We start from the raw sequence: 56066 nt of genomic DNA on the forward strand, positions 1-56066 counted from the left end.
GTGTTCCTGCAGGGCTGCCCGCTGCGCTGCGGCTATTGCCACAACCCCGGGATGCTCGAGCCGCGCGGCGCCGAGACCGGCGAGTGGGCCGAGGTGGAGGCCTTCCTGGCCAGGCGCCGGGGGCTGCTCGACGGCATCGTCTTCAGCGGCGGCGAGCCGACCCTGCATGCCGACTTGCCCGTTGCCGCCGCCCGGGCTCGTGCGCTCGGCTTCAAGGCGGGGCTGCATACCGCCGGGGTCTACCCGCGGCGCCTGGCCCAGACGCTGCCGCACCTGGAGTGGGTGGGGTTGGACGTGAAGGGCCCGGCGGCGCGCTTCGATGCCATCGTTGGCCGCCCCGGCCTGGCCGCCGCCCATGCCGAGAGCCTCGAGCTGTTGCTGAGAAGCGGTATCGACTTCGAGTGCCGTACCACCGTTCACTGGCGCGATCTCGACCTGGAGAGCCTGCGCCGTCTGGCCCGCGACCTCGCCGAGCGAGGTGTGCAGCGCTACGCCCTTCAGGTGGCCCGAGCCGGCCGCTGCCTCGACCCCGCCTACGCCCGCCCGGTGCCTGGCGCCCCGCCCCTCGGCGAACTGGAAGCGCTGATCGAGGCCCTGGCACCGGCCTTTGCGCGTCTGGAGCTCAGGGTGTGAGCTCCACCACCCGTCGCACGAGGCGAGCGCCTGGCCACGGCGGCGTGCGCGTGATGGCAAGAGCGGGGGTGGGCATGATCACCGGCCTGGGCGTCGATCTCTCGGGGGTGGCCGCGCCTCAGAAGCGATCCCAGTAGGGCGGGTCGCCGAAGTACCCCTCCAGGAACTCCACGAAGTGGCGCACCTTGCTGGCCAGCAGCTGGCGGTGGGCGTACACCGCATAGAGCCCGAGCGGTTCGGGCTCATGCTCGGGCAGGACGATGGCGAGCCGTCCCTGGCGGATGGCGTCGCCGGTCAGGAAGGTCGGCTGCAGGGCGATGCCGGCCCCGCCCATGGCGGCCTCCACCAGCACATCGCCGTTGTTGCTGGTCAGCCCGCTTCCCTCTCTCCCGCCTTCGCCGCTGCGCGGCAGCCACTTCAGCAGTGGTTCCTGATTCTCCTCCATGTAACGGTAGCGCAGGAAGCGATGCGCGGTGAGGTCCCGGGGCCGCTGGGGAGTGCCATGCTCCTTCAGGTAGCCCGGCGAGGCGCACAGCAGCAGGCGCACCGGCGCGATGCGCTTGGCGATCAGCGACGAGCTCTTCAGGCGCCCGATGCGCAGCGCGATATCGAACCCCTCCTCGAGGATGTCCACCTTGCGGTCGTTGAGTTGCAGGTCGATGCCCACGGCGGGGTGCGCCCGCTGGAAGTCGTTGATCAGCGGCGCCAGGTGGTGGATGGCGAACGACACCGGGGCGCTGATGCGCAGCCGACCGCGGGCCTGGCCCTGTAGCTCGCCGAGCGCGCTTTCCATGTCGTCGATCTCGGCCAGCACCTGCTCGGCGCGCTGGCGATAGGCGGCACCGGCCTCGGTCAGGTGGAGCCGGCGGGTGGTGCGGTTGAGCAGGCGCGCACCCAGGTGCTCTTCTAGTTGTGAGACGTACTTGCTGACCAGCTGCGGGGAGAGCGCCAGGCGCTCGGCCGCCCGGGTGAAGCTCCCCTCGGCGACCACGGTGACGAAGGCACGCATGGCATCGAGACGGTCCATGGCGGGGCTCCTGAAGGGAATAATCGATCATTATCAACATGGCGTAGATAATCATGCAACGCTAGCGCCCTTATTCCACTCATTGGGCGATAGTAAAGTTGCCTCATCGCTCGAGGCCACCCGGCGCCTCGGCTCTCCCCCGATACCCAGATGAGGACGACACCATGCAGCCCCAAGCGATGCAGCCCCAAACGATGCAGACCCAAGCGATGAAGACCCTGTTCGACACCACCGGCGGTTACGGCGCCCTGGCCCTGCGCGTGCCGATCGGCGTGATCCTCGCCGCCCACGGCGCCCAGAAGCTGTTCGGCTGGTTCGGCGGCTACGGCCTTGCGGGCACCGCCCAGTGGCTGGAGAGCATTGGCCTGGCGCCCGGCCTGCTGATGGCGCTGCTGGCCGGCGGCGCCGAGTTCTTCGGTGGCCTGGCGCTGCTGCTCGGGCTGCTGACCCGCCCCGCGGCGCTGGTCGCCGCCTTCACCATGCTGGTGGCCATCTTCAGCGTACATGTCGGCAACGGCCTGTTCATGGCCAATAACGGCTACGAGTTCGTCCTCGCCCTGCTGGCCGCCAGCGTGGCCCTGGCGCTGCAGGGGGCTGGCCGCTTCTCGCTGGACGGCCTGGTGGCAAAGCGGATGTGACTGCTCCCCGCCCTAGCGGGCGAGGCTTCCCACTTCTCAGGCAGCAACCGGCGACATGCCGGACTTACGCAAGCCTCCATGGGCAGAGACGGACAGCCCTTCCGCCTTCAACTTCACTATGCCTTGATGCTTGATATTCAGCGCCGCGTTAATGTCCCGGTCGTGGAGGGTATGGCAGGCAGGGCACTCCCACGACCGGATGTTTAACGGCATGGCGTCCACCTTGTGTTGACAGACATGGCAGGTCTTGGAGCTGGCAAACCACGGGTCGATCTTGACCAGATGCTTGCCCTGCTCCCTGGCCTTGTAGTCCAGCTTGGTCATCAAGGCATGCCAGGACGCATCGCCGATGTGCTTGGCGAGGCAGGTGTTTTTCATCATGTTGCTGACCTTCAGCGTCTCGACGATCACCGCTTGGTTATCGTCAACGATCTGTCGAGAGAGCTTGTGCTGGAAGTCGTTGCGGGCATTCGCTAGCCGCTCGTGCGCCTTGGCGACGAGTAACCGTGCCTTGGCCCGATTGGCGCTGCCCTTCTTCGTGCGGGACAACGCCTGCTGCTTGCGCTTGAGATTTTGCTGCGCCTGCTTGAGGAAGTGCGGATTGGCGATCTTGCGGCCGGTGGAGTCAATGGCCAGATGCGACAGCCCCATATCGAGGCCCACGACCTTAGCGGCGTCAACATCCTTCAGCGGTGCCGGGGCAGCCTGCTCAGTGTCAAACAGCAACGAGGCGTAGTGCTTGCCGGTGACGGTACGGGTCAGGGTGATGCTTTTCAGCCTGCCCTCGACCTGGCGATGCATCCTGGCCTTGATCGGCCCGAGCTTGGGCACCTTGATCCAGTCGTCGCCGGCCTTGACGCCGACGCAGTGATAGCTGGACTGCTTGCCCCGCTTGCTCTTGAAGCGCGGATAGCCGGCTTTCTGCGCGGGGTCGAAGAAGCGCTGGAAGGCATGATCGAGGTTGAGGCACGCCTGCTGGAGGGCGATGGCGTCGGCCTCTTTCAGCCAGCCATACTGACGGGATTTCTTGGCCACCGGGAGCAGCTTTTTGATGTCGTGCTTGGCGCTCAACGACTGGCCGTGGCGCTGGTAGCGATGGGACATGATGCGAAGGCCGGTGTTATAGACGAAGCGCACCGCGCCGAACTGGCGGTTCAGAAATGCCGTCTGCTCGGTCGTGGGGTAGAGTCGTACCTTGGTAGCCTTCAGCATGGCGCGCCATTGATGCATGGATGTATGTACAGCTTATGCCGCCGGGCCCCATGCCGCAAACCCAGCAGCGCTATCGCGCTGCCCGCTTGTATCCCCGCCCGAGTGGGCGAGGGTTTACGCGGATTTTTGCTAAGCCCGACGAAGACGACACAACGGACACCCTCCCACGACGGAGGGTGCCCCATGAACAGGAGAACGCAACATGCTGGTCAACGGCATCTGGCAAGAGAACTGGCAACCGGTCCAGGCGAAGGACGACGAGGGGCGCTTCATTCGCCAGACCTCGACCTTCAGGAACTGGATCACCCCCGACGGTGCCCCCGGCCCCACCGGCATCGGCGGCTTCAAGGCCGAGCCGGGTCGCTATCACCTCTACGTGGCCTACATCTGCCCCTGGGCCTCGCGCACCCTGATGGCGCGCCGGCTCAAGGGGCTGGAGGCGCTGATCGGCGTGACCGTGGTCAACCCGCGGCTCACCGACCAGGGCTGGCAGTTCGGCGGCTTCCCCGGTGCCGACGAGGATAGCCTCAACGGCGCGCGCTATATGCATGAGCTCTACACCCGCGCCGACCCAAAGGTCTCCGGCCGGGCCACCGTGCCGGTGCTGTGGGACAAGCAGACCGGCACCATCGTCAACAACGAGTCCGCCGATATCCTGCGCATGCTCAACACCGCCTTCTCGCACCTGGTGGACCGGGGGCCGAACCTCTACCCGGACCATCTGGCCGCGGAGATCGACGTGCTCAACCGCGAGATCTACACCGACCTCAACAACGGCGTCTACCAGGCCGGCTTCGCCTCCAGCCAGCAGGCCTATGACGAGGCCTATGCCAAGGTCTTCGCCAAGCTCGACGAACTCGAGGCGCGGCTCGCCGATGGCCGGCGCTATCTGTTCGGTGATGCGTTGACCGAGAGCGATATCCGGCTGTTCGTGACCCTGGTGCGTTTCGATGCGGCCTACCATGGGCTCTTCAAGTGCAACCGCAACACCCTGGCCGAGATGCCGGCGTTGCACGCCTACCTGCACCGCATCCTGGCGCTTGCGGGCATCGCCGAGACCGTGAACCTCGACCACATCAAGGCCGGCTACTACTCGATCAAGACGCTGAACCCCAGCGGCATCGTGCCCGCCGGCCCGGCCGCCCTCTGAGCCTTGGCGTCGCCGGTGGCGCCAGGGTTACCGGCAGAGGGCCGACTCTGTGGCCGACCCTGGCAGTTGGCGGCATTCTCGTGCAGCATGTCGCTAATGACATCAAATTCTAATGCAAAGGGGCATGGTGTCGGCCCGCGGTTTCTTGGCCTGCTGACGCGCCCCTTGACCTTTCCCCTGGCAACCCTGAGGGGACGCCTGTTGGTCGGTGCCGCGGTGCTGTGGGGGCTGCTGTGCGTGACCCTTCTCACCCTGAGCTGGCAGGCGGGGCGTCTCCTGGTGGATGAAACGAACCACCAGCATCTCCGCTATGAAGCCGAGCTGATCAGCAATGCCATCGCGGACCAGGTCAATGAACGCCTGGACGAGCTGGAGCATCTGGCGCAGCAGATTCCCGAGCCCCGTGAGGGGGCTCTTGACGCCCAGCATGCCCACTCACTGGCTCCGCTCTTCGAGGGCTTGATCCTTTCCAATCGCGACAGCCGGATCGTCGATGCCTGGCCAGCGGGCGAAGGCCGCGTGGGTGTCACTGTCTCCGACCGGGACTATGCGCGTTTCATGCACGCCTTCCGGCGCCCCTATGTCAGCGAGCCCTTCATGGGGCGGGTCAGCGGCTTGCCCCTGGTGATGATGCTGGTTCCGTTGCATGACGCAGAGGGCCGTTATATCGGCTTCTTGGGCGGCCTGGTCAATATCAGGGAGAGTCGACTCTTCAAGAGCTTCCACCGTCTGCGGCTGGGCGATAGCGGCTACGTCACCATCACCACGGCTGGCGGCCAGCAGCTCTATCACCCCAACCAGCGGCAGTCCATCGTCACTCTCGCGGATGACCTCTCGCCGGCGCTCGAGCAGGCCCTCTATGGTTGGGAGGGGGAGAGCGTGGGCAAGGCGGCGAGCGGTGACACCCAACTGGTGGCGTATCGCCAGATCTGGCCGGCCGACTGGATCGTGGGTGTCCATCTGCCGGAGTCGCAGGCGGAGGCGCCGCTCGTGGCCGGTATGCGGCGCATCATCTTGTACGCCTGGGGAACCCTGTTGCTGGTCCTGCCCCTGGTGGGTGGCTTGATCTGGCTGACGCTGCGTCCCTTGACCCGGCTGGCCGAGCAGGTTCGCGAACTGCAGGGCGAGCAGCGTCAGCTGCTGGAGATTCCCACGCGCATGCCCGAGCTGCGCCGGGTGATCGACGTGATCAACGAGACCGAGCATGCGCGGCTGGTCAATCTGCGCGACCTGACGGAACGCGAGGCGATGCTGAGAGGCATTCTTGCCGCTTCGCCTCAGGGGATGTTCGTGACGGACCAGCACGGCCAGGTGACGTTTATCAATGATGCCCTCTACACGCTCCTGGGGATCGATGGGCCACTCGACCTTGATACCTGGAGCGAGCGTATTGATGCCGAGGATCGCCCCGCGGTACGCGAGGCCTGGCGCATGAGTCTCGCCCAGCGGCGCGATTTCATGCGTCAGTTCCGCTTCCTGGATGCCGAAGGGCATCCGCGCTGGTTTGACGTGCATGGTGGCGCGGTTCGTGTCGAGGGCGAGTTCATCGGTATCGTCGGGGTGGTTCGCGACATCACGCAGCACCGTCATGAAGACGCGCTGCGCCGTTGGGAGGCCGAGCATGACCCCTTGACGGGGCTACTCAATCGGCGAGGACTGATACGGCGCCTGGAGGAGGCCCTGGTCGCCTTCCAGAAGGCTGGCACGCCGACCGCGGTGCTGCTCTTCGACCTCGACCACTTCAAGCCGATCAACGACCAGGGCGGGCACGCCCTGGGCGATCGCATGCTGCAGCAAGTGGCGGACACGGTGCGCAGTGTGGTGCGCAGCAGCGACTATGCCGCTCGCCAAGGGGGTGATGAGTTTGCCGTGCTGCTGAGCGGCTGCAGCGCCGAACAGGCGAAGATCATCGCCGAGGTGTTGCGCAAGCGCATCGGCTCTCGCCCGGTCGAGCACCAGGGAAGGCGATGGCACGTCACGGCAAGCATTGGCGTGAGCCTTCTGCAGCCGGGCGATGAGGCCATCGCTGCCATCCTCGATCGCGCCGATGCCGCCAGCTACCGCGCCAAGCGTGGTGGTCGTGACGGAGTGGTGATGGATAACGACGGGGAGCTTGCCGCCAACCCGGTCTAACCCTTGGGTCGGCCGCAGGGCCATCGCCGCGCCGCGCCCCGCGGTGACGGGGCCGGCGTTACAGCCTGGGCGCGTCGTAGTCCACCGGCTCGTCGGGGACGAGGTGGTGACGGCGGGAGTGGTCTACGCTAGGCACCACACACCGGGGTCCGGAGCGAGTCCATGCGACATCTCTACCTGATGCGCCACGCCAAGGCGAAGTCGTCACGTGCCGACCAGGCCGATCACCGGCGCCCCTTGCGGCGGCGAGGCAGGCATCAGGCCGAGGCGATGGCCGCCCCCTTGAAACTGTGGGGCGCACTGGAGGGCGATATCCACGTCAGTAGCGCCCGGCGTACCCTGCAGACCCTGGAAGCGGTGGACCGTGTACTGCCAGGTCTTGGCGTGGCTGACCGGGTACAACTTCACGATGACCTCTATACCTTCGAGGGGCAGGCGCTGCGTGGCCTGGATTCACGGCGCCTCGACACGGTGCTTGCCGAGCGCATCGCCGGACACGATCGCGAGCGTGCCGCCCTCAGCGTCGCCAGCCCCGACGAGGCCTTCCATGACCTGCGCAAGGGGGTGAAGCGCATCCGTTACCTGGCCGAGCTGGATCCCAAGCGCCATCGCCGGCTGCTGAAAGGGCTGAAGTGCCGCCAGGGCTTGCTCGGCGACTTCCAGGACCTGTGTACTCGCCAGGCCTGGGTCGAGGCCTTCGCCGCCGCTTCCCGCCATGCCCCCAGGCGCCGGCAGGAGTGCGATGCCTGGTGTGCCGATCTCGAGGAGCAGAAGCGCGATCAGCGCGAGCAGATCATCGCCCTTGCACCGCTCGCGTCCTGAGCGAGGCGCAAGGCCCGGGTTGAACTTCGGGGCATGGCCCCCACCATTGAGTTACCTTCATTTTCCTGTCCAGGAGTCGAGATGACCTCCACCGTATTGATCACCGGCGCCAACCGCGGCGTCGGCCTGGCCCTGGCCCGCCATTACCACGACGCCGGCTGGGCAGTGATCGGCGTATGCCGCAGCGGCGGCGACGAGGCCGCCGAGCTGCGCGACCTGGCCGAGACCCTGATCGAAGGGATCGACGTGACCCGCGCCGAGGACGTGGCGCGGCTCAAGCAGGCGCTGGCGGGGCGCCGCCTGGACCTGCTGATCAACAACGCCGGCCTGCTGCAGGACGAGGTGTTGGGCGCGATCGACTTCGACTCCCTGCGCGCCCAGATGGAGATCAACGCCTATGCGCCCCTGCGCGTGACCGAGGCGCTGCTCGACAACCTGGGGGAGGGCGCCAAGATCGCCAACATCACCAGCCGCATGGGTTCCATCGCCGATAACGACTCCGGCGGACGCTATGGCTATCGTGCCTCCAAGGCGGCGCTCAACGCCTTCGGCAAGTCGCTGGCCGTGGACCTCAAGCCGCGCGGCATCGCCGTGGCCCAGCTCCATCCCGGCTACGTCAAGACCCGCATGGTCAACTTCGGCGGCCTGATCAGCGCCGAGGAAGCGGCCGCCGGTATCGCCCGGCGCATCGAGGAGCTGACCCTGGCGACCAGCGGCGGCTTCTGGCACAGCAGCGGCGAGGCGCTGCCCTGGTAACCACGGCGGCGCTGAGGCCATCCACCGTTCCGCCGGGCGCAAGGTCCGCGGCCGAGGTAAAGGCATTGGCGTAGCCACCGAACGGCACGCCGAGGTCGGCAAGTTCGTCCATCGCGATGGTGACTGCCTCGGGCACCAAGCAGTTAATCAGTACTGCCGAGGCCTCGGTGGCCACCACCGACCGTGCCGCCTCGGCCAGCGGCTCCCCGGAACGCAGGCGCCTGCCGTCGGCGTCATCTCGCGGTGCCCGACAATGGCCGGGTCCCTCTTCCTGAACCACGACGCCCGCGGCTTGCTACGACATGTTTACCAAGCCAGCGCGTAAAGCATCGCCCACTCGGGCGGTGATACAAGCGCGCACCGCGTCGCGGTGCTTGTGTTGATAGGACTGGCGACAGCTGATATTTTTCCAGTATCCTGAATCCGTGAGACCGGCCCCCCAGGAATGCTTCTAACCTACTGAACTGCATGGCAATATAGCGAATATCGCCATTCACCCAGACAGTGCCATGCCCAACGTCAAGTTCCGCGCCAGTCGCCGCACCCTCACCAGCCACGCCGGGCTGTCCATCATCGGGCAATGCTTCGAGATCGCTGGCGTCGACAGCATCGACAGCCGCTTCCCCACCACGCTGGGCATGCGCACCAGTGACGTGATCAAGAGCTACCTGGGCCTGCTGTGTCTGGGCATGAGCGACTATGACGCTGTCGAGAACTTCCGCCGCGACAAGCCCTTCCAACAACTGCTGACCCTGCAGAAGGTGCCGAGCGCGGCGACGCTGCGACAGCGGCTGGAGAAACTTGCCGCTAACGACCTGCAGGCGCGCACCGCCACCTGGTCCACGACCCTGCTGTCACTGGTCGAGGCACCGATCACCGCCGAGACGACGCACGTCTGCCTGGACATCGACACCTTCGTCATGGACAACAGCAACTCGAAGAAGGAAGGCGTCTCGCGGACTTACCAGAAGGTCGATGGCTACACCCCGATCGCCGCCTATCTGGGCAACGAAGGGTGGTGCCTGGGTCTGGAACTGCGTCCTGGCAAGCAGCACACCATGAAGGAGAGCAACGCCTTCCTGGAGCGGGTACTGCCTCGCGCCCAAGGCCTGACCGAGCAACCGATCCTGTTACGCGAGGACAGCGGCTTCGACAGCCAGGCGCACCTGGCGCTTCTCGAACAGCAGCGCCAGGTCTTTGCCGACGAGGGGCGCCGGCTCGACTATGTCGTCAAATGGAACCCGCGCGGCTCGGCCACGGCCGATCAGGATACCTGGTTGGCTGTGGCGGCGGACTACTGGGAAGAGCTGCGTCCTGGCAAGCGCCAGGCGCTGTGGACGCAGACCGTCTCGATCCACGACGACAACAAGACCGAATACGTCGTCCAACGCGTGATGCGCCTGGTCGAGCGCACCGCCGATCGCGATGGCCAGTTGCTGCTCGAACCGGACTATGAGTTGGAAGGCTGGTGGACCAGCCTGGACGAGGCGCCGGAGGCGGTGATCAAGCGCTATCAGGCGCATGCCACTCACGAGCAATTCCACAGCGAGATCAAGACGGATCTCGACCTGGAGCGGCTGCCGTCGGGCAAGTTCGCCACCAACGATCTGATCCTGCATCTCGCCCAGCTGGCCTACAACATCCTGCGGCTGATGGGGCAGCTGGGCATGACCGGCGAGCTGAGCCCGGTGCGCCATCCCGCCAAGCGGCGGCGGATCCGCACCGTGCTACAAGAGCTGGTGCATCGTGCGGCGCTCGTGATTCACAAGGCGCGGCAGATCATCCTCGACTTCGGGCAGGACATCGGACGCATGACGGTGTTGAACACCTTGCGAAGCCGCCTGCGCTATCCCCGAGGCACGCCATGCTGATCGTCTGTCGGACAAAGGCACCACGCAGAGGGCTGACGGTCACCGGCAGCCAGCATCACCGTACCCGGCGGGTAGCAATGCATGAGCAAACGGGTCATCGTCGCCGGCCGATGCCGCTATGGTTGGCCATGGCAGATATGCATTCGGCGGTTGAGACGGAATCGGAGGTCAAAAAATGCTCGCTGACGGCGATAGGGAAAGTGTCGACGCCGGCATCACGGATTCAGGAGTATGACAAAGCGTGCCTACAAAGAGCGGTTCTACCCCACCCCCGAGCAAGCTGAGCTACTGGCGCAGTCGTTCGGCTGCGTGCGTTTTGTCTGGAACAATACGCTGGCCTACCGCACCGAGGCGTATCGTCAACATGGGCAGTCGATATCGCATTCAGCGGCGGAAAAGCGTTTGGTCGCCCTCAAGGCCGACTATCCCTGGTTGAAGGATGTGTCTAGCGTGATCCTGCAGCAGACGCTGCGGGATCAGAAAGCCGCCTTCGACAACTTCTTCAACCCCAAGCTCAACGCCCGCTATCCGCGCTTCAAGCGTAAGGATCGCCGTCAGTCGATTCGACTGACCAAAGCGGCCTTTCGCTATCGAGATGGCGAGATCACCATTGCCAAGACAAAGGCACCGTTGCCGATCCGCTGGAGCCGTCCGCTGCCCGGTGCGCCCTCGAGCATCACGCTCTCGCGGGACCGTGCTGGCCGCTACTTCATCAGCTGCCTGTGCGAGTTCACACCCGAGGCGTTGCCGGTCTCACCGAAGGCCGTGGGTATCGACCTGGGCCTGACCGATCTGTTTATCACCAGCGATGGCCACAAATCCGGTAACCCGCGCCACCTCAAACATTATGAAGCCAAGCTGGCCTATCACCAGCGCCGTCTGGCCAGGAAACAGAAGGGCTCGAAGAACCGCGACAAGGCGCGACACAAGGTGGCACGGCTGCATGCCAAGATCGCGGATTGTCGCCGCGACGCCATTCACAAGGCGACCCGCACGCTGATCAACGAAAACCAAGTGCTGTGTGTCGAGTCGCTAAACATCACCGGAATGCTCAAGAACCACTCCCTGGCCAAGGCCATCAGTGATGCCGGCTGGGGCGAGTTTATCCGCCAGCTTGAGTACAAGGCGGAGTGGGCTGGGCGTCAGCTGGTGAAAGTGAGCCAGTGGCTGCCCAGCAGCAAGCTGTGCCACGGCTGCGGACACAAGGTTGAAAAGCTGCCGCTGTCGCGGCGCCATTGGCACTGTGACGGCTGTGGCCGGGCCATCGACCGCGACATCAACGCGGCCAGGAATATCCGAACCGCCGGGCTGGCGGGGGTTAGCCTGTGGAGCGACCGGAGCGGGGACGGCGGCCTAGCCGCCGTCTAGTGAAGGCGCGTCGAAGCAGGAAAGTTCTGAGGGTGACCTTGGAACCCTCGCCCGGTAGGGCGGGGAGTGTCAGGAAGTGCGTTTTTTTCAACACGTCACCGTGATATGTCGATGCGGTAAACATGTTGATCAGACATGTTTAAAAAAATTACTTTTTTCGACACGTTGGCTGGAATTGTCGATGCCATCGACATAGGCTGACGGCATGTCGATTGTTTTGGAAAACGTGAACATGAGCTGGCGCCCCGATTATCCCCATAACAGCTTGTCGCCGTTGCCGCCCGCCGAAGAGCTCGAGACGTCAGCTGTGCTCAAGGCCTGCATTCCGGCTCGAGCCGCGCTGGCGGAGCTGAAGCAGGCGGGAGAGCTGCTGCCCAATCAGGGCCTGCTCATCAACCTGTTGCCTCTTCTGGAGGCGCGTGACAGTTCCGAGATCGAGAACATCGTCACTACCGCCGACAGGCTCTTTCAGTTCGCCCAGGAAAGCACCCACGCCGACCCTGCCACCAAGGAGGCGTTGCGTTATCGCACTGCGCTGAGCCATGGTTATCGTGAGCTGGCTAGGCGGCCTCTGTGCACCAATACGGCGGTGGAGATCTGCAGCACCATCAAGGGTGTCGATATGGGGATTCGCCGGGTGCCCGGCACCACCCTGGTCAACCAGGCCTCCGGTGAGGTGATCTATACCCCGCCAATGGGGGAGGACACGCTGCGTGAGCTGCTGGCGAACTGGGAGCGCTATCTCCATGCAGAGGATGGTGTCGATCCCTTGGTCAAGATGGCCGTGGCCCACTACCAGTTCGAGGCGATTCACCCCTTTACCGACGGTAACGGGCGCACGGGCAGGGTGTTGAACATTCTCTACCTGATCGAGCAGCGGCTGATATCACTGCCGATTCTCTACCTCAGTCGCTATATCGTGATCCACAAGCCCGATTACTACCGCCTGCTGCTGGCCGTGACTCGCGAAGGGCAGTGGCAGGAGTGGCTGCTCTACATGCTCAAGGCGGTAGAGTTCACTGTCAGGCGACACGTAAAACTGACCCCCAGGCGACACGGAAAATTGACCCCTCCGTGAGCTCACCAGGAGGGTCCATTCATGCAGCAACCCGGATATAACGTTCCCCACACTCAGGTACGAGGGGAACCAATGCAGAGCCCAGAGGATGTCGCCGCCATGCTGCGCCTGAAGGCCTGTGGCTGGGGCACTCAGCGCATCGCCGATGAACTCGGTGTCAGCAGGAACACCGTCAAACGCTACCTGCGCCAGGGCGGCTGGGCACCCTACGCGAGCCCGCAGCGCAGCAAGTCGCTGGAAGGGCTGGAGGAATGGCTGAAGGCGCGCTTCCTGCAGCATGCCGGCAACGCCGCCGTGGTCCTGCAGGACCTGCAGCTAGAGCACGGCATCACGGTCAGCCTGCGCACGGTGGAACGCGCCTGCGCGCCGTTCCGCCAGGCACTGGCCGCCGAAGCCAAGGCCACGGTGAGGTTCGAGACGCCGCCCGGGAAGCAGCTGCAGATCGACTTCGGCAGCCGCCACATCACCATCGATGGGGAGTCGATCAAGGTCTTCCTGTTCGTCGCCACCCTGGGCTACTCCCGCCGCCACTACGTCCGCGCCTTCCGGCACGAGCGGCAGTCGGCGTGGTTCGCCGGCCTGGAAGGCGCCTTCCGCCACTTTGGCGGGATTCCGGAGCAGGTGCTGCTGGATAACGCCCGGGCGCTGGTCGATCACCACAACGCGGCGACCCGCGAAGTCGTGTTCAACGAGCGGCTGGCGGCCTTTGCCCGCTACTGGGGGTTCCGGCCGGTGGCCTGTGCGCCGTACCGCGCCCGCACCAAGGGCAAGGACGAGCGTGGCGTCGGCTACGTGAAGCGTAACGCCATCGCCGGCCGGACCTTCGCCACCTGGGCGGCGCTGGAGGCCCACCTGAGCTGGTGGATGCGCGAGATCGCCGACCAGCGGGTGCATGGCACCACCGGAGAGCTGCCGGCGGTGCGCTTCATCGCCGAACAGGCCAGCCTGCAACCGCTCAACGATCGGGCGCCCTTCGAGCAGGCCCGGGAGCTGAACCGGCGGGTTCAGCGCGACGCCACCGTGGAGGTCGACACCAACCGCTACAGCGTGCCCTGGCGCCTGGTCGGTGAGCCTGTCCAGGTCAGCGTGACCGACGGCGAACTGCGGGTGCACCACGCCGGCCGCGAGGTGGCCCGCCACCCGGAGCTGGGCGGGCGCCGCCAGGTGCGCTGCCTGCCGGAGCATCTGCAGGGCATCGTCGGCTACCGATCACCCAAGGCGGACACCGAGGAGGTCGTGGCGTCCAGCGAGATCGTGACCACCTTGCCGCCGGCCGCGCTGCAGCGCGACCTGACCGAGTACGAAGCCGTGGTGGGAGGTGGCTGGTGATGACGACGCCGGAGACTGAGCGCCTGGACGCCATGCTGACGCGTCTCAAGCTGACCGCCATCCGCGAGCGGCTCGACACGCTGCTCGACGAAGCCGCACGCCGGGAGCTGACCCTGCGCGAGACGCTGGCCTACCTGTGCGAGCAGGAGGTGGCCCATAAGGAGCAGCGGCGCATCCAGATGGGGCTGAGCATCGCCCGCTTCCCGTTCCTGCGCACTCTGGAAGGGTTCGACTTCAGCGCCCAGCCTGCCGTCGACCCCGGTCAGATCCGTGAGCTGGCCTGCGGGCGCTGGATCGCCAACGGCGACGCCCTGCTGCTGCTCGGCCCGCCGGGCGTGGGCAAAAGCCATCTCGCCGTGGCACTGGGCCGGGAGGCGGTCAAGGCTGGCTACTCCGTGCTGTTCACCACCGCCACGGCACTGATCACCCAACTGGTCCAGGCCTATGCCAATGGCGCCCTGGAGGAGCGGCTGAGGCACTTCGCCAAGCCCAAGCTATTGATCATCGACGAGCTGGGCTACCTGCCGCTGGAACCCGGGGCGGCCAACCTGTTCTTCCAGTTGGTCACCCGGCGCTATGAACGCGGCAGTCTGCTGGTCACCAGCAACCGGGCGGTCAGCGAGTGGGGTGAGGTGTTCGGTGACGCCGTGGTGGCCACGGCCATTCTCGACCGACTGCTGCACCACAGTCACGTCATCACCATCCGCGGTGACAGTTACCGACTGCGTGCCAAGCGCAAGGCCGGGCTGATCAAGCCCGATACCAACCACCATCACGAGCAGGTCGTCAGGTAAGGGGGTCAGATTTCACTGTCGCCAGGGGGTCAGTTTCTGATGTCGCTTGACAGTTCACCGCTCGCTGGACCACCGACAAGATTGCGGCGACCCGCACGCTCATTGAGGATACAACCCACCATATCCAGCAGCAGTTGCCCAGAGTCTACAGCCACGAGCTGGTGCAGGTGATCCTCGAACAACCCTATTGCCGTATCAACAATCTGGTAGAACGTGACATCGCCAAGCGGCAGACCGCTTCCAGCTATCTGCAGCAGCTGTGCGAGATCGGCGTGCTCAAGGAGATCCGTGCCGGGCGCGAAAAGCTGTTCGTGCATCCCAAACTGGTTCGCCTGATGACCGAAGACAGCAACGAGGTGGCGCCGTACCCGGCATCATGATGCTGCTGACTCACTGGTGACGTGGTTTGTTCCAGGGTCGGCTTTAACGTAAAACGAGGTCGCTACGGGCATCGCCCAGCTGGGCGGGAGTTCGCCACGCCTACTATCATGCTACAAGGCTCAGGGCTCGAGCCTGGTGGAAGGAGAAAGAAAGGAAAGGGGAAATTGGCTCGGCCAGTGAAGCCCGTTCGGCAGTCGTCCGGGAAACTCAACGGCGAGATGGGTATCGTTACCGCGGATACGCGACCAAAAGGAATGAGGAAAAAAAATGGCAGATGATCTGCGCGAAAGTGCCTTGAAGTACCACCGTTTCCCGCGTCCCGGTAAGTTGGCGATCCAGGCGACCAAGCCCATGGCCAGCCAGCGGGATCTGTCGTTGGCCTATTCGCCCGGCGTGGCCGCGGCCTGCGAGGAGATCGAACGGGACCCCCTGAAGGTTGCCGAGTATACCGCGCGCAGCAATCTGGTGGCCGTGGTCAGCAACGGCACGGCGGTGCTGGGGTTGGGAGCCATCGGTGCCCTGGCCTCCAAGCCGGTCATGGAAGGCAAGGCTGTGCTGTTCAAGAAGTTCGCCGACGTGGACGTGTTCGATATCGAGATCGAGGAGCGTGACCCGGACAAGCTGATCGAGATCATCGCCGGCCTGGAGGCCACCTTCGGTGGTATCAACCTGGAAGATATCAAGGCCCCGGAGTGTTTCGAGATCGAGCGGCGCCTGCGCGAGCGGATGAATATCCCGGTCTTCCACGACGACCAGCATGGTACCGCTATCGTCACGGTGGCTGCGTTGCTCAACGGCCTGCGGGTGGTAGGCAAGGATGTTGACCAGGTTCGACTGGTCTGTAACGGCGCGGGCTCCGCGGCCCTGGCTTGTCTGGATTTGGCAGTGGCCCTGGGGGTACGCAAGGAAAATATCCTGGTGTGCGACCGAAAGGGGGTTATCCATACCGACCGCGAAGGGGGCCTGGATATCTACAAGGCGCGCTATGCGGTCGAGACCGAGGCCCGCACCCTGGCCGATGCCGTTAACGGGGCCGATGTGTTCTTCGGCCTTTCAAGCGGCGGCGCGCTCAAGCCAGAGATGGTGGCGACCATGGCCGAGCGCCCCTTGATCCTGGCCATGGCCAACCCCGACCCGGAAATCCTGCCGGAGGAGGCCAAGGCGGTGCGCCCCGACGCGGTACTCGCCACCGGGCGCTCGGACTACCCCAACCAGGTCAACAACGTCCTGTGTTTCCCGTTTATCTTCCGCGGCGCTCTGGATTGCGGCGCTTCCACCATCAATGAGGAAATGAAGCTGGCAGCGGTCAAGGCGATTGCCGATATGGCGACCACGACGGTGCCGGAAACGGTCGCTGTGGCCTATGGTGGGCAGGCGCTGACCTTCGGCCCCGAGTACATCCTGCCCAAGCCTTTTGACCCGCGCCTGATCGACACCATCCCGCCGGCGGTGGCCAAGGCGGCCATGGAGAGCGGTGTGGCCACTCGTCCTATCGCCGACATGGACGCCTATGTGCGCTCGCTGTCTCAGTTGGTATACCGCTCGGGCAACGTGATGGCGCCGGTGTTCGAGCGGGCCCGCCAGAATCCTCTTCGCCTGCTCTATGCCGAAGGCGAGGACGAGCGCGTTCTTCGCGCCATGGAGGTCTGTGTCAGCCAGGGCTATGCCAAGCCCCTTGTGATCGGTCGCCGTGCGGTTATCGAGGCCCGCATAAAGGAGTTGGGCCTGCCGGTGACGCCCGAGGTTGATTTCGAGTTGATCGACGCGCAGGACCACCCCAACTACGCTGAACTGGCTGACGAGTACCACAAGCTGATGGGGCGGCGTGGCGTACACCCCGAGGCCGCCGAGAAACGCGTGCGTAACCGGGCCACCATTCTTGCCTCGCTGCTACTGCAGCGCGGCGATGTGGATGCCATGATCGCCGGCCCGGCGGGCACCTATCAGGAACACCTGGAGCAGGTACTGGATGTCATCGGCCTGCGCGAGGGAGTCAGCACGCCTGCCGCCCTGCAGCTGTTGATTCTCGAGCGCAGCACGCTGTTCATTGCCGACCCCTTCGTCAACTATGATCCCGACGCTCAGCAGATCGCCGAGATCACCCTGCAGGCGGCAGAGCAGGTGCGTCGTTTCGGCATTACCCCGCGAGCCGCCCTGGTCTCTCATTCGAATTTCGGCAGCTCAGACTACGCCAGTGCCGGGAAGATGCGCGAGGCACTGGCGCTGATCCGAGAACGCGCACCGGACCTGGTGGTGGACGGCGAGATGCAAGCCGACTCGGCGCTGTCCATCGGGGTACGTGGGCGGATCCTCCCCGATTCACTTCTCGAAGGTGAAGCCAATCTGCTGATCATGCCCAACCTGGACGCTGCCAATATTGCCTTTACCGCCCTGAAGGTACTGGGCAACGGCGTCACCGTAGGCCCGTTCCTGCTGGGGGCCGCCAAGCCGGTGCATGTGCTTAACCGCACGGTGACCGCACGGGGTATCGCCAATATGAGCGCTTTCGCTGTCGTCGAGGCGCAGACCGACTGAAGAAGGCAATAACCAGCGGCGTTATGCTGCTGCTCACGACATGGCCCCTGCCATCTGGCAGGGGCCATGCTGTTTGGGCTGGCGCCCTCGGGTATCCCGATAAGGGTGCCGCTAACAGATGGGTCGGCAGCGTGGCCGCATAGCGCGGCCGCGGCCGCTTGCTCTCCAGGGCGTGGATCAGCTTCTTGACCACCCCCCTCGGGGCCCAGGGTGAAGGGGGCCTTGCCCTCCTGGCTGGCCAGGCGCGCCCCCACCAGCCGATAGGTGACGGCATGGGCGCTATGGGCAGGGTCGATATTGGCCTTGAAAGATGTGAATCAATGGCTCACCAGCTTCGCCCGGCTGGTGCCGTTGCCGACGGGCTCCACCCGGATCTGCACCGGGATGCGTTCGTGCATCTCCTGCACATGGGAGATGACGCCGACCCGGCGGCCCAGGGCCTGCAGGCCGTCGAGCGCCTCCATGGCGAGCGCCAGGGACTGCGGGTCGAGGCTGCCGAAGCCCTCGTCGATGAACAGCGATTCGATGGTGAGCTCGCCGGAGGCCATGGAGGCGAGCCCCAGGGCGAGGGCCAGCGAGACCAGGAAGGTCTCGCCGCCGGAGAGCGAGTGCACCGAGCGGCGCTCATCGCCCATGTCGATATCCACCACCAGCAGTCCCAGGGGGCTGCCGCCGCGCACCAGCCGGTAGCGGCGGCTGAGGCCGCTCAGGTGGGCGTTGGCGTGTTCCAGCAGTTGCTCGAGGTTGTAGGCCTGGGCGATGCGCCGGAAGGCCTTGCCGTCGGCGGAGCCGATCAGTTCGTTGATCTGGCCCCAGCGGCGGAACTCGGCCTGGGCGGCCTCCAGCTCGGCCTGGCCGGCCTTGTGCCGCTCGCGGCGGCGATCGTCGTCGCTCAAGGCGAAGGCGGCCTCGTCGCGGGCCTTCTGGGCCGCCTCCAGGCGCGGGGTCAGCTCGGCTTCGGCCGCCTCCAGCGCCTCACGGCGGCGGCGCAGTGCCTCGGCCACGGCGTCGCTAAGCAGCGCCTCGTCGAGGTCGTCTTCGCGACTTGCTTCCTCCGTCTCCTCGATCAGGCCCTGGCCGCGGCGGTGGCGCAGCAGGGTGTCGCGGCGCTCGGTGAGGGTGGCGGCGGCGCGCTGGCGGGCCTGGTCGGCATCCTCGATCCGGCGCTCCTCGTTGCGTGCCGCTTCTTCTGACTGGGCGAGCAGCCGGGATAGGGTGGCGTCGGTCAGCGCGGGGTGCGCAGCGCGCCAGTCGGCGAGCTCGTGGGTGAGGGTGTCGCACTCCCGGCGTAGCCCCTCGAGCCGCTCGGCCTCGTGCTCGACCCCCTGGACGAGGCGCTGCTGCGCCTGCTGGGCGGCGTGCCAGCGTGCCTGGGCGGCGTCGCGGGCCTGGCGGGCCTGCTCCTGGCGGGCGTCGAGGTGCTGCTGCCAGGCGTCCGGCGAGGCGTGCTCGCCGAGCCGGGCGGCGAGCGCTCGGGCAAGGTCGTCGCGCCGGCTCCGGAGCGGGGGAAGCTGTTCGGCCAGTGCCTGCAGCTCTTTTTCGAGACCCTCATGGCGGGTCTCGAAACGGGCGAGCCGTGTGGCGTCTTCCTGAAGGGCGCGCTTCAGCGGTTCGATCTGTCGTTCGGCCTGGTTGAGCCTGTTCAGCGCCTCTTCATGATGCGTCCGGTTGGCCTTGCTGAGTTCGGTTTGCTCGGCCAGCCAGGTGTCGCGATGATCGGGCTCGATGGCACCGAGTTCGGCGTGCAGCGAGTGCTGCTCGAGGGACTCACGTGCTTCCTCGTGCTGCTGTTCGGCGCTCTGAACCTCCCGGCGAGCCTGCTTGAGAGAGGCGTCGAGCGCACTGTATTCGCCGAAGAACCGATCGCGTTCCCGTTGGGCCTGATTCAGCACCTCGCCGGCTGCCTGGAGCTGGCGTTCTTCTTCCCGTTGCTGAGCCGCCAGTTGATCGGCCTCCGGCGAGGCCGGTGGGTGATGCCGCCAGGGGTGCTCGAGCCCGCCGCAGACCGGGCAGGGCTCGTCATTGGCAAGCGCCTCACGCAGGGCGATGACACTCTCACTTCGCACCGCTCGACTGCGGTCGATGATGGCGGTGACGGTATCATGCCGAAGCTTGGCGTCATCGAGCCGACGCCTGGCCTGCTGGCCCTGTTCCAGTAGCTGGGCCAGCCGTGGCTCTTCTTGCTGGACCTGCTTGAGCAGTCGCCGGTGATGGCTCATGGCACGCTGGTACTGTCGCCAGCGACTCGCGAGCTCATCGAGGGCCAGTTGGCGCTGGGCGGCCTGGTCGAGGGCGCTCCGGCATGCCTGGCGCGCCGTCTCGAGTTCGGTGTGCTCTCCCAGCAGTTGCCTCAACGTTGCCTGCCAGTCAGCGAGTTGCTGGCGGCGTTGCTGATGCTCGGCCCGGGCCTGCCGGTGCTCGGCCTCCAACTGATCCCGCTGTTGCCGACGGTCGGCTTGGGTCTCTTCCTGTTGTGATAGCTGATGGTCGAGGCGGGCCAGGTCGGTGGCCCGCTCGCGGGCCTCGCGCAGGGCGGGCTCGGCCTCGCGGCGCGCCTCACCGGCCTCGGCCAGGGCGCGCTCGCGGGCATCCAAGGCCTCGCGGGCCTCGGCCTGCTCGCGTTCGGCATCGGTGAGCGCGCGCGTTGTCTCGGCGTGGCGCTTTTCCAGACCGGCGATCTCGTCGGGCAGGGCGGCGTGGCGGGCCAGCGCATGGCGCTTGGGCGCGATCTGTCGGCGCCACTCGCGGTCGGCGCACGCCTGGGCCAGCGCCTGCCAGTCGGCCTCGGCATTCTGCTGCTGGGTCAGGCCCTGGCGATAGGCCGCGTGCAGCCGGTCGTCGTCGTCGTGCCAGCGGCACCGGGCCTGGAGCGACGTGGCCTGGCGCTGCAGGTCGGTAAGGGTTTGCTGGGTGGCCTCGGCCGCCTGGTCGAGCTCGGCGCGGGCCTCGGGCTCGGCGGGCCGGTCGCCCTCGAGCCTGGCCTCCAGCGCCTCCACGGCCTTCTTGGCGTCATTCGCGCGCCGGTAGGCGGCCATGGAGATCGCCGAGTACTCGGCGGTGCCGGTGAGGCGCTCGAGCAGGTCGCTGCGCGCGTTGTCGTCGGCCTGGAGGAAAGCGGCGAACTCGCTCTGGGCGAGCAGCACGGCGCGGGTGAACTGGTCGAAGGTGAGCCCCAGGCGCTCCGGCAGCAGGCGGTCGAACTCGCGCTTCTGGGTGGTCAGCAGGCGCTCGTCATCGAGGTCGGTGAGCGACTGTTCGGCCTTCTGTAGCTTGCCGCCGACCTTCTCCCGGGCGCGGCGTACCGCCCAGCGGGCGCGGTAGCGGCGCCCGTCGCGGCCCACGAAGTCGACCTCGGCGTAACCGCTCGCGGTGCCGCGGCGCAGCAGGGTGCGCGGGTCGCTGGTGGTCAGGGTGGAATCGGGGGTGTCGTCGACCTGGCTGTCCCGGGCCGGCGCCTGGCGCAGCCGCGGCGTGCCGCCGTAGAGCGCCAGGCAGAGCGCATCGAGCAGGGTGCTCTTGCCGGCCCCGGTGGGGCCGGTGATGGCGAAGAGCCCGGCATCGCTCAAGGGCGCGGCGGTGAAGTCGAGCTCGAGCGGGCCGGGCAGCGAGGCCAGGTTCTCCAGGCGCAGGGCGAGGATCCTCATGACGTCGCCTCCTCGCCGTCGAGCACGTCCTGGCAGAGCCGGTCGAAATCGGCGAGCACGTCCGCCTCGGGTGGCTTACCCCAGCGGTCGGCCCAGGTGCGTTCGAAGAGCTTGCGCGGGCCGAGGCTCTCCAGGTCGATGCGCGCGGGGGCGTCCTCGCCCTCGACCCGGGGCAGGCGCCGCTCGAGGCGCAGCAGGCGCAGCGCCTTGCCGTCGAGGGCCGCCTCCACCCGGGCGCGCAGGTCGGGAATCGGGGCCTCGAGTTCGACGCGCACCTCCAGCCAGGGCCAGCGCTCTCTTGAACGCTCCCGCCCCCGAGCGTCGGCGAGCGCGGGGGCGTCCTCGAGCGATTCCAGCTCGGCCAGCACCCGCGCCAGTGGGGCGGGGCCGATGCGGTGCATGGCCACCGGGCGGGGCACGGGAAGTGCCTCGGTGGCGGCCAGCGCCTCGCCCTCGAGCACCACCTCCACCACCTGATGCGGATAGCCGACCTCGCTGAAGTCCAGCGGCAGGGGGCTGCCGCTGTAGCGGATGCGCGCCTCGCCGACCTGTTGTGCGCGGTGCAGGTGGCCGAGGGCCACGTAGGCGATGTCGTCGGGGAAGAGGGCGGCGGAGATCGACTCCTCGCCGCCGATCACGATGGGCCGTTCGCTGGCCTCGGAGACGGCGGCGCCGTGCAGGTGGGCGTGGCTCATCGCCACCAGCGCCTGGCCGGGCTCGCGCCGGGCGCGGGCGGCCTCGATCAGCCGGGTGTGCACGCGGTTGATGCCGGCGACGTAGTCGTTGGGCACGGCGGCGTCGTCCTTGTTATCGCCCAGGTCGGCGCGCAGGCCGGCGCCGGTCACCTCGGCGGGGCGCAGGAAGGGCAGCGCCAGGCACCAGGCGCGGGTCGCGCCCTCGGCGTCGGTGAGCGGCACCAGCAGACGCTCGGCGTCGAGGTCGCCGTCGTCTTGCCAGTAGACCCGGCCCAGGGCGTGGGTGTTGAGCCGACGCATCAGCGGGGCGGGCAGCTCGATGCGGTTGCCGCTGTCGTGGTTGCCGGCGATCAGCACGATCTGAAGGCCCGGCAGCCGCTCATGGGCGGAGACGATGAAGTCATAGAGCAGCGCCTGGGCGGCGAGTGACGGGTTGACCACGTCGAAGATGTCGCCGGCCACCAGCAGGGCGTCGGCGCAGCGCTCCACCAGGGTGTCGAGCAGCCAGGCGAGGAAGGCGCGGTGCTCGACGTGGCGCTCCTGGCCGTGGAAGCTCTGGCCCAGGTGCCAGTCGGCGGTGTGGATCAGCTTCATGGGGTCCCTCCCGGCGTGCGGTGCGAAAGAGGGAGTCTACGCCAGTCGGCGCGGCTCTTCAGCCTGGGGAGGGCGGTTCAGCCTGGAAGGGGCCGGCGCCCTCGCCGGCCCCTGCGGCTTAGGCCGAGTAGGCAGTGTGGAAGACCTCCGGGGGGCGTTCGGCGTCGACGATGCCGGCACGCACCAGGAAGTCGCCGAAGCCTTCATCGCTCTCGCGCTCGGCGGCGTAGCGTCCGAGCAGCGGGTCGAGGGTCGCGAGGATGGTGGCGGTGTCGATGTTCTCCCGGTAGAGGCGGTTCATGCGCTGGCCGCGTTCGTCGCCGCCGAGATAGAGGTTGTACTTGTCGATGGCCTTGCCGGTCAGGCCGATCTCGGCCAGGTAGGGCCGTGCGCAACCGTTGGGACAGCCGGTAACGCGCACGTTGATCGGGGTGTCCTCCAGGCCGTGGCCCGCCATCAGCGCGTCGAGCGCCTCGACCAGGCCGGGCAGGCAGCGCTCGGATTCGGCCATGGCCAGGCCGCAGGTGGGGAAGGCCACGCAGGACATGGCGTGGCGCGCCAGTGGTGTGCTGCGGCTGCCGTCGTCGAGGCCGTGGCGGTCGATGATCGCCTGGATGCGGGCCTGCTGCTCGGGAGTGACGTTGGCGATCATCAGGTTCTGGTTGCAGGTGACCCGGAACTCGCCGCTGTGCAGCTCGGCGATCTCGCGCAGCGCGCTGCGCAGGGGATAGCCCTCGACATCGGCGATGCGACCGCTCTGGATCATCAGCGTCAGGTGACGGTTGCCGTTCTCGCCCTCCACCCAGCCGAAGCGATCGCCGTTGTGGGTGAAGCGATAGTCGCGTGCCGCGGCCATGGGTGTGCCGTGGTACTCGGCGAAGCGCTCGAGAAACCACGCCAGTCCGTGGTCGTCCAGGGTGTACTTGAAGCGGGCGTGGGCGCGATCGGTGCGGCAGCCATGGTCGCGCTGGATGGCGGCGATGGCCTCGCAGGCGTCGACGATCTGCGCCGCGGGCACGAAGCCGGCCACCTCGGCCAGCCGCGGGTAGGTGGCGGCGTTGCCGTAGGTCAGGCCCATGCCTCCGCCCACGGCGACGTTGAAGCCGGCCAGCCGGCCGTCCTCGACGATGGCGATCAGGCCGATATCGTTGGCCAGCACGTCGCAGTCGTTCTCCGGCGGAATGGCCAGGGCGATCTTGAACTTGCGCGGCAGGTAGTAGTGGCGATAGAAGGGCTCCTCCTCGTCGTCGCCGCCCAGGTGGTGCACCCGCTTCTCGCCCAGCCAGACCTCGGCATAGGCGCCGGAGCGCCACATCAGTCGCTCGCTGATCGCGACCGAGAGGCGGTGGATCTCGGCGTGCAGGGTCGAGTGGTGGGGGTTGACGTTGGCGATCACGTTGCGGTTGTCGTCGCCGCAGGCGCCCTTGGTGTCCAGGCCCAGGGCGTTGACCCGTTGCATGAAGGTGCGCATCAGCGGCTTGAACACGCCGTGGAACTGGAAGGTCTGGCGGGTGGTGAGGCGCAGCGTGTGGTTGGCGCACTCGTCGGCGATGGCGTCGAGCCCCAGCCACTGCCGTGGGCTGAGCACGCCGCCGGGCAGGCGCAGACGCACCATGAACATGTACAGCGGCTCGAGCTTCTGGCGGCGTCGCTCGTCGCGCAGGTCGCGGTCGTCCTGCAGGTAAGTGCCGTGAAACTTGGTCAGCTTGGTGTCATCGTCCGAGATGGCGCCGCTGGCCGGGTCGTCCAGGCCCTCGGCGATGGTGCCACGCAGATAGTGGCTCTGGCGCTTGATGATCTCGGCGTCGGGGAACTTGTCGGTCATCAGTAGATATCCCGCTGGTAGCGTTTCTGGCGGGTCAATTCCCGCAGGTAGTCGGTGGCTTCCTCGTGGCTCTTGCCGCCGGCCTCGACGATCACGTCGAGCAGCGCCGCGTGCACGTCTGCGGCCATGGCGTCGGCGTCGCCGCACACGTAGAGGTGGGCGCCGCGCTCCAGCCAGCGCCACACCTCGGCGGCTCGCTCGCGGCGCCGGCCGTGGGCCTCGAAGCGCACCGCGGCCACGGTGAGGTGTACTTCTTCTTCCACCGCCGCCTGGCTGGACGCGATCGAGTAGAGGCGCGGCGGCAACTTGCGCAGTAGCGGCACCAGCTCGTCCGGGGTGATCGCCGGCACCGGGTGTGCCTCGATCAGGTCGAGCAGGTCGCGTCCCTCCAGCCAGGCGACGAGTTCGGCGGGGTCAGCGAGCAGCGCGCCGAGGGTCTCGTCGTTGCCCAGGGCCGCCCACTTCTCGACCACCGGGCGGGTCAGCGGGCTGATCTCGCGATGGTGGCTGAGCGCCTGGGACAGGGTGGTGTCGATCTCGCCGAGATGCACCGTGGCGGCGGGGTCCAGCGCCAGGCCCTCGATGATCGCGGCCACCAGGCGGGGGTCGTTCCGGGCATAGATGCCCAGGGCATCGCCGGGCCGATAGCTCAGCCCCGAGCCCTCCAGGGACAGCTCGATATGCCGGGTCTCCTTGGCGGAGCCGCGGCCGTTGAGCACCAGGTTTTCCAGCACGCTGGCGGGGAAGGGGTGGCGGCGATCGTGGCGTTGGGTGGCAGCGGCGCCGGTCGCGGCGCCACCGCCGGCGGTGAGGATGCCGGCGGCCCCGGCCTCGCCCTGCAGGGCCTCGAGCAGGGCGCTGCACCAGCCCTCGGCGGCGTCGTCGTAGTCCACGTCGCAGTCGACCCGCGCCACCAGGCGGCTGGCGCCCAGGCCCTCGAGCACCGCGTCGAACTCCCGCCCGGTCTGGCAGAAATGCGCGTAGCTGGTGTCGCCCAGTGCCAGTACACCGTACTTGAGATGCTTGAGCGAAGGCGCCTTGCGGCCGTGGAGGAACTCGTGGAGGTCCAGGGCATTGTCGGGCGGCTCGCCCTCGCCGTGGGTCGAGGTGATCACCGCCACGAAGCCCTCGTGCTTGAGCTGGCGCGGCTTGTACTCGGCCATATCGATCACCCGTACGTCGATGCCGTGGGCGCTGGCCTGCTCGCCGAGGGCCTCGGCCAGGTGCTCGGCGTTGCCGGTCTGGGAGCCGTAGAGCACCGTCAGCGAGGGGCGCTGCTCGGAGGCAGCAGCGGACCGTGAATTACTGGCAGGGCCGGTGCGCCGGGATGCCTGCCAGCCGGCAATGAAGCCGGCCAGCCAGTCGAACTGGTGTGGCTCGAGGGAGTCGAGAAGATGGTTCAGGCCGCTTGCCTGTTCGGTGGTTAGCGGAGAGTTGCTGGGGTCGATCATCATGGGGCATCACGAGATGGCGAACTTTCCTGATTAACCTATCACCGTCGGCGATGAGTTTTGCCAAACCATTCATATCATTTTGTGATATTTCTCGATCAATGCATCATATCGTGTGGAGATAGCCTCCGAGTTTTTACTTTGTCTCCACGTGATTTCCATCATGATGTAACGGGTTGTTTGTTGCTTCTTGCGCCATATCAATTTCTATTTTTGTTCTTTATACCATTGATAGGAATGTATATTCTTGATTGGAATTTGTTTTATTGTTTTTATTTCCTTGTTGATGGTGTTGAATAGAGGCTGAATGATTGCCAGCGTCGTGCCTTTTTCCGGGAGAGATAGATGAATGTGGAAAGCGGGTCATTGCACCATCGAGTGGTCATCGTCGGCGGTGGTTCCGCCGGCATCACGGTAGCGGCAGCGCTGCTGAAACGGCAGCCTGATCTCGACGTGGCTATCGTCGATCCGGCCGAGTATCACTATTATCAGCCCGCCTTCACCCTGGTGGGTGGCGGCACCTATGACCTGGCCCGCACCCGCAGGCCGCTGCGTCAGGTGCTGCCCCGGGGCGCGACCTGGCTGCAGGCGGCGGTCGCGGCCTTCCAGCCCGACGACGATGCGGTACGCCTGGAAGATGGACGGTTGCTGCACTACGACGCCCTGGTGGTGGCGGTGGGAATCAAGCTCGACTGGGGGCGAGTCGAGGGGCTCGCCGAGGCCCTGGGAACCCGGGGGGTGTGCAGCAACTACAGCCCCGATAGTGTGGCCTACACCTGGGAGTGCCTGCAGGCGTTTCGCGGCGGCAACGCCATCTTCACCCAGCCGCCGCCGCCCCTGAAGTGCGCCGGCGCGCCGCAGAAGATCGCCTATCTCGCCGCCGATCACCTGCGCCGGCAGAGTCTCAAGGCGCAGAGCACGCTGAAGTTCTACTCCGGTGGCGGAGCGTTGTTCAGCGTGCCCGACTTCGTGCCGCCCCTGGAACGGGTCGCCCAGGATCACGGCGTCGAGGTGATTCTCTCCCACGACCTGGTGGCGGTGGATGCCGAGCGCCAGGTGGCGACCTTCGCCACCACCGGCGCCGATGGCGAGTCCCGGCGGGTCGAGCAGCCCTTCGACCTGCTGCACGTCACGCCTCACCAGTGCGCGCCCGATGTGGTTCGCGAGAGTCCGCTGGCCGATGCCGCCGGCTGGGTCGAGGTCGACAAGGCCACCACCCAGCACGTGCGCTACCCGAACGTGTTCTCGCTGGGTGACGCCAGCTCGCTGCCGACCTCCAAGACCGCCGCGGCGGTGCGCAAGCAGGCGCCGGTCACGGTGGACAATCTACTGGCCTGGCTGGCGGAGCGGCCGCTGCTGGCACGCTACGACGGCTACACCTCCTGCCCGTTGGTAACCGCCTACGGCAAGGTGATGATCGCCGAGTTCATCTACGACGGGGTGGTGACGCCGACCCTGCCGCTCGACCCCTTCAAGGCGTCGCGCTTCTACTGGGTGGTCAAGAAGCATCTGCTGCCGAGCTTCTACTGGAACACGATGCTCAAGGGCAGGGCGCCGGATATCGCGCACAGGCCGTTGAAGAGGGCCTCCTGAGCGTGTCGCCCTCACCCCTTCATGAGTGGGATCTCGCCCCGCGGGAGGCCATCGCCCTACAGAAGCGCCTGGCCGGTCGGGTCGAGCGCGAGGATCGCCTGGGCGAGGTGCGGCGCATCGCGGGGGTGGACATCGGCTTCGAGGATGGCGGCGCGACCACCCGGGCCGCGGTGGTGGTGCTGGCCTGGCCGCCCGAGCCCGCTGGCTCGCTCGCGGTGGTGGAGCAGGCGGTGCACCGCGAACCGACGCGGATGCCCTACATTCCGGGGCTGCTGTCGTTTCGCGAGGTGCCGGCGGCGCTCGGCGCCTTCGCAACGCTCACCACCCGGCCGCAGCTCGTCATGGTCGACGGCCAGGGCATCGCCCACCCGCGGCGCCTGGGGGTCGCCTCGCATCTCGGGCTGTGGCTCGACCTGCCCACCATCGGCGTGGCCAAGACGCGGCTTTGCGGCCGTCACGCCGAGCCCGGCCCCTGGCGGGGCGACTGGGTGCCGCTTGCCGACAGCGGGGCCGAGGGCGAGGAGGAGGTGATCGGCGCGGTGCTGCGCTCGCGCGCCAAGGTAAAGCCGATCTTCGTCTCGTCGGGGCATCGGGTGTCGCTGCCCACGGCACTCGACTGGGTGATCCGCTGTCTCGGGCGCACCAAGCTGCCGGAGCCGACGCGGCTGGCCGATCGGCTCGCCTCGCGGCGCGACCAGAAGCAGAATTCGACGACTCGTTAGCTCGGGGCTGACCTCGGGCGACTTGCCTGCCGGCTCGGTTCGGCGGACCATGGCGGTCCCTTTCTGCCGCCGGAAGCCTGCCATGAGCTCCTCGATCGCCGACCCGCTTGCCGCCACCCGTGCCTGGGTCGAAACCTTCGTGGTGGCGCGCAATGTCTGCCCCTTCGCCGGCCGCGAGGTGGCGCGCGGCTCGGTGCGCTATCGCGGGCTGCCCGCCTGTGACTGGGAGTCGGCCCTGCTGGCGCTGGTCGAGGAGTGTCGCCACCTCGACGCCACCCCCGAGGTGGAAACCACCCTGCTGGTGCTGACCGAGGGGCTGGACGACTTCGACGACTACCTGGACTTCCTGGCCCTGGCCGAGACGCTGCTGGCGCAGCAGGGCTATGAAGGCACCTATCAGCTGGCGAGTTTCCACCCCGACTACTGCTTCGCGGATGCCGCGCCGGAGGATCCTGCCAACTTCACCAACCGCTCGCCCTTCCCGATGCTGCACCTGCTACGCGAAGCGGGGCTGGAGCGGGCCCTCGAGCATCACCCCGACCCCGAGGGCATCCCGGCGCGCAACGTCGAGGCGATGCGCGAGCTCGGCCATGAGGTGCTTGCCGCGGCGCTGGCCAAGCTGCGTGGCGGCTCTTGAGGGTGCGCTAGCCGATATCCAGTGCTAGACGATATCCAGCGCCATCTTGCGGTTGGGCGTCGGGAAGGCCGCCTCGAGCCGCGCCAGGGCGTCGTCGTCCAGGCGCACGTGCAGCGCGACGGCGTTCTGCATCACGTGCTCCATCCGTACTGCCTTGGGGATGGCGATGACATCCCGGCGCCCCTCGACTGGACGGATCGCCCAGGCCAGCAGCACCTGGGCCGGGGTCACGCCGAGGCGGGCGGCGATCGCCATCACCTCGGGGTGAGTGAGCAGGTCTGCGCGCAGGCCGCCGGCCTGGGCCAGCGGGCAGTAGGCCATGGTCGGCATGCCCTGTTCGCGCTGCCAGGGCAGCAGCGAATGCTCGATGCCTCGGGAGCCCAGGTGATATAGCACCTGGTTGACCGCACAGGCTTCTCCGCCTGGCAGGCCGTGCAGGGTGGCGAGCTCGTCGACGTCGAAGTTGGAGACCCCGAAGCGGCGGATCTTGCCCGCCTCGCGCAGGCGCTCGAAGGCCTCCAGCGTCTCCTCGAGTGGGATACTGCCCGGCCAGTGCAACAGATAGAGGTCGAGGTGGTCGGTGCGCAGGCGCTTCAGGCTCGCCTCGCAGGCGGCGATGGCCGACTCCCGGCCCGCGTTCCAGGGGTAGACCTTGGAGACCAGGAAGGCCTCGTCGCGCCGCCCAGCCAGTGCCTCGCCCACCACCTCCTCGGCGCCGCCGTCGGCATACATCTCGGCGGTATCGATCAGGGTCAGGCCCATGGCCAGGCCGTGCTGCAGGGCGCGTATCTCGTCGCTGCGCGGGGCAAGCCCCTCACCCATGTACCAGGTGCCCTGGCCGATGGCGGGCAACCCGATGGCGGGTTCATGGGCGGTAGCGGGCAGGGTGACGCCGGTGGCGGACAGCATGGCATGGCTCCTTTTATTTATTGGAAAATTATTCCATGTATTCTGGATGCTGGTCGTCGGCGTTGCAATCAGCCCTTGAGTCATGGGAATCCGAGCTCCATGATCTATGGTGTTAAGGTGAGATATCCCATCGCACAACACAAGGAGCCGATATGTCGATCGAGAACTTTGCCAGCGCACAGTGGAAGGGCAGCCTGAAGGAAGGAGGCGGTACGCTCTCTACCCGAAGCGGGGTGTTGAAGGATACGCCGTATGACTTCCGTCGGCGCTTCGAGGGTGCCGAAGGCACCAATCCGGAGGAGATGATCGGTGCGGCCCATGCCGGCTGCTTCACCATGGCCCTGTCGCTGGTCCTCGGCGAGGCCGGCTTCACCGCCGACAGCCTCGATACCCAGGCCAAGGTCACCCTGGACCCGGAAAGCCTGTCGGTGACCGCCGTTCACCTGACCACCGTGGGGCGGGTGCCGGGCGCCGATCAGGCGGCCTTCGAGGCAGCCGCCAACGGTGCCAAGGAGAACTGCCCGATCTCCAAGCTGCTCAAGGCCGAGATTACCCTGGAGGCGACGCTGGAGGGCTGAGGCGCCAGGCGCTTGCCCGTTTCGGAACGCGCCGGGGCCACCCATGGGTGGCCCCGGTGCTATTTCATGGCTAGCCCCGGTGCTATTTCATGTGTAGCCCCGGTGCTATTGATGGATTATCGCGGGTAGCGTGCAGCCAGTTTTCGGATATAGCCTAGGGAGCCGGGGTCTCCCGGGCGGCGTTCACCAGGGCGCGGATCAGGCGCTGCTGGGGGCGGTTGAAGATCAGCCACTCCGGGTGCCACTGCACGCCGATCAGGAAGTCGTGATCGCGGGACTCGATGCCCTGCACCAGGCCGTCGCGGTCGCGGGCGACGATCTCGATGCCGCGGCCGGTCTTCTGCACCGCCTGGTGGTGGAGGCTGTTGATGCGGCACCAGGTGACCTCGAGGATGCGGTAGAGCTGGCTGTCGGCGACGATATCCACGGTCTTGCGCGGCAGCACCGTGCGCCGGCGCTTGAGGCCCTCATGGCTGGTGTAGATATCCGGGTCCAGGGTGCCGCCGAGGTAGACGTTGATCAGCTGGGCACCCCGACAGATGCCGAGCACCGGGATGCCCTGGGGGATGAAGGTCTCGAGCAGCTCCAGCTCCAGCTCGTCGCGCTGGGGGTCGACGCGCACGTCGATCTGTACCTCGGCATCGTAGAGGTGCGCCTGGATGTCGTCGCCGCCGCCGATGATCAGGCCATCGAGGCGCTCCGGCCAGGGGCGCGAGGGCGATAGTCGTCGTGGCCGGCCACCGTGGCGCCATACCGCAAACCAGTCGAACAGCCAGGCGATGTGGCTCTTGCTGTCGGAGGTGGTGATGCCGATCGACGGACGCTCGTTCATGTGGCTTTCACCCAGCGGCGCAGGCGCAGCCACAGGCGGGTCAGCGGCGAGCGGGTGTGCTTGGCCACATAGCCGGCGGCGCGGCGCCTGAGCGTATCGGTGTCGGCGGCCAGCTTCTCCACCTCCAGCCAGCGGTTCCACTCCAGCGCCGAGCCCCAGCCCGGCTGCGAGAGGCGCGCGTCGGGTAGCCGATAGTGGAAGGTGGGGCGGGCCTTGACCAGCTTGTTGCGGAGCAGTTCGTGAGGGTAGTCCGGTCGTAGATGGGCGAACAGCGGGGTCATGTCGAGCTCGCGGTTGCGGGTCGGGTTGTCGGCCAGGTAGTCGCCGATCAGGGTATCGAGATCCGGCGAGTAGTCGGCGGCCAGCACCTTGAGGGCGTAGGCCCTGGGAAAGGGGTTGGCATGGGGCAACACCTCGCGGGTGATATCCACATCGATCTGTTCACGTAGCCATTCGGCGGTGAGCAGGTAGGCGCGCAGGTGGTCGAGCAGGCTCGCCACCTCGAGGCTGGGGACCTCGGGGTTGAGGTGCAGCCCGAAGCCGTAGAGCAGGCTGGCGTCGGTGCCCTTGGCGCCGCGCTCGCGCAGGGCCTCGAACAGCGCATCCAGCGCGTCGAGTTCGTCCCAGGGGATCGGTGGGCAGACGATCTCGGTGGGCACCAGTCCGGTGACCATGTCGCCGATCAGCTCCCGGGTGCGGCTGTGCAGGTCGATGCGCATCCGATGGCGATGGCGCTCCCACTCGCTGTCGCCACTGGGCATGGCCTCCAGCACTTCGGCATCGGGATGGGCATACTGGGTATCGAGCTCGATGGTGAAGGTGCCCCAGCGCGTCTCTTCCACCTTGAGGCGGTGGGGGCTGAGCACCTTCACCTCGCCGCCGAACAGCTCGCATACCATCGCCGCGGTCTCCTGGGGGGGCAGGCCGGCAAACTCGACCTCGACCCCCACGCGGCGGGTCTCGCCAGCGGTGGTATGCGCTTCGGGTGGCGGTAACGGCGTAATGGCGGCATCCTGTGCGTCACAAACGAGCGCCTGGGAGCGTATCATATCGGCCGTTGCCCACGACGCCACGACCCCATCACCTGAATCACCCATCGACATGGAGATGTGATGTTCTCCCATCGCCGCCTCGGTTCCTGTACCACCGTCTGGACACTGATGTTCGGGCTCCTGTTCGCGCTGGCCGTCGGGTTGTTGCCCGCCGCCGCCGTTCAGGCCCAGTCGGTCAACCTGCCGGGATTGACCTCTGCGGAGGATCCGCAGCAGCATGACCCCCAGGCCTTCCAGGAGTCGTTGCAGCGCATCATCGCCACCCTCGAGGATGCCGAGCGCCGCGGCCAGTTGCTGGAGAGCCTTCAGGGCCTGCAGAGCGTCCACAGTCAGGTCACCGAGAAGAGTGGCCTCACCCCGCGGGAGGGGCTGCTGGGGGCACTGGCCGAGACCATCAGTGACCTGGGCCAGCAGGCCGAGGGACAGCAGTCACCGCTGGCGCGCTGGAAGGCACAGCTTAACCAGGGCTGGCATGACCTGAGCGAGCTGGTGGCCAAAACCGAAAACGCCGACCTGATTCGCTTCGCGATCGAGGCCACCGTGCTGCTGATCATCTGGGGCGGGTTGTTGGTGATCCTGATCGCCCTCGGGCGCCTGCTGGCCAGGCGTCGTGGCTGGCCCCTGGATCTGCCCCGCGAGCCGCGCGCCTGGCTGCTCACCGTTCACTTCCTGCGCCGCATGCTGCCCTGGGGGCTGGCCTTCGCGCTGGTGCTGGGTGTGGCCCAACTGGTACCACCCAGCAGTGGGCGTGTATTGGCGCTGGTGGTCGCTTATATCGCGCTGTGCGGCCGCACCCTGTCGGTGGTGGTGGAAACCTTTGTTTCGGAGTTCACCCGGGGCCACCGCTTCGTGGCGGTGCAGCTGGTGCAGAACCATGGCCTGCGGCCACTGTTCGTGATCGGTGCCCTGGTGGCGCTGGGAGATGCCTTCAACTCGGGACGCCTAACCGTGCTGCTCGGTGCCGAGCTGGCCGGCCTGCTCTCGGTGCTGGCCAATATGCTGGCGGCGCTGCTCAGCGTGCGCTTCATCCTGCGCTTCAAGCGACCCATCGAGCACATCATCTGCAACCGCCCGTGGAGCGAACGCCGCGCGCCCGGCGCCAGTGCCAGCATCGTGCAGGTGTTGGGTGGCCTGTGGCATGTGCCGGCGCTGCTGCTGGTGGGGGGCTCGCTGGTGGCGATCTTCGTCACCGGTGGTGACGTGGGCACCGCCCTGGCGCGCTCGATCATCTCGGCCGCACTGCTGGTCTTGGCCCTGGTGGTGACCGGCCTGGTGCGCCGCCATGGCGAACGGCGCAAGCGGCGCCAACGTCGGCGTCGTGTCAGTCAGTATCGCGTGCGTCTCGAACGCTTCGGCTATGTACTAGGCCATGTGGCGGCCTGGGTTGCCTTCGCCGAGCTGTTCTTGCAGGTGTGGGGCGGCTCGCTGTTGGGCATCGGCAGTGCAGGGGTCGCTAGTGCCCGTATCGGCCAGGCGCTAATGGCCATCGCCCTGACCCTGCTGCTGGCCTGGCTGGCGTGGATCTTCGCCGATACCGCCATCCAGCGCGCCTTGACCAGTTCGGTGCGCTCCCGCGGGCGGCGTGTCAACCAGGCCCGCGCCCAGACCATCACGCCGATGATCCGTAACGTCATCTTCACGGCCATCGTGATCATCGCCGGCATCGTCGGGCTGGCCAATCTGGGGGTGAACGTCACGCCGCTGCTGGCCGGTGCCGGTGTCATCGGCCTGGCACTCGGCTTCGGCGCCCAGACCCTGGTGCAGGACCTGATCACCGGCATCTTCATCCTGATCGAGGACTCCCTGGCGGTGGACGACTTCGTCAAGATCAATGGCCACATGGGCACGGTGGAGGGGTTGACCCTGCGCACCGTGCGCCTGCGCGACCTCGATGGCATCGTCCACATCATTACCTTCAGTCGTATCGACTCGATCCACAACATGTCGCGGCAGTTCGGCATCGCGCTGATGAAGATCCGCATCCCCTACACGATGCCCATCGATGACGCCATTACCCTGATGCAGGAGACCGCCCAGGCGCTGCGCCAGGATCCGGTGATGCGCCACTACATCTGGTCGCCGCTGGAGATGCAGGGCATCCACGCCTTCGAGGAGGGGTGCCCGATCCTGCGCATGCGCTTCCGTACCGCTCCGGAGATGCAGTGGGACGTCTCCCGCGCCTTCAATCTGCTGCTCAAGCAGCGCATGGAGGCGCAGGGTGTCGACCTCGGCGTGCCGCGGCTCAGCGTCAGCATGGAGGGACGCGGCGGCGGTCGCCTGGATGGCTCCAGCGAGCGTGGCGACGACCAGGCCAGTGAGCGCGATGCATCCGGCCGTGCGCCGGGGCGTGCCGGGGTTGCCGACCCGTATCACCAGACCAGCGCCAGCGGCGGCTCGCCCGACCCGGGCCAGTAGATGCGCTGCTATCGTGAACCCGACAGCGAGGCCCTTGCGTGATCCACGTCGAACGTCAGGACAGCCTGCACCTCAAGGTTTCCCGCGTGCTGCAGGAGGAGACCTCGCATCGGCTCGATCTCTTTCTGTTCGTGCCCGGCGAGCTGGGCCTGACCGGTCAGGTGATTCCCGAAGAGGACTTCTATCACGGCTCCATCCATGTGAAGCGTACCTACTTCAGCGACCGCTACCGCCTGCCGCTGGTGCTCAGTCGCCTGGCCGAGCGCGGCAAGCTCGATGCCGAGCACTATCGCCTCAGCCTGAGCCTCTATGCCTATCAATATGTGCTGGCCATGGAGGGCGCGATTCAGCCGCTGATCGACGATGTGCGGCGCGCCAGAAAGGACGAGAAGGTGGAGAAGGCTGAAAGGGAGAGGGGGGAAGCGGAGGGCGCCCAGGCCAAGGACGCCGATAGACGCGCCTCCGAGCCGCGTTCTCAGCAGCCGAAGGGGGCGGAAGGCGAGCAGATGGCGGAGCTGGAGCACAGGCTGGCCGAGCATATCGACCTGGCGGTCAGCATTCTCAGCCGCCTGCGGCGTCAGGAGCCCAGTGACGAGAGCCTGCTCCGCTATTTCGCCACCATCGACAACTACCTCTCCTGGTTTACCGAGCAGCGCCTGCTGGCGCTGCTCGCCGGCCTGCCCCGGGGGTCACGCTTTCGCCCGATACGCGCACGGCTGGTGGAGATCGTTCGTGCCGAGGATGCCTACCGCCGCGAGCGAGAGTACAACTCCGCCCGGGTGACCCGTGACCCGACGCGGATGTCCAACAAGATGCGCTTGCTGCGTCGGCTGATCGAGCACCCGGTGACGCTCAAGCAGAAGAATCAGGAGCTGGGTGGTGCCGAGCAGAAGGCGGTGAAGGCCTTGGCCACCGCGGTGGTGATGGTGTTCGTCTCGCTCGGCCTGCTGCGTGTGCGCGATACCCTGGCCGATATCACCGCGCTCTTCGTGCTGGCCATGGCCGGCATCTACGCCCTGCGTGAGGTCTTCAAGGATGACCTGCGCAATACCCTGTGGCGGCTGCTGCGTCGTGGCCGCCCCAAGTGGCGTCGCCAGTACCTGGATCCGACCCGCGACCAGGTGGTGGGGCGCCAGCTGGAGTGGTTCGACTACAAGCGTTTCAACCGACTCGACGACGAGATCAAGCGTGTGCGCAAGCGCAGCGTGGCACAGCGCGAGGAGGTGGTGGTGCACTATCGCTCACACTCGCGGATGTCGCCGACCCGCTTCCTGAGTGGCTACGACCACACCCGCGAGACCCTGACGCTTGACCTGTCACCGATCGCCCGGCTGATGGACAAGAGCAGTCGCCGTGTCTATTGGCTGGGGGAGGGCGACCAGGTAGTGCGTGAGGAGGTGGAGAAACGTCACCTGCTCAACCTGGTGATCCGCGAGACCCAGGGCAGTGCCTCCACCACCCTGCAGCGCTGGAAGATCGTGATGAGCCGCTCGCGCATCGTCGACGTGGAGCAGGTGCATGCCGAGGGGCCGGGGCACGATACAGCGCCGCGAGAATGAGCCATGGCTCTTCCCCCCACGCGTTATCGAATCGGCCTCTTCGTTCCCGCCGGCAAGACGTGACCTTCGATCCGCCGCCCGGCTCGGGCGGCGGATCCCGGCGTGTCCGGGCTCTAGCCTCCGGCCGGTGCCACCACCAGTCCCAGGGTGACCAGCAGGTCATCGAGCAGATCGGAGGCCCCGAAGCGGAAGTGCCCGGGAGTGATCCAGTTGGCGCCCATCACCCGCTCGGCCAGCGCCAGGTAGGCCTGGGCGTCCTCGGCGGTGCGCACGCCACCGGCGACCTTGATGCCGACGTCGCGGCCGCTGGCCTTGATCGCTTCGAGCAGGGTCTCGACGGCTTCCAGGGTGGCATTCACCGCCACCTTGCCCGTAGAGGTCCGAGCGTTGACAGTTTTTGGCCTGGATCAAGGCGAAGTGCGTGGGGCATTGCTATGTTGCTTATAACAAGCCCCTGAACCTGTTGGAGAACGTCGATGCAAGCCGCCGATATCATGACCCGTAACGTCATCACCGTAGGTCGAGACAGCGAGGTGCGCGAGATCGCCAGCCTGCTGCTCGAGCACGGTATCAGTGCCGTGCCGGTGGTGAGCGATGCCGGCAAGGTGCTGGGCATCGTCAGCGAGGGCGACCTGATCCGGCGGGTCGAGGATGACAAGCGCAACAAGTCCTGGTGGCTGCGGCTGTTCGCCGTCAACGACCCGGGCGAGTACGTCAAGTCCCATGGACGCCGTGCCCATGAAATCATGACTCCCGACCCCCTCACCATCGGTGAGGACATGCCGCTGCATCAGATCTCTCGGTTGCTGGAGAAGCATCACATCAAGCGGGTGCCGGTGGTCACCGACGGCAAGCTGGTGGGTATCGTCAGCCGTGCCAACCTGCTCCAGGGCTTCGCCGTGGCCGGTCCCGAGACCGTGGTCAGCACCGATGATCGCGAGATTCGCGTGGCGATCCTCAAGGAGATCGACGCGAACACCGGGGTGCTGGTCGACCGCATCAATGTCATCGTCAGCCAGGGCCAGGTGGAGCTGTGGGGCCTGGTGGAGAGCGATCAGGAGCGCATGGCGGTGCAGGTCGCGGCCGAGAACACCGCCGGCGTCAAGGAGGTCAAGAACAACTTGGGCTACGTACCGCGTGGCTTCGGCGCCGCCTGACCTCCCCATCGGCGAGCGCCGGTTGGCATGCGCATCCGAATGAGAACGTGAAGAGGGCGGCCCATGGGGCCGCCCTCTTGCATCGTGCAGGCGTGATCGGCTGGGAGAGTCCGCTTAGGCCTCGTCGGGCTGGGTCGGGACCGGCTTCGCGACCTTCTCCAGGGCCTGGCGCAGGGTGTCGATGCTGCGCTGGTGGTGGTGCAGCTTCTCCAGGCCGAACAGCCCGATACGGAAGGTCTGGAACCCGTCCCCTTCGTCGCACATCAGCGGCACGCCGGCGGCGAGCTGCAGCCCCTCCTCGGCGAAGCGGCCGACGATGCCGGGGTCGTCGGTATAGCAGACCACCACGCCGGGGGATTCGTAGCCGGGGGCTGCCACGCTCTTGTAGCCGAAGTCGGCGAGCAGTTCACGCACGCCGCTGCCCAGCGCCTGCTGCTCGTCACGGACCTTGTCGAGGCCGTACTGCTCGATCTCGAGCATGACGTCGCGCAGCGTCACCAGGCCATCGGTGGGCAGGGTGGCGTGATAGGCATGGCCGCCATTCTCGTAGGCTTCCATGATCGAGAGCCACTTCTTCAGGTCACAGGCGAAGCTGGTGCTGGTGGTCTCCTCGATGGTCTCGCGGGCCAGGCGGGAGAGCATCACCATGGCGCAGCAGGGCGACGCGCTCCAACCCTTCTGCGGCGCGCTGATCACCACGTCGACGTCGAGGTCCTGCATGTCCACCCACATGGTGCCGGAGGCGATGCAGTCGAGCACGAACAGGCCGCCCTCCTCGTGGATGGCGTCGGCCACCTGACGGATGTAGTCGTCGGGCAGCATCATGCCCGAGGAGGTTTCCACGTGGGGGGCGAAGACGATGTCGGGCTGGGTGTCGCGAATGGTGTCGATCACGTCCTGCAGCGGCGCGGGGGCAAACGGCGAGGTAGTGTCATCCTCGTCGAGGCGACGCGCCTTGCGCACGTTGATGTCGGCGGGGATGTGGCCCATCTCGAGGATCTGGCTCCAGCGGTAGCTGAACCAGCCGTTGCGCAGTATCAGGGCACGGCGGCCCTTGGTGAACTGGCGGGCGACGGCCTCCATGCCGAAGGTGCCGCTGCCGGGCACGATGACCGCACTATGGGCGTTGTAGACTTCCTTGAGGTGCGAGGAGACCTCGCGCATCACCTTCTGGAAACGAGCCGACATGTGATTCAGCGAGCGGTCGGTATAGACCACCGAGTATTCCAGCAGGCCATCGGGGTCGACATCGGGAAGCAAGCCGGGCATCTCTTTACTCCATCTTGGTTCTGGCCTTCCAGTGCGAAGGCAACGGGTTTCTCAAGCATATTCCCATTACCGGGCCGGGGCCAGCCGTGGCGGCGGCGGCGGACAATGTCGAGCGCTCAACTGGCCTGGGCCGCCTGGATGGCGGTGAGGGCGATGGTGTAGACGATGTCGTCCACCAGGGCGCCACGGGAGAGGTCGTTCACCGGCTTGTTGAGGCCCTGGAGCATGGGACCGACGCTGACCACGCGGGCGCTGCGCTGCACCGCCTTGTAGGTAGTATTGCCGGTATTGAGGTCGGGGAACACGAACACCGTGGCGCGCCCGGCCACCGGCGAGTCGGGTGCCTTCTGGCGACCGACGCTCTCGATGGCCGCGGCGTCGTACTGCAGCGGGCCGTCGATGCACAGGTCCGGCGCGCGTTCACGGGCCAGGCGCGTGGCCTGGCGTACCTTCTCGACATCGGCGCCGGAGCCGGATTCTCCGGTGGAGTAGCTGATCATCGCCACTCGCGGCTCGATGCCGAAGGCCGCCGCCGAACGAGCGCTCTGGATGGCGATCTCGGCCAGGGTCTCGGCGTCCGGGGTTGGATTCACCGCGCAGTCGCCATAGACCACCACCTGTTCGGGCAGCAGCATGAAGAAGACCGACGATACCTGGCGGTAGTCCGGGGAGGTCTTGATCAGCTGGAAGGCGGGACGCACGGTGTTGGCGGTAGTGTGCACGGCCCCGGAGACCAGGCCGTCGACCTCGCCCTCGGCCAGCATCATGGTGCCGAGCACCACATTGTCCTGCAGCTGGTCCTCGGCGGTGAGCTCGTTCACCTTGCCGGCCCGGCGCGCCACCATGGGCGCCACGTAGCGCTGGCGGATGGCGCCGGGATCGACGATCTCGAGCCCCTCTGGCAGCTCGATGCCACGCTGGCTGGCGACCTCCTGGATCTCCTCGCGCCTGCCGAGCAGCACGCAGTGGGCGATGCCGCGCTGCTGGCAGATCACCGCGGCCTCCACGGTGCGCGGCTCGCTGCCCTCTGGGAGCACGATGCGCCGGGCAGCGCGCTGGGCCAGCCGCACCAGCTGGTGGCGGAAGGCGGCAGGGGAGAGGCGACGCGGATAGCCCTGGCTGAGGGTCTCCTTGAGCCACTTGAGGTCGAGATGGCCGGCGACGAAGCGCGTCACCTGCTCGGCGCGTTCGTCGTCGTCGATGGGGATATCGTTGGCCATGCGATCGAGGCGTTTGGCGGTGTCGAAGCTGTCCGAGTCCACCGCCAGCACCGGCAGGCCGCTGCGCAGTGCGGGGCGACAGATATCCACCATCGACGCGCTGGGCTGTTCGCCGTGAGTGAGCAGCACGCCGGCCAGCGGCACGCCGTTCATGGTGGCGAGTGCGCTGGCCAGCAGGATGTCGTCGCGATCGCCCGGGGAGACGATCAAGCGGCCCGGCTTGAACACATGCAGTGCCCGGGAGGCGCTGCGCGCACACAGGCTGGTGCCCATCACCCGGCGCGTGGCGGCCTCGCCCTCGTGCAGGAACTGGGCGCCCAGCGCGCGGGCCACATCGATGACCCGCGGCGCGGAGAGGGCGTCGTGCCAGGGTACGGCGCCGATCAGCCGGAACTGCTGGCCATCCAGGGCGGGCAGGTACTGGCGCAGGGTATCGGCCAGTTCGCCGTTGGTGTTGGCGGCCAGTTCGGGAGCGGCGAGCGGGGGCGTGCTGGCCGTTTCCGGCAGCGGGCGCACGCGCATCAGGATGCAGCCCAGGGTGCGCGAGGAGCGCGCGCCGTCGAAGGGTTGGGCGTGGATGTCGAGCTGCTCCGCCAGCTGGCGGGGATCGCTCAGGTCACCGTCGGCCACCAGGATCACCCTGGCATCCAGGGCGCGGGCCAGCTCGGCGTTGAGCTGGCCGGCATAGCTGCTCTGGGGGCTGGCCACCAGGCCCTCGACCACCACCAGGTCGGGGCGTGTCTCCTCCTCGCCGGCGGCGGCTCGCGTGTGCCTGGCGACCGCCTCCTCCATCAGGTCGGCGATGCGGTCGTCGCGCAGCAGTTTCTCCACGCGCGCCTGGGGCAGCGGCTCGAGGGCGCTGAGGCCCAGGGTGCTGCGGGCCAGTGCCGTGGAGCGGTCCGGCCCGGGCCCGTTGATCTCGTCCTGGCGAAAGGGGCGCAGGAAGCTGGCCTTCAGGCCCAGGGTGTCCAGGGCGCGAATCAATCCCAGGCAGGCGGATGTGAGGCCAACGCCGGTGCCGGTGGGCACCAGCAGCAGGGTGCGGGGTTCGGGGCGTATGGAGCTGACGGTCATGCGGGAGTCTCGCTGAGGAGTTGGCGGGTCTCGAAGGCGATCTGGCCCTCCTCGTCGGTGGGGATCACCCAGAGCTCGGGCCCGGCGTTTCCGGCATCGATGCGGCCCTCCTGGCCGCCCACGGTCTCGGCGTTGGCCGTGGCCGAGAGGCGCAGCCCGAAGTGGGGCAGGGCCTCTATCACCCGGGCACGCACCGCGCTGGCATTCTCGCCGATGCCGCCGGTAAAGACGATACCGTCGAGTCGCGGCAGGGAGCAGGAGAGGGCGGCCAGGGACTTGGCGATGCGATAGCAGAACACCTCGATGGCGAGTTCGGCGCCGGGATGGTGCTCGGCGGCGGCCTGTTCCAGGCGGCGCATGTCGTTGGAGATCCCGGAAAGGCCCAGCAGGCCGCTCTCCTTGTTGAGCAGGGTGTCGATACGCTCCAGCGACCAACCGAGCTGCCGGCTCAGGTGGGCGTGCAGGCCGGGGTCGACGTCGCCGCTGCGGGTACCCATCACCAGGCCCTCCAGGGGAGTCAGGCCCATGCTGGTATCCACACTCTGGCCCTGCCACACGGCGCAGGTCGAGCAGCCATTGCCCAGATGGGCAACCAGCCAGCCGCCATGGGCGCGGGTGGAGAGATGATCGACGCGCCCGCTGACGTAGGCGTGGCTGCTGCCGTGGAAGCCGTAGCGACGGATGCCGTGCTGGGCATAGAGGTGCTGGGGCAGGGCGTAGCGGTAGGCACGCGGCGGCAGGCTCTGGTGGAAGGCGGTATCGAACACCGCGACTTGGGGCAATGCCGGGAACAGCGCCAGGGTGGCGCGCACCCCCACCAGGTTGGCGGGGTTGTGCAGCGGAGCCAGGGCGCCGGTGGTCTCGATGGCGCGCAGCACGGCGGGGTCGATACGGGTGGCGCCGGTGAAGCGCTCGCCGCCGTGCACGATACGGTGGCCCACCGCGGCAGGGGGCGGGCCGCCCAGGCGCTCGAGGATCACGGCCATGGCCTCGGCGTGGTCGGCGCCGTGCAGGGGCTGTGAGAACACGCGTCCGTCGGCATCGACCCCCTTCAGCCGCGCATCGTTGACGCCCAGGCGCTCGGCCAGGCCCGACTGGCGAGGCAGGGCCGGATCCTCGGGTACCAGGGCATACTTGATGGAAGAGGAGCCGCAGTTGATCACCAGGACCGGGTCGCGCATCGGGTAGTCTCGTGGACAGGGTGAGACGTTAGGCTAACATGGTGTCCCGTCACCGGTAGTGCCAATTATTTGATGTTCGTCATGTTTTTTGGCGAAGCCACTGTTTCCAGATTATTTACGCAAGGAAGCCCCATGTCGAAAGCCTCCATACTTCCCCGCCCGCTGGCCATTACGCTGCTGTGTAGCGTGGCCACGCTGTTCGCCGCCAATCATGTCGCCGCGCGGGTGGCCTTCGACGAGGGCACCGGGCTGCTGCTGGCGATCCTGGTGCGCTCCAGCGTGGCGCTGGTGGTGTTAGGTGCCCTGGTGATGTTTCAGCGCAAGTCGCTGCGTCTGCCGGCCGGCACCGCCGGCTGGCAACTGCTGGTGGGCTTGCTGGTGGTGGTGCAGAGCCTCTCCCTCTATTCGGCGGTGGCGCGCATCCCGGTGGTGGTGGCACTGCTGCTGATGAACACTCTGCCGATCCAGCTGGCGCTGATCAGCTGGGCGATGGGCGGGCCGCGCCCGACGCCGCGGGCGGCGCTGGTCATGGGGGTGATCCTCGTCGGCCTGGTGGTGGTGCTGGATGTACCGACCTGGCTCGCCGACCCCGGTGCCATGGGATCCGGCTGGTTCCTCGGCGTGGGGCAGGGGCTGGCCGCCGCCTTCGTCTTCGCCTGGGCGTTGTGGATCACCGAGCACCACCTGGACGAGGTGGGCAGTACCCTGCGCAGCCTGCTGACCATGCTCACGGTGCTGGTCAGCATGCTGGCGGCAGGCGTCGCCGGCCTGGTTCCGGGCGGCATGGACCTGCCACAGAGCCTTGCCGGTGCCTGGGGCCTGGCCGCGCTGGGGCTCTTCTACGGCGTGGCCTTTTCCATCCTGTTCATCAGCGTGCCGCGCCTGGACATGGCGCGTAATGCCCCGGCCATGAACATGGAGCCGGTGGCGGCACTGGTGCTGGGTTACCTGGTGCTCGGCCAGACGCTGTCGCCCGTTCAACAGCTGGGGGGTGGCCTGGTACTGGCGGGAATCGTGATCCTGGGGCTGTCGAAGCAGGAGTGAAGGTGGCTCAGCAGGGCCCGACAATCACTCGTAGCGCCGCAGGCTCGACGCGTAGCGTCAGCTCCCGGAAGTGGCCCAACGACTCGCCGTCGGCGGTCACCCGGTGCCCGTGATGCATGGCGATGCGGCATGTCGACGGCCGGCGCACCAGCACGCTGTCGTCATCCTGCGGCGTATGGCCGAGCAGGCGAGTGACCATGAAGGTCCAGAGCAGGCGCCACCAGGGGTGTGGGCGTACCGCCACCAGGGTCAGGTGGCATCCCAGGCACAGGCGCCCGGCACCTTTGATCCGCCGCCGAAGAAGGCCCCCGAGGCGATGGCCAGCGACAGCCAGCGCTCCTCGATGATCTCGTTGTCGGTCTCCAGGCGCGCCTGGAAGCCGCGCAGCAACCCAAGGCGGCGCAGCTGCGGCAGGACGGCGGCATAGCTGAAGCGCCCCAGCCAGCGCTTGAGGCGCGGTGAGGCCTGAGTGGCCGGCAGCGTGCCGAGGCCCACATGGACCACGTTGAGGAACAGCTGGTCATCGAGCCAGCCGACATCGACCCGCGCGCTCGGTGCCCGCGCGACCAGCTCGCAGAGGGCATCGGGATCCTCCGGCAGGCCGAGGTTCCTGGCGAAGTCGTTGGCGGTACCCGACGGCAGCACGCCCAGGATGGCTCCGCAGGCATGACACGCGCGAGCAGCCCGGTTGACCGAGCCGTCGCCGCCCGCGACCAGCACGATATCGTCGGCCGAAAGCGCCGTCTCCCAATCATCCTCGGCGAGATCACGCACCTGCAGCGAGGTGATGCCGGCGCGCTCGAGGCGTGGCTTCCAGAAGCCCTCGCCGCGGGAGCCGTTACCGGCCCGGGTATTGGCGATCAACCAGTGGCGCATCCTCGGGTCCTGTCCAGCGTGAAGGCTCAGTATAGCCGGGAGTACAGGTGGGCGGCATGTCGCCACTCGCCGACGCGGCGTAGCGCAACTTTACACATTTGTCCCTTGATACATTGTCGTAGAGGGACCACACTTATCGGCGTTAGGAAACGGTGTTCATTAATGAGGAGTACGTCATGAAGACCCTGACCATTGCCGCTCTGACTTCCGCCCTGTTCGCCGCCGGCGCCACCGCTGCCCAGGCCCAGCAGCCTCCCTATCCCCAGGGCTATGTGGGTGGTGACGCCATGTTCTGGGAGGTCGATCCCGATGGTCGTGCCGACAGCCGTGATGGCACCGGCCTGCGCGTCAACGGCGGTCTGAAGTTCAACGACTACTTCGCCGTGGAGGGCCACCTGGGTGGCGGCGGCTCCGATGGGAGCGTGGAGCTCGACTCCCTGGTGGGCCTCTATGCCAAGGGTATCCTGCCGGTTTCCCAGGAGTTCCGCCTCTATGGCCTGGCCGGCATGACCGACGTGGACTTCGACGTCGACAGCGAGTCGGGCTTCTCCTACGGTGCCGGCGCCGAGTTCGACGTGGCGCCCAACCTGGCGCTGGGTGCCGACTACATGCGCTATCTCGACGAGGACCAGTACGACTTCGATGCCGCCAGCGTTGGCGTACGCTATCGCTTCTGATGTTTGGCACTACCCGTTGTAATGCGCGACGCCCCCGCTGCCAAGCAGCGGGGGCGTCCTGCGTCTGGGGTGCCGGGTCACTTCGGGCGTGACCGTCGCCGCTCCCGGGCGGGCTCCGTCACAGGCTGCGGTCCAGCCCCATCTGCCAGAAGTCGATCTCCAGGCGCGTGGCGTCTCGGAACACCTGGACGAGCTCGTCGAAGCGACGCGGGGTGACCTCGGCCAGGCGGGCGTCGAGCCAGGCCTCCTCGGTGCGTCGGGCGGCCTGGAACTCCTCGCTCTCGTACATGGCGATCCAGGCGTCATAGGGGTTGGCGTTGCCGCGCAGGGTGGCGGGGCGTGAATTGAGCCAGTCGGCGATCACGCCGTAGCCCACCAGGCAGGGGGCCAGGGCCACATGCAGGTCGAGCAGGTCGCCGCGGTTGCCGGTATCCAGCACGTAGCGGGTGTAGGCCATGGTGGCGCGCGCTTCCGGCAGCTCGGCAAGGTCGGCCTCCGAAATGCCCCAGTCCCGGCAGTAGTCGATATGCAGGCCAAGCTCGACATCGATGATGGTCTTGAGGCCCTCCAGGCTATGGCGCAGCTCGGTGATATCACGGCTCTTGTAGGCCGCCAGGGCATAGGCGCGACCGAAGTGGATCAGGAACAGGTAGTCCTGCTGCAGGTAGTGGCGAAAGGCGTCTGAGGCGAGGGTGGCGTTACCCAGGTCGCGTACGAAGTCGTGCTCGATATAGGCGCGCCAGTCGGCGTGGCAGGCGGCGGTAAGGTCGCTGAAGCGATAACCCATGGTCGTCTCCGTAGTGGAAGGGGTCAGTAGATCCGGAAGCGGCGGTGCTCGGGATGGCCTTCCTGCTCCTGGATCACCTTGCGGTAGCGCTTGTACTCCCACTGGTACTGGGCGGGATCCAGGGCGATGGCGGCCTCCACGCAGGCGTTGACCCCGGTGGCCGACTCGACCTCGTCTGCCTGATAGACGCGCTGGTCGGCGGGCAGGAAGTGGATCTCGAAGCCCCGGCCGGGAATCCGGCGTGCCACACCGGTGACCACACGGGCCTCGGTGCGGGCGACGAGCTTGGGCAGCAGGGTGGCGGTGTAGGCGAGACGACCGAAGAAGGGCGCGAAGACGCCACTGCCCCAGTTCGGTTCCTGGTCGGGCAGGATGCCGATCGCCTCGCTGCGCTTGAGCGCCTTGAGCAAGGCGGCCACACCGCGCGGATTGGTGGGCACCAGGCTCGCCCCCATGCGTTCGCGTCCGGCGCGGGTCACGGCGTCGAGCTCGATGATCTTGGGTGGCTCGTACATGGCGGTGAAGGGGAAGTGGCTGGAGAGCCAGAAGTTGAGCACCTCCCAGTTGCCGAAGTGGGGGGCCAGCACGATGACTCCACGCCCCTCGGCGCGCGCCTCGTCGAGCAGTTCACGGCCATGCACGGCGAGTATCGAGGCCTCGACCCGACCGGGTTCGCCCATCCAGGCGAAGCCGATCTCGAGCATGGTGGCGGCGGAGTGGGTCAGGCTCTCGCCGGTGAGGCGGCGACGATCGGCAGCGCTCTGCTCCGGGTAGACCTGGGCCAGGTTTGCCTCGGTGACCTCGCGCTCGCGGCGGCTGAAACGCCGCACCAGCGGACCGATCAGGCGCGCCAGGCGCCACAGGGTGGCGAGCCGGCGACCGGCCAGCGATCGCCACAGGGTCTCGATGGCGCGGGCCTGCAGTGCGCTCGTGCGGGAAGAAGCCTTGGCCATGCCGTTACACCAGCCAGGTGTCCACGTTCTCGGGAGAACGCTTCTCCTGCAGCCCCTTGAAGCCCTTGACGCAGCGGATCACCAGCCACACCACGGCCACCAGCCACAGCACGAAGCCGATCAGCACGAACATCAGTACGCCGGACAGGCAGAAGTAGAGCAGGCCGATCCAGAAGGTGCGTACCTGGTAGCGATAGTGCTGGTCGAGCCACTCCGGCCCCTTGCCGCGGTAGACATAGGCGATCACCACGCCAACCAGGGCGGTGAGTCCCCCGGTGACGATGCTCGCCAGGTAGAGGGCGTAGATGACCATGGGGAGCGTCGTGTCGACCGGCTCGGGACTCTCGATGACCACATTGTCGTTCTGCAGGTTGTCGCTCATGGCGTGGGCTAACGTCCTGGTTCGGTATGGAAAGCTGGCCACCCATGATACCCAGCGAGGGCGGCAATGCCAGTGTTGGAGGTCTCAGTCGGCGTCGGGTGCGCTGCGCAGCGGTCGGCTGATCTCGAGCAGGTTGCCGTCCGGGTCGCGCAGATAGAGGGACTCGATGGCCCCGGTGGCGCCCTGGCGCTGTACCGGCCCCAGCTCGATCTCCACGTCCAGTGCCTCGAGGTGGCGGGCCACCTCATCCAGCGGCAGCAGGCTGCGCAGGCAGAGGTCCAGGCTGCCGGGAGTCGGCGTGGCGGCCCGGGGCTCGATATCGGTGGCGGTCCAGTGCAGGCGCAGGGCCAGGTCGCCGAGGATCAGGTCGACGCGTTCGCGATCGCGGTAGCGTACCTCCAGCCCCAGCACCCGGGAGTAGAAGTCCACGGCGCGGGAAATGTCGGTCACGGTGATGACCAGATGGTCCAGACCTGACAGCATTCGTCTCTCCTTGCAGGATTGTTCAGGCGTAAATGGCTCTGCCACAGAGGATACGATGATGCCGACCTGCCCGCTATGCGCATCCGCCGATACGGCGTTCTACCACTGCGATGCGCGGCGCGAGTACCACCGCTGCCGATGCTGCACGCTGGTCTTCGTGCCGCCGGCCTTCCGGCTCGATCCCCAAGCGGAGCGGGCGGTCTACGACCAGCACGAGAACTCGCCGGACGACCCCGGCTACCGGCGCTTCCTGTCGCGGCTCTTCGAACCGCTTAAGGCCAGGCTCGAGCACGGTGCCCGTGGGCTCGACTTCGGCGCCGGGCCGGGGCCGACGCTGTCGGTGATGTTCGAGGAGGCCGGTCACCGCATGGCGATCTATGACCCCTTCTATGCCCCCGGCGCCTCGGTACTTGAACAGTCCTACGATTTCATCACCGCCACCGAGGTGGTCGAGCACCTGTTCGCGCCCGGCAAGGAGCTGGCGAGGCTGGCGAGCCTGCTGCGGCCCGGTGGCTGGCTCGGGTTGATGACCAAGCGGGTCACCGACCACGCCGCCTTCACCCGCTGGCACTATATTCTCGATCCCACCCATGTGAGCTTCTTCGGCGAGGCGACCTTCCGCTGGTTGGCCGATGAACTCGGGATGAGCATCGAGTTTCCCGCCGCCGATGTGGTGCTGCTGCACAAGAGGCCGAGCTGATGGCGGAGGATATTGCCGAAATGCCCTCCGTTGCCGGAAGAAAACGCTGGCATCGTCCCCGGCTCCGGAAAAGCGATTGACTGGCGGATGATCGGGCGTATGATTCGCGCGCTCAGCATGGCGGGCGAGGGCGTCTCGATGCCTCCTGCCAGGCGCCTTTGCGGCGCATCTGCCACTCTTCTCTTCTACCTCCTTCCCGTGTGAGGCATGCAATGTCGCGGCAACTGCTGGCCATGGCCCTCGCTCCCCTGCTGGGGCTCTTCATCCTCGGTATCGGCAACGGCTTCCTGGCCACGCTGATCACCCTGCGCCTGGACGCCGCCGGGGAGTCGGCGGCGGTGATCGGCGGGGTGTCGGCGGCCTACTTCATTGGCCTGGCGCTGGGGGCCATGCTGAATGACCGCCTGCTGTTGCGCATCGGCCATATCCGCGCCTACGGTAGCTTCGCCTCGCTGGTGGCGGTCACCGTGCTGCTGCAGGGGCTGGTGGAACATCCCTGGGCCTGGTTCGCCCTGCGTCTGGTGGGCGGCTGGGCCACGGTGGGGGTCTACCTGGTGATCGAGAGCTGGCTGCTGGCCTCGGGGGAAGCCCGGGTGCGTGGCCGCCTGCTGGCGCTCTACATGATTGCGCTCTACGCCGCGGGGGTGCTCGGCCAACTGTTGCTGGGCGTCACCGAGGCCATGGGCGGGGCGTCGTCGTTCATGGTGATCGGCATGCTCGCCTCGCTCTCGGTGCTGCCCATGGCGATGATCCCTCAGTTCACGCCGATGGTTGAAAAGGCCGAGCCGCTCTCGCCCCTGCGCCTGATCATGCTGACCCCAACCGGGGTGATGGGCAGCTTCGGTTCGGGGCTTGTCGTGGCGGGGGTCTACGCCCTGCTGCCGCTCTACCTGCAGCGCGCCGGCTTCTCGGTCGATCGCGTTGGCCAGATGATGGCGGTGGTGGTGCTCGGGGCGCTGCTGCTGCAGTACCCGGTGGGGCGCTGGTCGGACCGCCATGACCGCCAGCTGGTACTGATCCTGATCGGGGCCTTCTGCGCGCTGATCTCCGCGGCGATGCTGTGGTTGCCGCTGAATACCTGGAGCCTGGCCGGGCTGCTGTTCCTGCTGGGTGGCGGCGTCTTCTCGCTCTACCCGGTGGCGCTGGGCCACGCCGCTGACCGCGCCCCGGCGGGAGCGCTGGTGCGCATGAGCCAGGGCCTGCTGCTGATCAACGCCATCGGCTCGGCGGTGAGCCCGCCGCTGATCTCGCCGGTGATGACGCTGCTTGGCGATGCCGGCCTGTTCTGGAGCTTCGGGGCCATAGGGCTCTTCCTGGTGGCCTTCTTCGGCTGGCGACGCAGCGTGCGCCCGGCGCCGGTGCCGGTGGCGCCCTTCCATCCCACCGCGCCGATGTCCGCCGCGGGCGCCGAGCTGGTGGTCACCGAGGAACTGGTGCAGGGCGCCATCGAGCACGAGCACATGGAGGACCTCTCCGACGCCGTGCCCGAGGTGGAGGTGGCGGAGCCGCTGGTGGGCCCGCCGCCGCCCGACGAGTCGCATGTCGCCTACTTTGAGGAGGCCGAGCCCGGGGAGGCGCCGACCCAGGCGGAACTGGCGCTGGAGCCCGCCGAGGGGCGCTGAGGGCGTCTGCGACACGGTGCCTGAGATCGTCTGCGACCTAGGGCTAATGGCCGGCGAAAAGTAGGGAATCTACTATCGGCGTTATCATTTTCCCTGAGGTGTTTCGATGACTCCCTTCGCCGCCCCCGTCCGCGACCTCCGCTTCGTGCTCGAGGAACTGCTCGAGCACGGCTCGCTCTCGCTACCCGGCTTCGAGGAGGCCAGCCCCGACCTGGTGGAGGCCGTGCTGGAGGAGGCGGCGAAGCTCGCCGGTGAGGTATGGGCGCCGCTCAATGCCAGCGGCGACCGCCAGGGGTGCGCCCGGCGCGACGATGGTGGCGTCAGCGTACCCGACGGCTTTATCGAGGCCTATCAGGCCTACGCCGAGGGTGGCTGGAACGGCATCGGCGTCTCCGAGGCGCTGGGTGGTCAGGGGCTGCCCGAGGTCGTAGCAAGCTCGGTCCAGGAGATGCTCCACGGCGCCAACATGGCGCTGGGCCTGTGCCCGATGCTGACCGCCGGTGCCATCGAAGCGCTGGCCCACCACGGTAGCGACGAGCAGCAGGCGACCTACCTGCCGAAGCTGGTCGAGGGCACCTGGACCGGCACCATGAACCTCACCGAGCCCCAGGCCGGCTCGGACCTCTCCAAGGTGCGCACCCGCGCCGTGCCCCAGGAGGATGGCAGCTACCGGCTCTTCGGCCAGAAGATCTTCATTACCTGGGGCGAGCACGACGCCGCCGAGAACATCATCCACCTGGTGCTGGCGCGCAAGCCCGATGCCCCCGAGGGCAACAAGGGCATCTCGCTGTTCCTGGTGCCCAAGTTCCTGGTCAACGAGGACGGCTCGCTGGGCAGCCGCAATGACGTCACCTGCGCCTCCATCGAGCACAAGCTGGGCATCCACGGCTCGCCCACCTGCACCCTCGCCTTCGGCGAGAACGACGGCGCCACCGGCTACTTGGTGGGCGAGGAGGGGCGCGGCCTCAACCACATGTTCACCATGATGAACGAGGCGCGCCACAAGGTGGGCATCCAGGGTATCGGCGTGGCCGAGCGCGCCTGCCAGCACGCCTTCGCCTACGCCCTGGAGCGTACCCAGGGGCGCAGCCCGCGCTCCGGTCGCAGCGACTGCACCATCAGTGACCACCTGGATGTGCGCCGCATGCTGCTCTCCATGCGGGCGCGCACCGATGCCCTGCGGGCGCTCGCCCTCTACTGCGCCGCCCAGCTCGACGTGGCCCGCCACGCCGCCGATGATGACGAGCGCAAGGCGGCCCAGGCGCGGGTCGACGTGCTGATCCCGGTGGTCAAGGCCTTCTCCACCGACCAGGCAGTGGAGATCGCCTCGCTGGGGGTTCAGGTCCACGGCGGCATGGGCTTCATCGAGGAGACCGGCGCCGCCCAACTGCTGCGCGATGCGCGAATCGCCCCGATCTACGAGGGCACCAACGGCATTCAGGCGCTGGACCTGGCGGGGCGGAAACTGCAGCGCGACGGCGGTGCGGCCCTCGAGGGCCTGATCGATAAAGTGGAAGCCACCGCCGCGGAGCTCGAGGCGAGTGCCGAACACGTCGAGCTCGGCAGGAGCCTGGCCGGGGGTGCCGCCGACCTGCGTGCCGCCATGGTGGCGGTGCTGGAGGCGGGTGCCGACCCCGAGAGTGGCGCCGATGCCGTCCAGGCCTACGCGACTCCCTTCCTGAATCTCGCCGGTCACGTGCTGTGCGCCTGGCAGATGGGACGGGCGGCCCTCAAGGCCAGTGCCGCCCAGGCCAGCGGCAGTCAAGAGCCGTTCTACTCGGCCAAGCGCCAGAGTGCCGACTATGCTATCCGTCAGTGGCTGCCGTTGGGCCGCGCCCAGCGTGCGGTGATCGAGGCCGGCATGGCGAGCCTGGCAGCCTTCGACGCCACCCCCCACTGATTCCCGCTTCGATTCGCCGCCGGCCCTGCGCCGGCGGCCTCCTTTCGGTCCACGAATTCTTCCATGGCCAAGCGCCAGATCACGGAGCCTCCCATGAGCCAGAGCATCTTCGAACAGGGCCTGCCGCAGACGCCGGCCAACCACGTGGCGCTCTCGCCGCTGACCTTTATCGAGCGTACCGCCTCGGTCTATCCGGACTACCCGGCGGTGGTCCACGGCGAGATCCGTCGCGACTGGGGTACCACCTGGGAGCGCTGCCGCCGGCTCGCCTCTGCGCTTGCGAAGCGCGGCATCCAGCCGGGCGAGACGGTGGCCGCCATGCTGCCCAACGTACCGGCGATGTTCGAGGCCCACTTCGGCGTGCCGCTGGCAGGCTGCGTGCTCAACACCCTGAATATCCGCCTGGATGCCGAAGCGATCGCCTACATGCTGGAGCACGGCGAGGCGAAGGCAATCCTGGTTGACCCCGAGTTCAGTGATGTCATCGAGGAGGCGGTGGCGAAGCTGGACGACAAGCCGCTGATCATCGATGTGGCGGACCCCGAATTCATGCCCGAGGGGCGTGCCATCGGCGAGCTGGAGTACGAGGCGCTGATCGCCGAGGGTGACCCGGCCCACCCTTACCGGCTGCCCGAGGACGAGTGGCAGGCGATCTCGCTGAACTACACCTCGGGGACCACCGGCAAGCCCAAGGGGGTGGTCTACCATCACCGCGGTGCCTACCTGAACGCCACCAGCAACATCCTGGTGTGGGCGATGCCCCACCATCCGGTCTACCTGTGGACCCTGCCGATGTTCCACTGCAACGGCTGGTGCTTCCCCTGGACCATCGCCGCCGCCGCCGGCACCAATGTCTGCCTGCGCAAGGTGGAGCCGAAGAAGGTGATGGACCTGATCGCCGACGAGGGTGTGACCCACTTCAGCGGCGCGCCCATCGTGCTCAACGGCCTGGTCAATCTGCCCGCCGAGGACAAGCGCGACTTCGATCACCCGGTGAAGGTCACCACCGCGGGTGCGGCACCGCCTGCCTCGGTGATTGCCGGCGTCGAGAAGCTCGGCATCGACGTGACCCACGTCTACGGCCTCACCGAGGTCTATGGTCCGGTCACCTCCTGCGCCTGGCGCGAGGCCTGGAATGAGCTGCCCATGGAGGAGCGAGCCAAGCTCAAGTCTCGCCAGGGGGTGCGCTACCACATGCTGGAGGCGCTCTGCGTGGCCGATCCCAACACCCTGGAACCGGTGCCCAAGGATGGTCAGACCATCGGCGAGATCCTGATGCGCGGCAACAACGTGATGAAGGGCTACCTCAAGAACGCGGCGGCCACCGAACAGGCGCTCGAAGGCGGCTGGTACCATACCGGCGACCTGGCCGTGTGGCATGCGGACGGCTACATCGAGATCAAGGACCGCTCCAAGGACATCATCATCTCCGGCGGCGAGAACATCTCCACCATCGAGGTGGAGGATTGCATCTACTCGCACCCGGCGGTGGAAGAGGCCGCGGTGGTGGCCAAGCCCGACGAGAAGTGGGGCGAGACCCCCTGTGCCTTCGTCAAGCTGAAGGTCGGTTACGGCGAGGTCACCGAGCAGGAAATCATCGACCATTGCCGGACGCACCTGGCGCACTTCAAGGCGCCCAGGACGGTGGTCTTTACCGAGTTGCCCAAGACCTCCACCGGCAAGATACAGAAGTTCGTGCTGCGCGACGAAGCGCGCAAGCAATAATTGCCCAGCCCAAAAAACCAAGGAGAGAGTGCAATGAGTGAGCAAGCGATCGGCGTGGTGGGTGCCGGCACCATGGGGCAGGGCATCGCCCAGGTACTGATCCAGAGCGGCTTCGCCGTCAAGCTCTATGACGTGGCCGACGAGCAGCTTCAGCGCGCCCGCGGGGCCATCGACAGGGGGTTGGGCAAACTGGTGGCCAAGGACAGGCTCGCGGAAGCCGACAAGGACGCCGCCCTGGCGCGCCTGGATGCCTCCACGGCACTGGATGCCCTGCGCGACTGCGAGGTGATCATCGAGGCCGCCCCCGAGCAGCCGGCGCTCAAGGAGAAGCTATTCCGCGACCTGAGCCGTCTGACCCACGACGCCATCCTGGCCTCCAACACATCCTCGCTGTCGCTGACCCGGCTGGCCGCGGTGTGCGAACGCCCCGAGCGGGTGATCGGCATGCACTTCTTCAATCCGGTGCCGGTGCTCAAGCTGGTCGAGGTGATTCGCGCCGAGCAGACCTCTGATGCCACCGTGGCGCGCATCGAAGCGCTCACCGAGGCCTTGGGCAAGACCGCCGTCGCCATCGGCGACTCTCCGGGGTTCGCGGTCAACCGCCTGCTGGTGCCGATGATCAACGAGGCGGCCTTCCTGCTCCAGGAGGGCGTGGCCAGCGCCGCGGACATCGACGCATCCATGCAACTGGGCGCCGCCCACCCCATGGGCCCGCTGGCGCTGGGTGACCTGATCGGCCTGGACGTCTGCCTCTCGATCATGGAGGTGTTGCAGGAGGGCTTCGGCGATCCCAAGTATCGCCCCTGCCCGCTGCTCAGGCGCATGGTGGCTGCCGGCTATCTGGGGCGCAAGAGCGGCCGCGGCTTCCATAGCTACGCCTGATCCGGCTCCGACAAAAGAGGGGATTGCCGCCCAACCAAGCGTTCGCTAGGGTTGGGCGGTATCATCGCTGATAGCGCTACAACCCCGTCCTAACAATCATCCCAGAGGAGCCTCCCATGAGCGAGACACTGATCGATGTGGTAGACAACGCCGGCATCGTGCGCCTGACCATCAACCGTCCCAAGGCACTCAACGCCCTGAACAGCGCCGTGCTGGCGGAGCTGGAGCGCGTGCTGGCGGAGCTGGAGCGCGTGCTGGCGGGCCTGGAGGGTCGCGAGGACCTGCGTGCCGTGGTCATCACCGGCGCCGGCGAGAAGTCCTTCGTGGCCGGCGCCGATATCGCCGAGATGCGCGAGAAGACCCCGGAACAGGCCCGCGACTTCGCCCGCCAGGCGCTGGATACCTTCAAGCGCCTGGAGACCCTGCCGGTGCCCACCGTGGCGCTGGTCAACGGCTTCTGCCTGGGCGGCGGCTGCGAGCTGGCGCTGGCCTGCGACTGGGCGGTGGCCAGCGACAACGCCATCTTCGGCCAGCCCGAGGTGCTGCTCGGCGTGATCCCCGGTTTCGGCGGCACCCAGCGGCTGCCGCGCCGCGTAGGCCCGGCCATGGCCCTGGACCTCTGCACCACCGGACGCAAGATCGACGCCGCCGAGGCGCTGCGCATTGGCCTGGTCAACCGGGTGATGCCCCAGGCCGAGCTCGAGGGCTACGTGGAGGAGCTGGCCAAGCAGCTCGGCGGCAACGGCCCTCAGTCGGTGCGTGCCGCCAAGCAGGCGATCCACGACGGCATGGGCCAGGAGCTGGACAGCGCCCTGGCGCTGGAGAATGCTCTGTTCGCCTTCTGCTTCGCCGGCGGCGAGCAGACCGAGGGCATGAACGCCTTCGTCGAGAAGCGCAAGCCGAACTTCTGATTCCTCAGTGTTTCTGCGCGTGACGGCCGGCCGTGGCAGCGATGCCACGGCCGGGTTGTTTTGTCACCCCATGCCACGCCGAGGGGGAGGCGGCCGATCAGGCCGCATAGCCACGGGGCTGGTCCATATCGGCGACTCTCCCTGGGGCGTCGGACGCGTGAGGCACAGCAGGTCGCGCGGCCTCACTTGGCGAACAGCTGGCCCATGTCCTTGAACGCCTTGAACTCCAGAGCGTTACCGCAGGGGTCGAGCAGGAACATGGTGGCCTGCTCGCCCACCTGACCCTGGAAGCGCACATAGGGTTCAATCACGAACGCGGTGCCGCGCTCACGCAGCCGCTTGGCGAGCGCCTCCCAGTCGTCCCAGCCGAGCACCACGCCGAAGTGGGGCACCGGCACGTCATGGCCGTCCACGGCGTTGGTGTGGGCATTGTCCTGGTAGGGCATCTTCGGGTGCTCGTGGATCACCAGCTGGTGGCCGAAGAAGTCGAAGTCCACCCAGTGGTCGCTGGAGCGACCCTCCTCGAGGCCGAACACCTCGCCATAGAAGGCGCGTGCCGCGGGCAGGTCATGGACGGGAATCGCCAGGTGGAAGGGGGCAAGGCTCATGGCAGTCTCCTCTTGCGTGGAAGGGGCGAGGCAGGGCAGTCCTGCCTTACAGCTGGGCCAGCAGGGTCTCGGCGCTGCTCTGGTCGACCCCCTTCTCGTCGATGCCCAGGTATGTCACCACGCCGTCGTCGAGGAGCATGGCGAAGCGCTGGCAGCGGGTGCCCATGCCGGCGGCGCTGGCGTCCTTCTCCAGCCCCAGCGCCCGAGTGAGCTCGGCGTTGCCATCGGCCAGCATGGTGATGGCCTGAGCATTCTGGTCCCGCTGCCAGGCGCCCATCACGAAGGCGTCGTTCACCGCCAGGCAGGCGATGGCGTCGACCCCCTTGGCGAAGATCTTGTCGGCATTGACCACGAAGCCCGGCATGTGGGTGTTGGAGCAGCC

49 protein-coding genes and 1 pseudogene (2 of these 50 cut by a window edge) are annotated in these 56066 nt (G+C 67.1%); 28 read left to right on the forward strand and 22 right to left on the reverse strand.

Going from position 1 to position 56066, the window contains the following annotated elements; translation table 11 throughout:
- A protein-coding gene (locus NFH66_RS05120) for an anaerobic ribonucleoside-triphosphate reductase activating protein (RefSeq protein ID WP_349608862.1) crosses the window boundary here: on the forward strand, window positions 1-633 show its 3' portion. Its footprint begins 93 nt before the window's first position; 633 of the gene's 726 nt are visible here — the last part of the coding sequence; its start codon lies off the left edge, out of view; it ends in the stop codon at window positions 631-633.
- Window positions 634-751: 118 nt separating this feature from the next.
- Here the strand turns inward: NFH66_RS05120 and NFH66_RS05125 are convergent, their stop codons facing one another.
- Complete coding sequence (locus tag NFH66_RS05125; RefSeq protein ID WP_349608863.1) at window positions 752-1660, reverse strand: LysR family transcriptional regulator; 909 nt, start codon at window positions 1658-1660, stop codon at window positions 752-754.
- Between the two features lie 194 nt (window positions 1661-1854).
- Between NFH66_RS05125 and NFH66_RS05130 the strand changes: the two genes are divergently transcribed.
- Window positions 1855-2298: a DoxX family protein gene (locus tag NFH66_RS05130; protein ID WP_349611664.1), complete on the forward strand. Its 444-nt coding sequence runs from the start codon at window positions 1855-1857 to the stop codon at window positions 2296-2298.
- Between the two features lie 36 nt (window positions 2299-2334).
- Here the strand turns inward: NFH66_RS05130 and NFH66_RS05135 are convergent, their stop codons facing one another.
- Window positions 2335-3510 (reverse strand): RNA-guided endonuclease InsQ/TnpB family protein, encoded by a 1176-nt coding sequence (locus NFH66_RS05135; protein ID WP_349608864.1) that lies wholly within the window; start codon window positions 3508-3510, stop codon window positions 2335-2337.
- A gap of 202 nt (window positions 3511-3712) precedes the next feature.
- On the opposite strand from NFH66_RS05135, the gene NFH66_RS05140 reads away from it, so the two are divergent.
- The 4 genes from NFH66_RS05140 to NFH66_RS05155 all read left to right on the forward strand — a co-directional run bounded on the left by NFH66_RS05140 (window position 3713) and on the right by NFH66_RS05155 (window position 8371).
- The gene (locus NFH66_RS05140; RefSeq protein ID WP_349608865.1) at window positions 3713-4660 is read left to right on the forward strand and encodes a glutathione S-transferase family protein; all 948 of its coding nucleotides are present in this window, start codon (window positions 3713-3715) and stop codon (window positions 4658-4660) included.
- 165 nt (window positions 4661-4825) lie between these two features.
- Window positions 4826-6793 carry a sensor domain-containing diguanylate cyclase gene (locus tag NFH66_RS05145; protein ID WP_349608866.1) on the forward strand — a complete coding sequence of 656 codons (1968 nt, stop codon included), beginning with the start codon at window positions 4826-4828 and terminating at the stop codon, window positions 6791-6793.
- A 162-nt stretch (window positions 6794-6955) separates the two neighbouring features.
- On the forward strand, window positions 6956-7615 hold the full coding sequence (locus NFH66_RS05150) for a CHAD domain-containing protein (RefSeq protein ID WP_349608867.1): 660 nt from the start codon (window positions 6956-6958) through the stop codon (window positions 7613-7615).
- An 81-nt stretch (window positions 7616-7696) separates the two neighbouring features.
- Window positions 7697-8371 (forward strand): SDR family oxidoreductase, encoded by a 675-nt coding sequence (locus tag NFH66_RS05155; protein WP_349608868.1) that lies wholly within the window; start codon window positions 7697-7699, stop codon window positions 8369-8371.
- Here the strand turns inward: NFH66_RS05155 and NFH66_RS17735 are convergent.
- Window positions 8265-8651 (reverse strand): homocysteine S-methyltransferase family protein, encoded by a 387-nt coding sequence (locus tag NFH66_RS17735; protein ID WP_502878635.1) that lies wholly within the window; start codon window positions 8649-8651, stop codon window positions 8265-8267. The two genes, NFH66_RS05155 and NFH66_RS17735, sit on opposite strands and share 107 nt — an antisense overlap.
- Window positions 8652-8880: 229 nt before the next feature.
- On the opposite strand from NFH66_RS17735, the gene NFH66_RS05160 reads away from it, so the two are divergent.
- From NFH66_RS05160 to NFH66_RS05190, 7 genes are all read left to right on the forward strand, one after another.
- The gene (locus tag NFH66_RS05160; protein ID WP_349608869.1) at window positions 8881-10242 is read left to right on the forward strand and encodes an IS1380 family transposase; all 1362 of its coding nucleotides are present in this window, start codon (window positions 8881-8883) and stop codon (window positions 10240-10242) included.
- A gap of 231 nt (window positions 10243-10473) precedes the next feature.
- Window positions 10474-11610, forward strand: coding sequence for an RNA-guided endonuclease InsQ/TnpB family protein (locus NFH66_RS05165; protein WP_349608870.1), 1137 nt, complete (start codon window positions 10474-10476; stop codon window positions 11608-11610).
- Window positions 11611-11842: 232 nt separating this feature from the next.
- The gene (locus NFH66_RS05170; protein ID WP_349608871.1) at window positions 11843-12688 is read left to right on the forward strand and encodes a Fic family protein; all 846 of its coding nucleotides are present in this window, start codon (window positions 11843-11845) and stop codon (window positions 12686-12688) included.
- A 21-nt stretch (window positions 12689-12709) separates the two neighbouring features.
- On the forward strand, window positions 12710-14017 hold the full coding sequence (istA, locus tag NFH66_RS05175; RefSeq protein ID WP_502878636.1) for an IS21 family transposase: 1308 nt from the start codon (window positions 12710-12712) through the stop codon (window positions 14015-14017).
- The gene (istB, locus tag NFH66_RS05180; RefSeq protein ID WP_349608874.1) at window positions 14017-14811 is read left to right on the forward strand and encodes an IS21-like element helper ATPase IstB; all 795 of its coding nucleotides are present in this window, start codon (window positions 14017-14019) and stop codon (window positions 14809-14811) included. Before istA ends, istB begins: the two co-directional genes overlap by 1 nt.
- A gap of 101 nt (window positions 14812-14912) precedes the next feature.
- Entirely contained in the window at window positions 14913-15191 is a 279-nt protein-coding gene (locus NFH66_RS05185; RefSeq protein ID WP_349611665.1) for a hypothetical protein, read from the forward strand.
- A gap of 268 nt (window positions 15192-15459) precedes the next feature.
- Window positions 15460-17727, forward strand: a complete 2268-nt coding sequence (locus tag NFH66_RS05190) for an NADP-dependent malic enzyme (protein ID WP_349608876.1) — start codon at window positions 15460-15462, stop codon at window positions 17725-17727.
- A 317-nt stretch (window positions 17728-18044) separates the two neighbouring features.
- Here NFH66_RS05190 and NFH66_RS05195 read toward each other — a convergent pair whose 3' ends face one another.
- The 4 genes from NFH66_RS05195 to NFH66_RS05210 all read right to left on the reverse strand — a co-directional run bounded on the left by NFH66_RS05195 (window position 18045) and on the right by NFH66_RS05210 (window position 25939).
- Window positions 18045-21371 (reverse strand): AAA family ATPase, encoded by a 3327-nt coding sequence (locus tag NFH66_RS05195; RefSeq protein ID WP_349608877.1) that lies wholly within the window; start codon window positions 21369-21371, stop codon window positions 18045-18047.
- Window positions 21368-22660 (reverse strand): exonuclease SbcCD subunit D, encoded by a 1293-nt coding sequence (locus NFH66_RS05200; RefSeq protein WP_349608878.1) that lies wholly within the window; start codon window positions 22658-22660, stop codon window positions 21368-21370. Before NFH66_RS05200 ends, NFH66_RS05195 begins: the two co-directional genes overlap by 4 nt.
- A 118-nt stretch (window positions 22661-22778) precedes the next feature.
- Entirely contained in the window at window positions 22779-24485 is a 1707-nt protein-coding gene (gene cysI, locus NFH66_RS05205; protein ID WP_349608879.1) for an assimilatory sulfite reductase (NADPH) hemoprotein subunit, read from the reverse strand.
- Window positions 24485-25939 (reverse strand): diflavin oxidoreductase, encoded by a 1455-nt coding sequence (locus tag NFH66_RS05210; RefSeq protein ID WP_349608880.1) that lies wholly within the window; start codon window positions 25937-25939, stop codon window positions 24485-24487. The genes cysI and NFH66_RS05210 overlap by 1 nt, the downstream gene beginning before the upstream one ends.
- A gap of 342 nt (window positions 25940-26281) precedes the next feature.
- On the opposite strand from NFH66_RS05210, the gene NFH66_RS05215 reads away from it, so the two are divergent.
- From NFH66_RS05215 to NFH66_RS05225, 3 genes are all read left to right on the forward strand, one after another.
- Window positions 26282-27529: an NAD(P)/FAD-dependent oxidoreductase gene (locus NFH66_RS05215; protein ID WP_349608881.1), complete on the forward strand. Its 1248-nt coding sequence runs from the start codon at window positions 26282-26284 to the stop codon at window positions 27527-27529.
- Between the two features lie 2 nt (window positions 27530-27531).
- Entirely contained in the window at window positions 27532-28251 is a 720-nt protein-coding gene (nfi, locus tag NFH66_RS05220) for a deoxyribonuclease V (protein WP_349608883.1), read from the forward strand.
- An 82-nt stretch (window positions 28252-28333) separates the two neighbouring features.
- Window positions 28334-28888, forward strand: coding sequence for a DUF1415 domain-containing protein (locus NFH66_RS05225; RefSeq protein ID WP_349608884.1), 555 nt, complete (start codon window positions 28334-28336; stop codon window positions 28886-28888).
- A 24-nt stretch (window positions 28889-28912) separates the two neighbouring features.
- Here NFH66_RS05225 and NFH66_RS05230 read toward each other — a convergent pair whose 3' ends face one another.
- On the reverse strand, window positions 28913-29797 hold the full coding sequence (locus NFH66_RS05230) for an aldo/keto reductase (RefSeq protein ID WP_349608885.1): 885 nt from the start codon (window positions 29795-29797) through the stop codon (window positions 28913-28915).
- 152 nt (window positions 29798-29949) lie between these two features.
- Between NFH66_RS05230 and NFH66_RS05235 the strand changes: the two genes are divergently transcribed.
- On the forward strand, window positions 29950-30375 hold the full coding sequence (locus NFH66_RS05235) for an OsmC family protein (protein WP_349608887.1): 426 nt from the start codon (window positions 29950-29952) through the stop codon (window positions 30373-30375).
- A 154-nt stretch (window positions 30376-30529) separates the two neighbouring features.
- Here the strand turns inward: NFH66_RS05235 and NFH66_RS05240 are convergent, their stop codons facing one another.
- Window positions 30530-31207 (reverse strand): gamma-glutamyl-gamma-aminobutyrate hydrolase family protein, encoded by a 678-nt coding sequence (locus NFH66_RS05240; protein WP_349608888.1) that lies wholly within the window; start codon window positions 31205-31207, stop codon window positions 30530-30532.
- On the reverse strand, window positions 31204-32211 hold the full coding sequence (locus NFH66_RS05245; RefSeq protein ID WP_502878667.1) for an amidoligase family protein: 1008 nt from the start codon (window positions 32209-32211) through the stop codon (window positions 31204-31206). Before NFH66_RS05245 ends, NFH66_RS05240 begins: the two co-directional genes overlap by 4 nt.
- Before the next feature lie 108 nt (window positions 32212-32319).
- Between NFH66_RS05245 and NFH66_RS05250 the strand changes: the two genes are divergently transcribed.
- Together NFH66_RS05250 and NFH66_RS05255 are read left to right on the forward strand one after the other, a co-directional pair.
- The gene (locus NFH66_RS05250) at window positions 32320-34674 is read left to right on the forward strand and encodes a mechanosensitive ion channel domain-containing protein (protein ID WP_349608891.1); all 2355 of its coding nucleotides are present in this window, start codon (window positions 32320-32322) and stop codon (window positions 34672-34674) included.
- Window positions 34675-34712: 38 nt separating this feature from the next.
- Window positions 34713-36233, forward strand: a complete 1521-nt coding sequence (locus tag NFH66_RS05255) for a hypothetical protein (RefSeq protein ID WP_349608893.1) — start codon at window positions 34713-34715, stop codon at window positions 36231-36233.
- Between the two features lie 113 nt (window positions 36234-36346).
- Here the strand turns inward: NFH66_RS05255 and NFH66_RS05260 are convergent.
- Window positions 36347-36616 (reverse strand): annotated as a pseudogene (locus NFH66_RS05260) (deoxyribose-phosphate aldolase); the annotation flags it as partial.
- A gap of 93 nt (window positions 36617-36709) precedes the next feature.
- On the opposite strand from NFH66_RS05260, the gene NFH66_RS05265 reads away from it, so the two are divergent.
- Window positions 36710-37390 (forward strand): CBS domain-containing protein, encoded by a 681-nt coding sequence (locus NFH66_RS05265; protein WP_349608895.1) that lies wholly within the window; start codon window positions 36710-36712, stop codon window positions 37388-37390.
- Window positions 37391-37504: 114 nt separating this feature from the next.
- Here NFH66_RS05265 and NFH66_RS05270 read toward each other — a convergent pair whose 3' ends face one another.
- The 3 genes from NFH66_RS05270 to NFH66_RS05280 all read right to left on the reverse strand — a co-directional run bounded on the left by NFH66_RS05270 (window position 37505) and on the right by NFH66_RS05280 (window position 42134).
- Window positions 37505-38659, reverse strand: coding sequence for an aminotransferase class V-fold PLP-dependent enzyme (locus NFH66_RS05270; protein WP_349608897.1), 1155 nt, complete (start codon window positions 38657-38659; stop codon window positions 37505-37507).
- A gap of 116 nt (window positions 38660-38775) precedes the next feature.
- Window positions 38776-40953 (reverse strand): phosphate acetyltransferase, encoded by a 2178-nt coding sequence (gene pta / locus NFH66_RS05275; protein ID WP_349608899.1) that lies wholly within the window; start codon window positions 40951-40953, stop codon window positions 38776-38778.
- Window positions 40950-42134 (reverse strand): acetate/propionate family kinase, encoded by a 1185-nt coding sequence (locus NFH66_RS05280; protein ID WP_349608901.1) that lies wholly within the window; start codon window positions 42132-42134, stop codon window positions 40950-40952. Before NFH66_RS05280 ends, pta begins: the two co-directional genes overlap by 4 nt.
- A gap of 132 nt (window positions 42135-42266) precedes the next feature.
- On the opposite strand from NFH66_RS05280, the gene NFH66_RS05285 reads away from it, so the two are divergent.
- Window positions 42267-43178 (forward strand): DMT family transporter, encoded by a 912-nt coding sequence (locus tag NFH66_RS05285; protein ID WP_349608903.1) that lies wholly within the window; start codon window positions 42267-42269, stop codon window positions 43176-43178.
- Window positions 43179-43185: 7 nt separating this feature from the next.
- On the opposite strand, the gene NFH66_RS05290 is transcribed toward NFH66_RS05285, so the two are convergent.
- A complete protein-coding gene (locus NFH66_RS05290; protein ID WP_349608905.1) occupies window positions 43186-43422 on the reverse strand; it encodes a diacylglycerol kinase family protein in 237 nt (78 codons plus the stop codon).
- Between the two features lie 5 nt (window positions 43423-43427).
- Window positions 43428-44054: a diacylglycerol/lipid kinase family protein gene (locus NFH66_RS05295; RefSeq protein WP_349608906.1), complete on the reverse strand. Its 627-nt coding sequence runs from the start codon at window positions 44052-44054 to the stop codon at window positions 43428-43430.
- Between the two features lie 176 nt (window positions 44055-44230).
- Here NFH66_RS05295 and NFH66_RS05300 point away from each other — a divergent pair, with 176 nt between their 5' ends.
- Window positions 44231-44731: a porin family protein gene (locus NFH66_RS05300; protein WP_161430353.1), complete on the forward strand. Its 501-nt coding sequence runs from the start codon at window positions 44231-44233 to the stop codon at window positions 44729-44731.
- A gap of 118 nt (window positions 44732-44849) precedes the next feature.
- Here NFH66_RS05300 and tenA read toward each other — a convergent pair whose 3' ends face one another.
- From tenA to NFH66_RS05320, 4 genes are all read right to left on the reverse strand, one after another.
- Window positions 44850-45518, reverse strand: a complete 669-nt coding sequence (gene tenA / locus NFH66_RS05305; RefSeq protein ID WP_349608909.1) for a thiaminase II — start codon at window positions 45516-45518, stop codon at window positions 44850-44852.
- Between the two features lie 23 nt (window positions 45519-45541).
- On the reverse strand, window positions 45542-46471 hold the full coding sequence (locus NFH66_RS05310) for a lysophospholipid acyltransferase family protein (RefSeq protein WP_349608911.1): 930 nt from the start codon (window positions 46469-46471) through the stop codon (window positions 45542-45544).
- 4 nt (window positions 46472-46475) lie between these two features.
- Window positions 46476-46853 (reverse strand): DUF4870 family protein, encoded by a 378-nt coding sequence (locus NFH66_RS05315; RefSeq protein WP_161432563.1) that lies wholly within the window; start codon window positions 46851-46853, stop codon window positions 46476-46478.
- Between the two features lie 84 nt (window positions 46854-46937).
- Window positions 46938-47336 carry a VOC family protein gene (locus NFH66_RS05320; RefSeq protein WP_161432562.1) on the reverse strand — a complete coding sequence of 133 codons (399 nt, stop codon included), beginning with the start codon at window positions 47334-47336 and terminating at the stop codon, window positions 46938-46940.
- A 55-nt stretch (window positions 47337-47391) separates the two neighbouring features.
- On the opposite strand from NFH66_RS05320, the gene NFH66_RS05325 reads away from it, so the two are divergent.
- The 6 genes from NFH66_RS05325 (at window position 47392) to NFH66_RS05350 (ending at window position 55076) form a co-directional block, all read left to right on the forward strand.
- The gene (locus NFH66_RS05325; protein ID WP_349608914.1) at window positions 47392-48036 is read left to right on the forward strand and encodes a class I SAM-dependent methyltransferase; all 645 of its coding nucleotides are present in this window, start codon (window positions 47392-47394) and stop codon (window positions 48034-48036) included.
- Between the two features lie 212 nt (window positions 48037-48248).
- Window positions 48249-49658 (forward strand): MFS transporter, encoded by a 1410-nt coding sequence (locus tag NFH66_RS05330; RefSeq protein WP_349608916.1) that lies wholly within the window; start codon window positions 48249-48251, stop codon window positions 49656-49658.
- Between the two features lie 106 nt (window positions 49659-49764).
- Window positions 49765-51558 carry an acyl-CoA dehydrogenase gene (locus NFH66_RS05335; protein ID WP_349608918.1) on the forward strand — a complete coding sequence of 598 codons (1794 nt, stop codon included), beginning with the start codon at window positions 49765-49767 and terminating at the stop codon, window positions 51556-51558.
- A 93-nt stretch (window positions 51559-51651) separates the two neighbouring features.
- Window positions 51652-53283: an acyl-CoA synthetase gene (locus NFH66_RS05340; RefSeq protein WP_349608920.1), complete on the forward strand. Its 1632-nt coding sequence runs from the start codon at window positions 51652-51654 to the stop codon at window positions 53281-53283.
- A gap of 33 nt (window positions 53284-53316) precedes the next feature.
- Window positions 53317-54165: a 3-hydroxybutyryl-CoA dehydrogenase gene (locus NFH66_RS05345; RefSeq protein ID WP_349608922.1), complete on the forward strand. Its 849-nt coding sequence runs from the start codon at window positions 53317-53319 to the stop codon at window positions 54163-54165.
- A gap of 116 nt (window positions 54166-54281) precedes the next feature.
- Window positions 54282-55076 (forward strand): enoyl-CoA hydratase/isomerase family protein, encoded by a 795-nt coding sequence (locus NFH66_RS05350; protein ID WP_349608924.1) that lies wholly within the window; start codon window positions 54282-54284, stop codon window positions 55074-55076.
- Window positions 55077-55258: 182 nt separating this feature from the next.
- On the opposite strand, the gene NFH66_RS05355 is transcribed toward NFH66_RS05350, so the two are convergent.
- Both NFH66_RS05355 and NFH66_RS05360 read right to left on the reverse strand, forming a co-directional pair.
- A complete protein-coding gene (locus NFH66_RS05355) occupies window positions 55259-55684 on the reverse strand; it encodes a VOC family protein (RefSeq protein WP_349608926.1) in 426 nt (141 codons plus the stop codon).
- A 46-nt stretch (window positions 55685-55730) separates the two neighbouring features.
- Window positions 55731-56066 carry the 3' portion of a peroxiredoxin gene (locus tag NFH66_RS05360; protein WP_349608928.1) on the reverse strand. It continues 141 nt past the right edge of the window, so only the last 336 of its 477 coding nucleotides appear in the window; its start codon lies off the right edge, out of view; the stop codon is at window positions 55731-55733.

The sequence above is a fragment of the Halomonas sp. H10-9-1 genome, assembly GCF_040147005.1.
Taxonomy (GTDB): domain Bacteria; phylum Pseudomonadota; class Gammaproteobacteria; order Pseudomonadales; family Halomonadaceae; genus Halomonas.

What these genes read in the sequence shown, in the direction of transcription:
- NFH66_RS05125 (WP_349608863.1), bottom strand. Translation starts at nt 1,660, where the DNA reads ATGGACCGTCTCGATGCCATGCGTGCCTTCGTCACCGTGGTCGCCGAG.
- NFH66_RS05130 (WP_349611664.1), top strand. Translation starts at nt 1,855, where the DNA reads ATGCAGACCCAAGCGATGAAGACCCTGTTCGACACCACCGGCGGTTAC.
- NFH66_RS05135 (WP_349608864.1), bottom strand. Translation starts at nt 3,510, where the DNA reads ATGCTGAAGGCTACCAAGGTACGACTCTACCCCACGACCGAGCAGACG.
- NFH66_RS05140 (WP_349608865.1), top strand. Translation starts at nt 3,713, where the DNA reads ATGCTGGTCAACGGCATCTGGCAAGAGAACTGGCAACCGGTCCAGGCG.
- NFH66_RS05150 (WP_349608867.1), top strand. Translation starts at nt 6,956, where the DNA reads ATGCGACATCTCTACCTGATGCGCCACGCCAAGGCGAAGTCGTCACGT.
- NFH66_RS05155 (WP_349608868.1), top strand. Translation starts at nt 7,697, where the DNA reads ATGACCTCCACCGTATTGATCACCGGCGCCAACCGCGGCGTCGGCCTG.
- NFH66_RS05160 (WP_349608869.1), top strand. Translation starts at nt 8,881, where the DNA reads ATGCCCAACGTCAAGTTCCGCGCCAGTCGCCGCACCCTCACCAGCCAC.
- NFH66_RS05165 (WP_349608870.1), top strand. Translation starts at nt 10,474, where the DNA reads ATGACAAAGCGTGCCTACAAAGAGCGGTTCTACCCCACCCCCGAGCAA.
- NFH66_RS05170 (WP_349608871.1), top strand. Translation starts at nt 11,843, where the DNA reads ATGAGCTGGCGCCCCGATTATCCCCATAACAGCTTGTCGCCGTTGCCG.
- istA (WP_502878636.1), top strand. Translation starts at nt 12,710, where the DNA reads ATGCAGCAACCCGGATATAACGTTCCCCACACTCAGGTACGAGGGGAA.
- istB (WP_349608874.1), top strand. Translation starts at nt 14,017, where the DNA reads ATGACGACGCCGGAGACTGAGCGCCTGGACGCCATGCTGACGCGTCTC.
- NFH66_RS05190 (WP_349608876.1), top strand. Translation starts at nt 15,460, where the DNA reads ATGGCAGATGATCTGCGCGAAAGTGCCTTGAAGTACCACCGTTTCCCG.
- NFH66_RS05195 (WP_349608877.1), bottom strand. Translation starts at nt 21,371, where the DNA reads ATGAGGATCCTCGCCCTGCGCCTGGAGAACCTGGCCTCGCTGCCCGGC.
- NFH66_RS05200 (WP_349608878.1), bottom strand. Translation starts at nt 22,660, where the DNA reads ATGAAGCTGATCCACACCGCCGACTGGCACCTGGGCCAGAGCTTCCAC.
- cysI (WP_349608879.1), bottom strand. Translation starts at nt 24,485, where the DNA reads ATGACCGACAAGTTCCCCGACGCCGAGATCATCAAGCGCCAGAGCCAC.
- NFH66_RS05210 (WP_349608880.1), bottom strand. Translation starts at nt 25,939, where the DNA reads ATGATGATCGACCCCAGCAACTCTCCGCTAACCACCGAACAGGCAAGC.
- NFH66_RS05215 (WP_349608881.1), top strand. Translation starts at nt 26,282, where the DNA reads ATGAATGTGGAAAGCGGGTCATTGCACCATCGAGTGGTCATCGTCGGC.
- NFH66_RS05225 (WP_349608884.1), top strand. Translation starts at nt 28,334, where the DNA reads ATGAGCTCCTCGATCGCCGACCCGCTTGCCGCCACCCGTGCCTGGGTC.
- NFH66_RS05230 (WP_349608885.1), bottom strand. Translation starts at nt 29,797, where the DNA reads ATGCTGTCCGCCACCGGCGTCACCCTGCCCGCTACCGCCCATGAACCC.
- NFH66_RS05235 (WP_349608887.1), top strand. Translation starts at nt 29,950, where the DNA reads ATGTCGATCGAGAACTTTGCCAGCGCACAGTGGAAGGGCAGCCTGAAG.
- NFH66_RS05240 (WP_349608888.1), bottom strand. Translation starts at nt 31,207, where the DNA reads ATGAACGAGCGTCCGTCGATCGGCATCACCACCTCCGACAGCAAGAGC.
- NFH66_RS05250 (WP_349608891.1), top strand. Translation starts at nt 32,320, where the DNA reads ATGTTCTCCCATCGCCGCCTCGGTTCCTGTACCACCGTCTGGACACTG.
- NFH66_RS05265 (WP_349608895.1), top strand. Translation starts at nt 36,710, where the DNA reads ATGCAAGCCGCCGATATCATGACCCGTAACGTCATCACCGTAGGTCGA.
- NFH66_RS05270 (WP_349608897.1), bottom strand. Translation starts at nt 38,659, where the DNA reads ATGCCCGGCTTGCTTCCCGATGTCGACCCCGATGGCCTGCTGGAATAC.
- pta (WP_349608899.1), bottom strand. Translation starts at nt 40,953, where the DNA reads ATGACCGTCAGCTCCATACGCCCCGAACCCCGCACCCTGCTGCTGGTG.
- NFH66_RS05280 (WP_349608901.1), bottom strand. Translation starts at nt 42,134, where the DNA reads ATGCGCGACCCGGTCCTGGTGATCAACTGCGGCTCCTCTTCCATCAAG.
- NFH66_RS05285 (WP_349608903.1), top strand. Translation starts at nt 42,267, where the DNA reads ATGTCGAAAGCCTCCATACTTCCCCGCCCGCTGGCCATTACGCTGCTG.
- NFH66_RS05295 (WP_349608906.1), bottom strand. Translation starts at nt 44,054, where the DNA reads ATGCGCCACTGGTTGATCGCCAATACCCGGGCCGGTAACGGCTCCCGC.
- NFH66_RS05300 (WP_161430353.1), top strand. Translation starts at nt 44,231, where the DNA reads ATGAAGACCCTGACCATTGCCGCTCTGACTTCCGCCCTGTTCGCCGCC.
- tenA (WP_349608909.1), bottom strand. Translation starts at nt 45,518, where the DNA reads ATGGGTTATCGCTTCAGCGACCTTACCGCCGCCTGCCACGCCGACTGG.
- NFH66_RS05310 (WP_349608911.1), bottom strand. Translation starts at nt 46,471, where the DNA reads ATGGCCAAGGCTTCTTCCCGCACGAGCGCACTGCAGGCCCGCGCCATC.
- NFH66_RS05315 (WP_161432563.1), bottom strand. Translation starts at nt 46,853, where the DNA reads ATGAGCGACAACCTGCAGAACGACAATGTGGTCATCGAGAGTCCCGAG.
- NFH66_RS05320 (WP_161432562.1), bottom strand. Translation starts at nt 47,336, where the DNA reads ATGCTGTCAGGTCTGGACCATCTGGTCATCACCGTGACCGACATTTCC.
- NFH66_RS05325 (WP_349608914.1), top strand. Translation starts at nt 47,392, where the DNA reads ATGATGCCGACCTGCCCGCTATGCGCATCCGCCGATACGGCGTTCTAC.
- NFH66_RS05330 (WP_349608916.1), top strand. Translation starts at nt 48,249, where the DNA reads ATGTCGCGGCAACTGCTGGCCATGGCCCTCGCTCCCCTGCTGGGGCTC.
- NFH66_RS05335 (WP_349608918.1), top strand. Translation starts at nt 49,765, where the DNA reads ATGACTCCCTTCGCCGCCCCCGTCCGCGACCTCCGCTTCGTGCTCGAG.
- NFH66_RS05340 (WP_349608920.1), top strand. Translation starts at nt 51,652, where the DNA reads ATGAGCCAGAGCATCTTCGAACAGGGCCTGCCGCAGACGCCGGCCAAC.
- NFH66_RS05345 (WP_349608922.1), top strand. Translation starts at nt 53,317, where the DNA reads ATGAGTGAGCAAGCGATCGGCGTGGTGGGTGCCGGCACCATGGGGCAG.
- NFH66_RS05350 (WP_349608924.1), top strand. Translation starts at nt 54,282, where the DNA reads ATGAGCGAGACACTGATCGATGTGGTAGACAACGCCGGCATCGTGCGC.
- NFH66_RS05355 (WP_349608926.1), bottom strand. Translation starts at nt 55,684, where the DNA reads ATGAGCCTTGCCCCCTTCCACCTGGCGATTCCCGTCCATGACCTGCCC.